This is a genomic window from Melghiribacillus thermohalophilus (genome assembly GCF_004342905.1).
Lineage (GTDB): Bacteria > Bacillota > Bacilli > Bacillales > Alkalibacillaceae > Melghiribacillus > Melghiribacillus thermohalophilus.
In genome coordinates, this window is record NZ_SMAN01000017.1 from 1 (window position 1) to 57,671 (window position 57,671).

Here is a 57,671-nt window from a genome sequence, read left to right on the forward strand (position 1 = left end):
AGAACTTCCTCTCTATCGGTATTGGTTGGTTACTATTAACGATAGAGGAAGATTCTGCATTTTTCAATTTTCAACACACTTCATTGGGGAGAGCCCTATTTTTGACTTCTACTTCCTTATTCTGTCTTAATGATTCATAGCAGGCATCAATCAGCTCCATATTACGGATGGTGTGTTCGCCGGTATATTTAAGTTTTCCGCCACTCATCGCCGCTTTTGAAAAATGTTCCACCTGCAGTTTATACTGATCTCCCGACATTTTTTCTTCCCTTGACTCTTCATCCTTTTCGATTCTGACAATCCCCACGTCTCCTTCATTGTCGGGACGATATGCCCGGGGAATAGTAATTTTTCCTTTTGTGCCGATCACTTCATAGACGGTGCGGAATGGCATATTAAAACTGCAGTCAAACATTGCCGGGATTCCGTTTTCCATTTCAATGATTCCGTAAGCAGAGGTATCGACTCCGAAGTCGGAATCCACTTCCCCCTTGACCATCACGCTGGCTGCTTCTTTTCCCAGAATGTTGCGGAATGTATGCAAACAATAACAGCCTATATCGTAAATACTTCCCCCGCCCTTTTCAGGGTCCATCCGAATATTTTTGTCCCGGTTTCCTAGATAAAAAGAGAAACTGGCCCTCATCAGTTGAACTTCACCGATTTCCCCAGAAGCCATCACTTCTTTTACACGCTCATGCTGGGGGTGGAATTGATACATAAAGGCCTCCATAAAGGTAACACCATGCTGTCTGCAGGCATCTACCATTTCTTTCGTGTCCCGGGCATTGAGAGCTGCCGGTTTTTCAACCAGAACATGTTTGCCGGCCTGTGCAGCTTTGATCACCCATTCTTTATGGAGATGGTTCGGAAGGGGAATATAAACCGCATCGATTTCCGGATCCTCAAGCAGGGCTTCATAGGAATCATAGGTTTTCGGGATGTGCAAGCTTCTGGCAACCTCTCCGGCTTTCCCGCTGCCGCTGGCGATTGCTTTCACTTCAGCATTGTTTGCTCTTTGAATAGCCGGAATCAAGGCTTTTTGTGCAATATTTGCGGTACTTAAAATTCCAAAACGTAAAACTGCCATAGGAATCCTCCCTTATGAAATCACTTTTAAACCTTTAAAATTTTTGCTGATTGGTCTTACGGCATTGATCTTTGAAAAACGGACCATATAGACATTTTTTTTCGTGTCGATCGATTCAACGCTCCCTTCGCCAAAGATGGGATGTTCCACCTTTGAACCAATTTCGATCCCATCGCCTTTAGGGTCTGATTGTTCGGTTACAAACACTTTCTGATGAAATGCTCTTGCTTCCTCTTCCAGTTCCTCACTGATCTTGCCAATTCGCTTATAATAGTTTCTGTCCACTTCAAATAAAAATCGGGAAGGGTATTTCAACATTCCCCGTCCGTTAAATCCTTCAGATTCTGTCAAATATAATGTATTCATCGCCCTGGTTAAAGCAACATACATTAAACGCCGTTCTTCTTCAAGGGCCCTTTCCTTCCGTTCCATGATCGATCTGACACTTGGAAATATGCTTTCCGTCAGGCCAACTACGAATACACAGGGAAATTCCAGCCCTTTTGACGTATGAACCGTCATCAGTTTCACGGTGTTTTTCTTTTCCTCTCTCTCAGTATCCATATACAATGTAATCATCTGCAGGTATTGTTCAAGGGATATGTCTTCTCCGGCGTGCTGCTCTAACTGAAAAATGGAATGTTTGAGTTCCTGCAGATTATCCAGCCGGTCCTGATCCCCGTCTTCCCGGATCATTTTTTCATATCCCGTTTTCTCAATGAGCATCTGCAAAAGTTCAGATACTGACAGCCTGTCCTTCAGTTGCCTTCCCTTTTCAATAGCTTCGAGGAACGCACTCGCCTGTGTTCCTTTAAAAAGAGAATCGTCCTGATATTTTGCCAGTGTATCGTAAAGAGACATCCCTTCCTTTTCAGCCTGTTCCCTTAAAAAGGAAATTCGCTTCTTGCCGATTTGCCTGCGGGGCTTATTCACAATTCTCATAAAGGATAAATCATCCCCAGCAAAGGCGACAAGACGAAGGTGAGCGAGAGCATCCTTAATCTCCATCCGTTCAAAAAATTTAAATCCGCCGTAAATGGTATAGTCGATATTTTCTTGAATCAAAGCCTGTTCAATGAATCGGGATAAGTAATTGGCACGGTAAAGAATCGCGATGTGATGATATGGGATGCCACTTTTGTGTAAATCCTGAATTTGCTTGGCAATCCATTTCGCTTCTTCCTGTTCACTTTTTCCGTGAAAATGAATCACTTCGGGGCCAGAAGGATTGTTCGTCACCATATCTTTCGGAACCCGGTTTTGGTTACGACGGATCAAATCATTGCTAAAAGTCAGAATCTCTGGAGTGGAACGATAATTTTCCTTTAAAAAAATGGTTTTTGAATCCGGAAAGTGGCTATCAAAGCGAATAATAAGGTCCGGGTCCGCACCACGCCATTCATAAATGGTCTGATCTGGATCTCCTACGACGAACAAATTTTGATGTTGTCTGGACAGCATTTCCACCAGATCAAATTGCTTCTTGCTGGAATCCTGAAATTCATCGACCTGAATATAGTGCAGGCGGTCCTGCCATTTTTTCAGAACGTGGGGGAAATCATGAAATAAAACAAGTACAACATTCATTAAGTCCTCAAAATCCAGGCCAAAAATCTTTTTTTGTTTTCGCAAATACATTTCAATAATCTTTTGTTCCATATCATCCAGATCATCCAGCGTGATGGAATCTTCCCTTGAAATCATTTGCCTGACATACCCGGGAAGGGCTTTAAACACACCGATTTTCTTCAAAATATTGGTGAAGCTTTGATCCCGCAGTGTCAGGCCCAGTTCACCATAAATTTCCCGCAATATATCTTTCTGATCTTCTATATCCAGGATGACATAGTTTTTTGGATAATATAAATGATGAATGTCTTCCCTTAAGACACGTACACAAAAACCGTGATAGGTTGTCATATAGGCAGTATCCTTGTCTCCCCCCACCAGTTTTCTTACGCGTCCCCGCATTTCCTGAGCTGCTTTATTGGTAAACGTAACACATAATATATTGGAAGGCTCAATACCCAGCCCCTCTACCAGATAGGCAAACCGGCTGGTTAAGGCCCGGGTCTTCCCTGATCCGGCACCAGCGATCACACGTATATACCCTTCTGTTTCAGTCACAGCCTGTTTTTGGGCGCGGTTTAGCCCGTTCAAAATATGGTCAATCCCCATGATGCCAGCCTCCAAAACATATGTTTGGTTTTATTGTACTACATTTTATTATTTCATGCAGGGTTAGCTCGATTCCCCAACGTTCGTCATATTTCCCGGGAAATGTCCGCCTATAGATATTTATAAAACCCCGTTGCCTTCCCTTGAAATCCGGTGCGCTCATAGAAACGATGTGCTGCCTGTCGCTCATCGCGGTTTCCGCTGTTCAACACCATCATATAAGCACCCTTTTCCCGAGCAGTCTGTTCAGCTTTCTGCATGAGTCCTTTTCCAATGCCTTGATTTCTGTGCTCAGCTTTTACCACCATTGCGATGACTCTGGCTGCAGGTTGATTATTGACATAGGAATATTCCATGTGCATGCCCAGCAGGCCGGTTATCTCTCCATTGAGTTCGGCAACAAACGTATGATAAAGCCTGTTCCCCATAATCTTTTTGAATCTTGTTTCAACATCTTCCTTACTGGATGGGTACCCCAGATCACCAAGCAAAGATGGTAGCTGATTAAAATCCTTCTCTTCCAGTGTGCGAATCATTACATCCATCTTTCACTCCCCCTTTTCATACACTTTTTGCATTCAACATTCTTCATGAAAATCCTGTTCTTTTTCAGTATGTTTTCCTGGTTAAAGGAAAACGTAAAGGTAAACGGTACCCGGGAGGATGACAAGATGAAAGAAGAGAACATTGATCTTAGGGATTTTCCCAAGTTCCCTGAACCCTACTGGAGAGACTCCGTAAACCTTCCGTCTTTCGAGCCCCTTCGAGATGACATGCAGACAGATGTGGCAATCGTCGGCGGAGGAATTACCGGAATCACAGCTGGCTATCTGCTTCAAAAAGAGGGATTTCAGGTTACAATCCTGGAAGCCAGCAATATATTAAATGGAACAACGGGGCATACAACTGCTAAAGTTACAGCCCAGCACGGATTAATTTATGACGAATTGATGGGTCATTTTGGAACAGAGAAAACGAAATTATATTACGAAGCCAATATGGAGGCCATGAAATTTATTGAAAACCTTGTAAGAGAAAATGATATAGACTGTGATTTTTCAAAAGAAGATGCCTATGTGTATGCCACGACCGATCAAAAAGTGCCGAGCATTGATAAGGAATATCATGCCTATAAAAAACTGGGAATTCCAGGGGATATTGTAGAAGAAATCCCCTTTGACCTGGAGATCAAAAAAGCAATTGTCATGAAAGATCAGGCCCAATTTCATCCCCTGAAATATCTCCACTTTCTCTTAAGGGAGTTTCTCAATAATGGCGGACAAATTTTTGAACAGACAGTTGCCCATGATTTAGAAGATGCCTTTCATCCGGTGATTATCACCAAAAATGGCCATCGAGTCACATGCAAGTATGCTATATCCTGCTCCCATTTCCCTTTTATCGATCGTCATGGCATGTACTTTGCAAGAATGTATTCCGAACGGGCCTATGCTCTCGGGGTGAAGGCAAAGAATCCTTATCCGGGGGGCATGTATATCAATGCTGAAGAACCTTCTCGTTCACTCCGCTATACGAACATGAATGGTGAGCGTCTTGTACTGATCATTGGGGAAAACCATAAAACAGGACATGGGACAAATATGATGAAGCACTATGAACATTTACGGGATTTTGGCGACCAGGTTATCGGTATTGAAAACATTTTATATCGCTGGTCTACCGAAGACTTAACGACACTGGATAAAGTGCCTTATATAGGCCACATAACCTCCAGCAATCGTAATACGTTTATTGCAACGGGGTACCGGAAATGGGGAATGACCAACAGTACCGTTGCAGGACTACTCCTTAAAGATCTGATTCTAAATCGGGATAATCCATATAAAGATGTATTTACACCCGGCCGATTTACCGCAGATCCGGATGTCAAGAAATTTATCAGCATCAACACAGATGTTGCCGGGCATTTGATTGCGGGTAAAGTGGGTATGGCTTATAAAAGAAAAGAAGATCTCAAACCTGATGAGGGAGCAGTTGTTCAGGTGAACGGGAAACGGGCAGGCGCATATAAGGATGAATCAGATCAGCTGTTTCTGGTTGATACCACTTGCTCCCATATGGGCTGTGAACTCGAGTGGAATGATGCGGAGCGGACCTGGGACTGTCCCTGCCACGGTTCCAGATTTTCATATAAAGGGGAAGTGATTGAAGGCCCTGCAAAACATGGGCTGAAACAAATCCACGAAGAGAAACATACAGAAGTATAACAGTCTTCCAAAAGCCTGGAGATCAAAACTTCAGGCTTTTTTTGTGCATACCTGTAAGGAATCAGGCAACCGGCGCACATAGAGCAGACTCAGATTCTAAAAATGCAAATTCAAAGGTAAACTCTGTTCTGAGGTGATGGGTCCAATATGTTCGTTGAACGTAAGGACAGTTTTTCGTGATTGATCCTGGATTTCACCTTTCCTCAGCCTCGTTTTCCTCACTGATGTCCGATCCCCATTTACAAAAATTATATATGGTAGAATGAAATTGAAAATTCAGATATTTTATATCTATTAGGGAGGTGTAATCATGCTGCCCTCACACATGTCTTATCGGGATGAATTTTTAGAAGCCATTGTAGAAAATCCTTACTACTGCATCGTTACAGTTGATCGTGAAGGATATATTACGTATCTCAGCAAAAGCTATGGCCAGTTTCTTGGAGTGAAACCCAAAGATGTAGTTGGAAAACACGTGACGGAAGTAATCGAAAACACGAGAATGCACATAGTTGTGAAAACAGGGAAAGAAGAAATTGCTGACCTGCAATACATAAGGGGAAATTATATGATTGCCAACCGCATACCTGTTTTCTCAGACGGCAAAATCGCAGGTGCAGTCGGATTTGTTTTATACCGGGATACGAAGGAATGGATGGAAATGAACTCCCACATTAAGTCGTTGCTCGCAGAATTGAATCAGTACCGTAAACGCCAAAAAAAGAAGTACGGCATCCGTTATGTATTGAGTGATATTATTGGTCACTCCCGGGAAATCGAAAATTTAAAAAGAAAAGTGAAAAAAATTGCCCCGAGTGATGTTTCCGTCCTGATCAGAGGAGAAAGCGGCACCGGAAAGGAATTATTCGCCCAGAGCATCCATCATTTAAGTGACCGAAGTCAGAATCCTTTTGTTTCTATTAATTGTGCTGCCATCCCTGAACATCTAATCGAATCGGAACTGTTCGGATATGCAGAAGGAGCTTTTACTGGAGCCAAAAAAGGCGGAAAACCGGGTAAGTTTCAGCTGGCTGACGGTGGGACATTGTTTCTTGATGAGATAGGTGACATGCCTCTTTCTGCACAGTCCAAGTTGCTGAGAGTTTTGCAGTATGGAGAAGTTCAGCCAGTCGGAAGCACGAAAACTCAGACAATCGATGTTCGAATCGTCGCTGCAACCAATCAGCCGCTGGAAACGCTGATTGAAAATAAACAGTTTCGGGAAGATTTATTTTATCGGATTAACGTCGTTCAGCTTTCCATTCCGCCCCTTAGGGAAAGAGAAGACGACGTCCGGATTCTGGCAAAATACTTTCTGCATCATATCTCGGAACGGGCCGGAAAACGGGTCTTTGAGCTGGATGAAAGGGTATTAGCATTGTTTTTGGACTATTCCTGGCCCGGGAATGTACGTGAACTGGAAAATGTCATTGAATCTGCCATACATCTGACCAGCAGTGAAAAGATTACCTTAGAAGATTTACCGGATCATTTTAAACCAGATATGACACAGCCGAAACACGTTCTGTCATTAAAAGAGGAAGTGGAGTTTGCTGAAAAAAGGGCTATTAAAAGGGCTTTAAACCAGACAAATGGTGATAAAATACAGGCAGCAGCCATTTTAGGCATTGGGAAATCCAGCTTATATGAAAAAATGAAAAAGTACAAGATTTAAATTCCGGATTTCCGGAAACAGAATTCCATAAATCCGGAAATATATTTATTTTTACATATGACAGTAAATATGATTACGTTCCCTAAAACAAGTTCGTTCCAGTTTTCCAGAGAAATGGAAAGCTGGTTTTTTTATGTTCCATAACCGCCGATTGGATGGTAAATATGATCGAAATCTATAGTTGGTATGAATTTTGCATCGAAAAGAATGAAACCGATTTCAACAATATTTTCCCTCCCTCATTTTAAATCAAAATAGGTAAAAAGAAAGGAGAATGACAATGGTTGAAAACAACGTGGTCTTTATTACGGGTGCTGCGAGCGGGATCGGGTATGAAGTAGGTGTGGAATTTGCCAGGAACGGTGCCAGAGTCGTATTTACAGATGTGAATGAGACAAAAGTAAAAGAAGTGACCGAACAACTCAGTGAAAAAGGGTATGACTGTCTCGGGCTGCGCTGTGATGTTACAGATGAGCAAGAAATTCGCCGGGCTATGGATCAAACGGTCGATCATTATGGTCGGTTGGACGTTCTGTTTAACAATGCCGGCCTGCAACACGTAGCAAATTTAGAGGATTTCCCTACCGAAACATTTGAATTTTTGCTGAAGGTTATGCTGGTCGGTCCCTTTATCGCAACCAAATACGCTTTTCCGATTATGAAGATGCAAAAATTTGGCCGGATTATTAATATGGCATCCATTAATGGACTTATCGGCTTTGCCGGAAAAGCGGCCTATAACAGTGCAAAGCATGGGGTCATTGGCTTAACGAAAGTTGCCGCACTGGAAGGAGCCGAGCACGGAATTACAGTCAATGCATTATGCCCCGGCTATGTAGATACCCCACTTGTCAGGGGGCAATTCAACGACCTGGCTAAAACGAGAAATATTCCTGTAGAAAAGGTGTTAGAAGAAGTCCTGTATCCTCTGGTTCCCCAGAAACGACTGCTCGATGTTAAAGAAATTGCCCATTATGCATTATTTTTAGCAAGCGATCAAGCAAAGGGCATTACCGGTCAGGCCGTGGTAATCGATGGGGGTTACACAGCACAGTAACTTTCAATAAAGTTGCTTTCATTGGCTCTGGACTGATTACTGTTTATAGACAAGATGATTAACCAGAATAAAAGGGGGATTTCGTATGGTTGGAATTTTACTGGGTCTTATTGTATTAATGATCCTTGCTTATCTCGGATGGTCCATTATATGGGTTGCTCCCATTGCCGCCGGTATAGTAGCTCTCACCGGCGGACTGGACCTTCTGGATGCTTATACGGATACGTACATGGGTGGATTTGTAAACTTTGCTAAACAGTGGTTTCCTGTATTTATGTTAAGCGCTATATTTGGAAAACTTATGGAAGATACAAAAATGGCCCAGTCTATAGCCATTACCTTATCTAAATTAATGGGAAAATCGAGGGCTATTCTCGGAGTGTTATTATCCTGTGCCGTTCTGACATATGGGGGGATCAGTTTGTTTGTGGTTGTTTTTGCTGTATATCCCCTCGCCTTATCCATGTTTCGGGAAGCCAATATCAGCCGCAAGCTGATTCCTGCTACTGTAGCGCTCGGGTCTTTTACATTTACCATGACTGCTATCCCAGGAACACCACAAATTCAAAACCTTATTCCTATGCCATATTTTGAAACGACTCCCACATCTGCTCCTGTAATGGGAATCGTCGCAGCCACTATCATGGGATTTGGGGGATATGCCTATCTAATCTGGCGTCAAAAGAAACTCACTGAGCAGGGGGAGCATTTTATTGAGCCAGAGGACAAAAACATGTTTCATATTGAGGGAGACATGCCGAATATTTTTCTTTCACTGATTCCTCTTCTTACTGTTTTAATCACATTAAATATACTGGACTGGGATATAGTCGTCTCCCTGGTTGCCGGTAATCTGATCATTTTGCTTTTAAATATTAGGAAAATAACCGGATTTGTAAAAGCTATTAACGAAGGGGCAGTTGGGTCTGTCACAGCGATCATAAATACAAGTGCCGCTGTCGGATTTGGTACAGTGGTTCAGGCAGTGCCCGGTTTCAGTCGCCTAACCGAGCTATTGCTGGGGATTCCCGGAAACCCGCTGATTTCAGAAGCTGTTTCCGTTAACCTGTTAGCGGGAGCAACCGGATCCGCCTCAGGCGGCATGGGAATCGCCCTTGAAGCTCTGGGGGCTAAATATTACCAGGTTGCTCTGGACAGTGGTGTCAGTCTGGATGCTTTTCATAGAATCGCTTCCCTTTCTTCGGGAGGACTGGATGCCCTGCCTCATAACGGTGCTGTACTAACAGTTCTAACGATCACAGGGATGACCCATAAGGACAGCTACAGAGACATTGCTGTTGTTGCCATAGGAATTCCAATCCTAGCAACAGCCGCTGCTATTATTCTAGCTTCATTTGGAATCTACTAAAATTCTAAGGGCTAAAAGGGAGCTGCCTTCATACGTTGCATATTTTTGAGGCGGCTCTCCTTTATTCTGTATTGGTGAAGGACACAAAGATAAATTAGCGAAGACTTTTGTGGATCCAGATTGCCACCTGAGATCCATCCCCCATCGCAATGGTTACCTGTTCAGAATGGGCTACAACGTCGCCTGCCGCCCATACATGTTTCACATTCGTTTCTTTCGTACGAGAGTCCACAAGAATATGTTTATTTTCTAATAATTCTACTCCCAGCTGTTTCGCGAGTGATGATTCTACTTTATTACCGCCAAAGGCAACAAAACCTTTTCTTCTGAAAATTTCTTTTCCGTTGTCCAGACGTAAACCGATCAAGTTCATGTGATCATTCATTAAAATTTCACTCACCGGCTTTTGGATATATTGAATTTCGTTATGTTTGAGTTTATTTAAAAGTTCCCGGTTTACCTCCTCTTCTTCATGATTGATATAAACAAGATCACGATTCCAGTAAGTCAGTTCAAGGGCCATATTGGCTCCAGCATTTCCTGAACCGATGACAAATGAAGGTTCATCTTTAATTTCGTAGCCGTCGCAATCTGGACAGACATACACACTGATTCCAAGACAGTCCTTTAAATGAGGAATATCAGGCAGGCGATCCTTTACCCCTGTAGAAATCAGCAGGCGTCTGGCTGAATATTGCTGTCCAGTTTTTGTATCAATCTTGAATGGAGATGGGGACTGAATGCTGGTGACTATATCTTTCACAAAAAATACCCCAACCTCCCTGGCTTGCTTTCTTCCGGCATGGCGGAGTTCCTCGCCGCTGATTCCGTCCGGCCATCCCAGAACATTGTGATATGTTTTGCACCAGACTGATCTTCCTTCATCAGCATCAATGACCAGAACTGTATGATCATAACGGCCAAGCTGTATGGCTGCCTGAAGTCCTGCTATTCCACCGCCGATAATGACACAATCATAAATCATCTTCATCCCCCCCAAAGAAAACGAAAATGGAAAGGTTCTAACGGTATTGACCCGTCAGAACCTTTCCCCCTCTGGTTATAGTTTTCTTACATTGGCTGCCTGGGGTCCCTTTTGACCTTCTTCTATGTCAAAACTTACTTCTTCCCCTTCTTCTAAAGTCCGAAAGCCATCTCCTTCAATGGCCGAATAATGAACAAATACATCATTCGAGCCTTCAACTTCAATAAAACCATAACCTTTTTCTGAATTAAACCATTTTACTTTTCCAGTTGCCATCTAATCTTACTCCTCCTGATACAGTTTTTACAACATCTAGAATGCATCAAACATCTTCATTTTATACATCTTGTCTATCAATTCACAGCGATTACCCATTTTTCCATCGATCTTCCTCATCACAACGCTTGTTTTATAAAATTTCAAATTTTATGTTTACTTTTCCGCGATTATTTTTTAACATATTAAAGTGTGAGCGCTTACATCATGAGAAGAGAGGGGTTTGGGAGAAATGAACTTTGATATGATTCTCGGGCTGTTTCTTATCCCGTTATTCATCATTGGATTAGGGGTTGCAGCCTATATTCACACCGGAAAGAAAGAGGGTGAGGCAGAATGAGTGCACATCCTGTTACAATCGGTGTACTGGCATTCTATTTAATGTTATTAATTGTGATCGGACTGGTCTCCACACGTAAAAGTTCAGGAGGGTTAACAGACTTTTTCCTTGCCGGAAGAGACCTTGGCAAATTCACAGTCGCACTGAGTGCCGTTAGTTCAGGACGAAGCGGATGGCTTGTTCTTGGTGTTACAGGAACAGCCTATTTAACTGGATTGAACGCAGTCTGGGCAGTAGCCGGTTATATTACGGTTGAAGTATTTATGTTTTTCTATGTAGCCAGGCGATTTAGGGTATACAGCGAAAAGACCGGCAGTATAACGATTCCAGATATTTTATCCAGTCGTTATAAAGACACATTCCACCTGCTTCGGGTCGTTAGTACATTCATTATTATTTTCTTTATGATTGCCTACGTGGGTAGCCAGGTCGTTGCAGGAGGAACCGCCTTCTCATCCAGTCTTGGAATCAGTGAGACTTCCGGAATGTGGTTAACCGCCATCATCATCCTATTATATACCATGCTCGGCGGATTTCATGCAGTCAGTAAAACAGATGTATTACAGGCGCTCTTCATGTTTTTCTCTTTAGTCGTTCTGCCATTTATCATTATGTTCGATTTAGGAGGAATTGGACCAATCATTGACACCATGAACACCAATGGAGAAGGATTTACAAGCCTCTGGACATTTGGCTTTGGAGCGATCGTGGGATTACTCGGGATTGGATTTGGAAGCCCCGGCAACCCGCATATTCTGGTACGATACATGTCCTTAAAAAATGTAAAAGAAATGCGCCAGGCTGCCCTGATCGGTACAATCTGGAACGTTGTAATGGCCTGGGGAGCAATTATGATTGGTCTTGCCGGAAGGGTATACTTCCCGGATGTATCTATGTTGCCAAACGAAAATAATGAGGCAATTTTTTCTTCTCTGGGCGAAGAAGTGCTGAATCCGTTTATGATGGGAATTTTATTAGTCGCCGTTTTGGCTGCTATTATGTCGAGTGCAGACAGTCAGTTATTGGTGGGAGCAAGTGCAATTGTTCGGGACGTAATTGACCGTCTGTTCCTTCGTGACCGAGGTCAGGTATCCAGTAAAAACCTGGTCCTATTTAGCAGAATCAGTGTTCTGGTCCTGATGCTTTTATCCGTGTGGCTGGCCTTTTCTGCCCAGGAATTTGTATTCTGGATGGTTCTATTTGCATTTGGCGGATTGGGCGCCTGTTTTGGACCAGCCCTGCTGTTGACATTCTATTGGAAACGGACAACCGGACCCGGAATATTAGCCGGGATGATTACTGGATTGATCACAGTTATTCTGGTTAAGAAACAGCCGGAATGGACTTATTCATTCTTGCCTGATATGAAAGAACTTGTAGGAAAAATGTTGTTTGGTGTGACCTATGAGGCTGTACCCGGTTTTCTTGTCGCCCTCATCGTGACAGTTCTTGTCAGTCTTGCTACCAGAAAACCTGAAAATGCTGACCAGGTTGTGGACGACCTTAAAAAAATTGCGTAGCCATATCATAAACCTGGGAATGGTTAACACGAAAAAGCCATCGTTTTCAAGACGATGGCTTTTTCTTTGACCATTCATTTTTTGAAATGATTATCCAAAGCGGACCGGTTCCCTTTAACACTACGTCACTTTCTTTGAAAAGAAAGCCCTCACGAACCGTCTCTGTCCAGTACTTTATGAAAAACATAAATACTGATTGCACTGATTGTTACAATTAAAATGGAAGCTAAAGCAGCTTCATGTACCATTTCATCACTTGCAAAACGATAGGCCTGTGTGGCAAGGGTTGAAAAGTTAAATGGCTGCAAAAACAGGGTAAGTGGCAACTCCTTTAAAATATCGACAAAGACCAGTATAAATCCCCCAAGGAGAGCTCCCCTCAGCATCGGAATATCAACCTTAAAAAACGTCTTGACTGATGACATGCCCAGAACCCGAGAAGCTTCGGTAAAACTGGAGCCGATCTTTTCAAATCCTCCTTCCACCGCATTATAGCCTACAGCCATAAAACGAATAATATAGGCCGAGATAAGCATGACAAGGGTCGTACGCAGCACAATAGCTGTATCCAGATTGAACATAGCCGAAAAGGATTCCAGACAGCCATCAATCATGATAAATAAAGTAATAATGGCAATCGCAATAGCTGCACCAGGAATGGAATAGCCCAGGGTAATAACCCGGGAAGACAGACCGGGAATAATTCCTTTATGGAGACGAGTGTAGTTTCCTACGATTAGAGATACAATGATTATGATAGTCGAAGCAATTCCTGCAACTATGATAGAATTATAGATTAAGGTCATAAATTCATCACTGATTACTTTACGATACGTCATGGTTGCCCATGAAACCAATTGTAAGATTGGTATGATGAAAGCTATGCTAAATATAAATAAGCTATATCCAAAAACGAGCCATTTTTTATATCCGCGTAAGGGTTGGGGCTGAATTTGTCGAATATTAGCTGTTGAATAACTATAACGTTTCTTTCCCCTCACCAGGCGTTCCAGCATCAAAACTGCAATAACGATGACCATTAAGATCCCGGCTAATTTTAGCGCGGAATCAAGGTCCTTCATCCCGTACCATGTTCGGAAAATAGCCGTACTGAAAGTTTGAATTCCAAAATAACTGACCACACCATAATCATTAAGCACTTCCAGAACTACGAGAACCACACCACCGACTATCGTTGATCTTGATAGGGGCAAGACTACACGGAAAAACGTCAATAACGGGCCTCCCCCAAGAAGTCTGGCATTTTCAAATAGAGATGCAGACTGTTTTTCCAGAAACCCTTTTGTGATGACATATACATAGGGATAAAGGAATAAAGTAAATATAAAAATAGCCCCGGGAATTGTCATAATATTAAAATATTGTTGATTGACTTCTATATGAAAAGAGTCTCTTAACGTTACTTGAATAAAGCCGGTATAGTTTAGCATTCCATGGTAAACATAGGCACCTATATATGGAGGGATCGCCAGCGGAAGAATGAACCCCCATTTAAAAAAATTCCTTAAAGGAAACTGATAATTCACAATCAGCCAGGCCAGACTAGTGCCAATCAACATCGTGGTTAATGCTGTAAATATAACTAATAGGAGCGTATTATAAATATAATCTTTTAACAAATACTGTCTGATATGTTCCCAATTTTCCGTTGGATCTGTAAACAAGTTAATAGCGATTAAAACATTTGGAATAAAAATCAATAAAATCAACAATAAACTTAGCAGCGCCCAGACATTGAGGTGCCTGAAAGCCCCCTGTATGTGTTTCATCGATGACACACCCTTATTCGAAAAAATTCGAACCATACCATCCTATTATACCTGAAATCATGCTCATAGAAAAACATGGGCCGTTCGGATTTGAACTCAAAATGGATAAGTACACGGTTTTTGATAGAGATCACGTTGCAGACCCTCCGCATAACTCCAGAACTGAATGGCATACATTTCCACCTTTTAAAAAAATCGCCGATTTGGATTGGCAAACTTGACAGAGAAGATCAGAGTCCTATTGACCATATCCAATGTATCAGGCAAACATCTCACAACTTGAAATGTTCCCTATAAAAAAAGTACCGTACATTTCCGGTACGGTACTTTTTAACTCAGTTTGATTATTTCCAGCCGACTCTGTCAAAAATCTTCATCGCTTCCTGCTGATGTTCCCCAAGTACGGACAAGTTAATATCCTGTTCTTTGAATTCTCCCCACGATTTAACCAGTTCGGAAGGCTCAACATTAGGATTGGCAGGATATTCATAATTTGCAGCTGCAAATTCGCCCTGAGCCTCTTCACCAGTTAAAAATTCAATAAACTTAATGGCGTTTTCAACATTCTTCGCATGGGCAGTAACACCAGCCCCGCTGATATTGACATGAGTTCCTGTGGTTTCCTGGTTAGGGAAGAAGACTCCAATAGACTCAGCGACCTCAACTTCATGAGGATCTTCAGAGTTGATCATTCGGCCAACATAATACGTATTCATAATGGCTACATCGCCGGTACCTGCAACAATAGCCTTTGCCTGATCACGATCATTGCCCTGCGGATCTCTTGACATGTTGTTTACAATTCCAGCTGCCCATTCTTCAGCAGCTTCAGGACCCATTATTTCCACAAAGGAAGCCAGCAGTGATTTGTTATAAATGTTTTCAGAGGAACGAACGGTAACCCGGCCTTCCCATTCCGGCTCTGCTAACGCTTCATATGTAGAAAGCCCGGAAGGATCTACGCGATCTTTTGCATAAACAATCACACGCGCACGTTTGGTTAAACCAAACCACTGATGATCCGGATCACGTAATTTCTCAGGAATATTGTTGAAAATCACTTCACTTTGAACCGGCTGAAGGAGACCGCTTTCTTTCGCCACATGCAAATTACCGGCATCCGCTGTGATGAACACATCTGCCTCCGTGTCTTCTCCTTCAATTTTCATTCGTTCAATAAGCTCGTCGGACTTTCCTTCAATAACATTGACTTTAATTCCTGTCTGTTCTTCAAACAAGTCATATAATTCACGGTCCGTATCATAGTGGCGGCTTGTGTAAAGATTTACAACCTCCTGGTCATCTGACGATGATGAGTCATCAGCCTTTGAACCGTTTTGATCTTGTTCTCCACAGCCTGCAACTAAAACTAAGGCCAGAGCAAATGCTGTGAAAAGAAAGAGTCTCATACCTTGTTTCACTGTGTATTCCTCCTTAAGCTGTTGTAATATCTGTTCTATGATTTGAAATTGATATTCATTTTCAACACCAACTAAAATTATATTGATAGTGAGAATCAATGTCAAGATGGTTTTATAAAAGCCTTATGACAGCAAAGGTTTTTGGCTAAATAGAGAGCCCCTGTATATAAGAAAAACTACCTGTTGCATGAACAGGTAGTTTGAACCGCTTAAAGGATGTGTATCATTCTACTAAGGCAACCAGTTCTGGTGAAATATCAAAGGCCACTGTCTGACCTACCTGAATATCCTGCTCTATCGGAACATAAATCACCATTGGAACATCCGTTTCTGACTGCGAAGGAAGACGAACTGACACTTCTTGATATTCGCCGGAATAAATGACCCGTTCTACTGTTCCAAAATATCGTCCTTCCTCTGCAAGACGGCATCCTTCAGGCCGAATGGAGACTTTCACATGATCGAGATGTTTTTCCATCCGCTCGGGCAAGCACACCCGGCCTATATGTGTATTGACATGTTTTAAGTCCTGACAAAGGGTTCCATCCAGTAAATTGGTTTTTCCAACAAACTGCGCCACAAAACAATTTTTCGGGCATCGGTATAGATCTTTAGGTGTAGAAACCTGCTGAATCACACCTTCATTCATTACGACGATTCGATCGGAAACAGCAAATGCATCTTTTTGATCATGTGTGACAATGACTGCAGTCGTATTCGCTTTGCGCAGGATAGATGTAACATCATATCGCATTTTTTCACGCAAACCGGCATCAAGGTTGCTGAAAGGTTCATCCATCAAAACAACATCCGGATAGGGAGCCAGTGCACGTGCGAGAGCCACCCGCTGCTGCTGTCCCCCGGAAAGTTCATGGGGATAACGTTTTCCATAGTCAGCCAGTCCAACCAGATCAAGCACTTCTATTGCCCGCTGTTTTTTCTTTCTTGACGACCATTTATTAAGACCGAACATCACATTTTTTTCTATATTTAAGTGCGGAAAAAGAGCATAATCCTGAAACACCATGCCTACCCCTCTTTTTTCTGGGGGCAGGGATATGCGGCTGTCCTGCACAATGCGATTGTCTATTCGAATGATCCCCTCTGTCGGCTGTTCGAACCCGGCTATCATCCGTAATGTAGTCGTTTTTCCACAGCCGCTTGGTCCTAATAAGGTCACAATTTCCCCTTTTTCAATTTCCAGGTTCAGATTTTCCACGGCAGGTCGGGATGAACCATTGAACATTTTAGTGACCTGTTCTAAATGAATGAAACCCATTGTATCCACTCCAGATTATGTTCATCTCATGGTCAGCAAATCGTTCATTTAGTGAGAATGATTTTCATTATTCTCTTGAAAATATAGCATATATCCATCTGTTCAGTCAATAAATTGAGATCCTGGGATTCATCAGAGTTCTGGGATCCAGATTCATCCTGTCAGATGGTTCCCTGTAGTCTTTCATCGAACATTTTTCCGCTCTTTATTTTTTATTTGTTAGAAATACGTGTTTTTTTGCGCTTATGGTTTTCTTTTGATGCTTGCGCTCTCCCCCTGTGCGGTTGAAGTACATCCATGGGTGATGGCACTAACCCCTTGGGCCGTCAGTTCTTGCTTTTGGGCTGTTCCATTACTTACTTGGGCAGTCAGGGCGCACTTTGAGCCATGGCAGTACTTTCTTGGGCGATTGACACCTGCTTATTGGGCGGTTGCAACGCATCCATGAGCGATTGCGCTAACCCATGCTTTCCCCCGGGCAGTTCCGCTCCCCTTTGCCGCCCCAGGACGGATACACTCCCCCCGGGGTGTTTCTGGCTTTCTTCTCAGATGAAACACTCTCCTCCTGAATCATTGGCACAGACAAAAACCCCGACAGCCAAACTGTGCCGGGGAAATTGAAAAAGTTAATCGGTTGTATTTTATTTTGCAGCTTCTTTTTCCCGTTTTCTCAATTCTACGCGGCGGATTTTTCCGGATGTTGTTTTTGGCAGTTCATCGATGAACTCAATTTTTCGCGGGTATTTATATGGTGCTGTCAGATCCTTTACATGCTCCTGAAGTTCTTTGACGAGTCCTTCACGTTCTGGATCAACATCATCTTTCAGGACAACAAATGCTTTAACGACATGACCCCGAACTTCATCCGGGCTGGCAACAACTGCACATTCTTTGACAGCCGGATGTTTGACAAGGGCATCTTCAACTTCAAATGGCCCGATCGTATAACCGGAGCTGATGATGATATCATCGCTTCGTCCCTCAAACCAGAAATATCCGTCCTCGTCTTTGTTGGCCTGGTCTCCAGTCAGGTAATACTCACCGCGGAATGCCATCTGAGTACGTTCCGGATCCTTATAATATTCTTTAAACAGGGCAGGAGTGGAAACATGGACGGCAATGTCCCCTACCTCACCTGGCTTTACTGGATTTCCGTCTTCATCAATAATTTCCACACTGTTTCCAGGGGTCGGTTTCCCCATGGAACCTGGTTTTACTTCCATGCCCTTCAATACACCTACAAGGAGTGTATTTTCCGTTTGACCATAACCGTCTCGCACAGTTACGTTAAAATGCTTTTTGAATGTGTCAATGACTTCGCGGTTCAAAGGTTCCCCGGCAGAAACAGCACTGTGAAGATTTTCAAGCTTATAATCATCCAGATTGTCCACTTTCGCCATCAGCCGATATTCTGTCGGTGTACAGCAAAGAACATTGACATCATACTTGTCCATAAGGCTCAAATATTTTTGAGGATCAAACTTACCCAGATAAACAAATCCGGTTGCTCCCGAACCTAATGTAGAGAGAAACGGACTCCAGATCCATTTCGCCCATCCTGGACCTGCAGTAGCCCAGACCGTATTCCCTTCCTCAATACATAGCCAGTTTGGTGCAGCAGTCCGCAGGTGAGCATATCCCCAGCCGTGGGTATGAACAACCCCTTTCGGATTGCCTGTTGTTCCGGAAGTATAGGATAAGAATGCCATGTCGTCGCGTCTCGTGTCAGCCACTGCCAATTCATCAGATGCATCTTCCATTAAACCATCGAGGTCAAACCATCCTTCTGCTTCTTTACCGACGACAAATTTCTTCAGATCATCTATGTTTTCCACTTTCTCAAACTCCTCAACGAACGGATAATAGCTGACGACTCCTTTTACTTCCCCGTGAGAAATCCGATACTGCAGATCCTTGGCTCGAAGCATTTCTGAACTCGGAATAACGACGATCCCTGATTTTAACGCGGCAATATAAACTTGATACGCTTCAACCAGCCTTGGTATCATAATTAACACTTTGTCACCTTTTTTCAGGCCCATGTTTAAGAAAACGTTTCCAATTTTGTTTGCCTTTTTCATTAATTCAGCATAGGTGATCTCTTTTGTTTCCCCTTGATCACTTTCCCATTTCAGTGCGATGCGCCCAGGATCTTCTGCATATCGCTCAATTTCCGAAACGATATTGTATTTATCTGGCGCGATCAGATCTTCTCGTTTCACAAGCATCAGCCCCCTACCTATTTTTTTCGAGCGAGTGCTCAATAGAAAACTCAATAGAGATTATAGCAAATTATCAAAAAATTTTAAATTATATTATTAAAAAAATTTTTAATGAAATTTTGATAATCTTAGGTGCTTTTTTCCATCTCAGCTCCGGAAGAAGGAAAAAGGTCATGTTCAGTTGTGCTCTCTTCCGTATGATCGGAAGAAAATGAGGCTGGGACAAAAAAGAAATGAACGGTGGAAAAGCCGAACCATTTTACTGAAAATGACGTAGTCAACATGCGAAGACTCCTGGTCGACTAAAACCGGCCACGTCCTGTTTGCCAGCGTCGACACGAGCACGTCCTGTGCGTCGCGGGAACATATCCCTAAAGACAGAATAGATGAGCTGCCTTAGGAAGCCTTAGGCTGTTCCCGCGGAAAGCGCAGCATGTTGACGAAGTAAAAAAATATCCGAACTCATTCATGTGATGTTTGAATATCGTTCGAATATTTCATTTACTTATGAAGTTTTGTCCCAGCCTCACTTTGGAAGATTCGCTTATCTTAAATGTTTAGAGAATCAGTCATTTCTTCTTTCCATCAGATTCATCCCTACTCCCATCATAATGACACTCATAAACAGTAAAACACTGATCGGATACAGGGCATCAGTCATTGTTCCCTGATACAGGGTGACTTGTTTTAAAGCTTCCAGAACATACGTAATGGGATCAAATTTTGCAAAAAACAGCATATATTTATTTGACACCAGTTCAATCGGCCAAAAAGCTCCTCCAATCATCGCAAGTGAAACAGATAAAAGCGGTACCAGAGTATTAAAAGTCGGTAGATTTTTCGATATTCCGACAATCAATACCGAAAGAGCCACAATGGCAAGAACATATGCCATCATCACGATCAGGGTTTTCAGGAATCCACCATAAAAGTCTACTCCCAGTCCCCATTTGAATAGTCCGAAAATCACCGCGACCTGCATGTATCCAAGAACAAAGGCATATGACAAAATCCCAGTATAAATCTCCCATTTTTTCGCAGGGGACAAAATCATCCGATCCCATATTCCATGCTGTTTTGCGGTCAAAATGTGAATGACATTAAATGCAATCGTATAGATGACGTAAAATACCGTCATCCCATACAGAGCATGAAGCTGGTTATCGTATTCAAAGACTTCTTCGCTGGAAACGCTGACGGTTTTGACATCAAAGAGATCCTCTTCCAGCCGTTTCATGAGCACTGTCGCCTGATCATTTCCACTTTCCCGTAATTTTTCTTTTTGCAGGCGTTTAGCGTATGCTTTTTTCACCTGCTGTTCCAGTGATAGAATACTGCCATTTTCAGCAGCTGTCACCATTTTAAATTTATCATCGAATAAAAAGAGACCGGCAGTCGCCCTTCCTTCTTTTACAAGACGGATGACTTCGGATTTTTCCACTGATCTAAACTGATGCGTGCTTTCTGTTTCGAGAATGTCAAGCACCTCTTCCGTTACGGATTCATCACCGGCCTGATAGACCGGAATAACACGACTGCTGTTTCCGTCCATTCCTAGAACAAAGGAGAACAGAATGGAAGTGATGGTCAGAGCAATAAATCCCCACGGTTTTCTGAACAGAGTTCGGAATTGCGCAAATAAGACCGCTCTCATGACGCTCCCCCCCTCTTTGGAAACATAAAGGCGGCGATTATCGTTACCGTTACTGCAAATATTAAAAGGTTGGTCAAATAGGGCTGGATATCCGAAAAGCCATAGCCCTGCAATGAAGTTAAATAGGCTGACAGCGCTGCACCATTCGGTGTCAGATTTCCAATGGTTTTAATGAATTCTGAAATAAACTGTACCGGAAAAAAACTCCCTCCTAAAAATGCAACTACAGTCACAATTAAGTTGCTGAATACCGAGGATGCCTGGTTTGAATCCATGCGATAGTTAAACGAGGTTAACAGGGTAGACAAGGCTCCAATACTCATGCTGAGAATGAATGTAATAAGCAAAAATTGATTGAGATCTGGCCATTTCATTCGAAAAAAAATGCTTGACATACCATATAAGATCAACAGTTGAATGAACGCAAGAAGGGTACCTGTCAGAAATATCGCCGCCAGATAGGTCCACCTTGATGACCGGGCCAGAATCAGGCGATCAAATAGGTGAAGACGTTTTTCATCATAGGCATAAGTTCCAAGGGTGGATGCGATGTACAGCACAAACATCACACTCATTCCCACAGCGTAATACATAGTGGAAGTCAGGGGATTGGCACGGGAAAGCGTTTGTACGGAACCCTTTATTTCTTCAGTTGGCACCCGTAAATCAGCCAGGTTATAACGCTCAAAAATCATCATCGTTTTCATCTCTTCCTCAAAGGCAAGCAAAAGATCCATGATGACGCCGGCTGTAAACTCGCTGCTTTCGTTAAAATAATAGGTTAACTCAGGGACGGTATCCTGATGATCAGCAGCCATATTCATGAATAGCTGATAGGTAAAATGTTCAGGAACTTCTATAATGACAGCATAATCATCATTGTCTTTTAATTCATGAATCTGATTCGGAGTAATTTCCTCCAGTTTCAATGATTGTTGAAATGCTTCGTTGCCCAATACCTGTTTTTTTAATAGATGAACAGGCTGAAATTGTTCAATATCAGCAAGAATACGTTTTTTTTGTTCTTCTGGAACAGGAATCTGATTCAGATCCTGTTTGATTTGTTCAAGATCCTTTTGTTCATCTCCGTGCTCAGCTATAGCAATTTTTCCTTCAAGTGCAGGGGTTTCCTGACTCCATAAGTCTCCTACCGCAAAATTGATAATCCACACAAGGATTAAGGGCATCGCCAGGAGCAGAGTAAAATGTTGACGGTTCCGAACCGTCAACAGCAACTGTTTTTTGACAAATGACATAATCATCGTCCACCCTCCTTAATCCCGTAATGCTTTTCCGGTTAAATGAAGAAAGACATCTTCCAATGTGGGTTTCTGCACTTCCACGGCCTTTAAATCCTGGTTTGTTTCATCCGCCATTTGAATAATGGTCTGAAAGTAGTTGAGATCTTTAGGTACGATTACGGTCACTTTGTTTCCGCTTTCGGAAACCTGCCGGACAGAAACATCTTCCATGAGGCGTTCAACAAATTCCTTTTTAAATGATTGCGCTTCGATGATAAAGGTTTGTTCAGAGGATAAAATATTTTTAATTTCAGCTTTTGTTCCTGAGGCAATGATTTTCCCCTGGTCCATGATGTAAATCCGATCACAGAGGTATTCCACTTCTTCCATGTAATGGCTGGTATAAACAATCGTCATGCCATGTTCCCTGTTTAATTGTTTTACTGTATCCAGAATATAGCTTCTCGACTGAGGATCAATGCCTACTGTTGGTTCATCCATAAACATAATGGAAGGCTGATGAAGCAGGGCCGCCCCAATATTCAGCCTTCGTTTCATCCCTCCGGAAAAATGTTTCACCAGCTCTCTTTGCTTGTTTTCAAGTCCTACTATTTGAAAAACTTCTTCCATTCTTTTGGTAAGCTCGCGTTTGTTCATTTTATAAAGTTTTCCGAAAAACTCAAGATTTTCACGAGCTGTTAAGTCAGAATAAAGAGCAATTTCCTGCGGAACGACACCGAGATGTTCCCTCAATTTTTGCGGGTGTTTCAACATGCTTTCGTTCAAATAACGAACATCCCCTGAAGATGGTTGAATCAATGTGGAAAGCATGGATATGGTAGTCGACTTTCCCGCTCCGTTTGGGCCAAGGAGACCAATGATTTCTCCTTTTTCTATAAATAAATTGACCCCATCTACTGCTCTGGTCTGCTTATAATGTTTTGTCAGGTCCACTGCTTCTAGCATACTGTTCACCTCATTTCTTTTCTTGATCTTATCATAATCGGAAACCAGACCTTCTGAAATCTTACCTGAGTCATGAAAAGCCGGGGAAAACCGTGACCAGAGTCAGACGGGTGCCAGTCATCTGTCGAATAGGTATAAGTTGAGAACATGATAAAAGGAGCGCCATCCGTTAAAAAAAGACGCTCCTTCCAGTCAGAGATTTTTTGACAGGTGACTGGCACTCCTGTTTATGCGAGGTCGTGTTTGACAGCGAATATAGCCAGCTGGGTTCGGTCCCGGAGTTCTAATTTATGTAAAATCTGTGTGACATGATTTTTCACCGTCCCTATCGATATATGCAATTCTTCTGCAATTTCCTTGTTTGTTTTTCCTTTGCCCACTAACTCAGTGATGGCTCGCTCCCTTGGTGATAAAGGAAGATCCTTACGAGATTCTGATGAATGTTTTAACAGCTTCGGAACCACCCTTGCTGCTACCTCGTCTTGAATGGACATCCCGCCATTCAGACAACTATGAATCGCCCTTAGCAGCTGATCCGGTTCTGAAGCCTTAAGCAAAAATCCATCAGCTCCTGCCTTTAACGCTTGCAGGGCATAATCATCATCATTGAAAGTAGTAAGAATGAGTACATGTACCGTTTTCCATCTATTTTTTATTCGTCTCGTGGCCTCGATGCCGTTCATAATGGGCATCCGGACATCCATCAAAACTAGGTCCACTATATGTTTTTCCATCATTTCAATCGCTTTCAGGCCATTTTCAGCTTCTCCGATAACCTCCAGAGACTCATCTTGCTCCACCATCATTTTAATCCCCTGACGAACAATTGCCTGATCTTCCACTATCAAAATTCCTTTTTTCAATGTATCCTCGCCTCCAGCGGTATCATTCCTTCCACAATAAACCGGTTCTCACTTATATAAGCGTCAAACCGTCCATTCATCTCTTCCATCCTTTCCTTCATGCCGGTTAATCCAAACCCCCATGAAAAAGTATAATGGGGTTCTACTTTGTTTTCTGCGGTAAACTCCAGATTTCCCACTGCATTTAAACGAAAAACCACTTTGACTTCCCTTGAACGGGAATGACGCATCGCATTGGTGAGTGCTTCCTGAATGATTCGATACAGGGCAATATTTTGCTTATTTGAAAGTCTCGCTGTTAGGACTCCTTTTCGTATCGTCAAATCTAAAATAATATGACTTTCTGATTCCAGCTTGCGGATGAGCTGCAAAACAGAAGCAAATCCTCCTTCCTCTTCTGTTTTTAACGCCCGAACTGCCTGGCGGGTTTCATCGAGACTATCTGCAGCAAGTTTTTTTAGTTCCTCATAATCCGGGTGGTTTTCCTTATACCCCAGCACTTGCAGCTTCATGATGAGAGCTGTCAGCTTATGTCCCACGGAATCATGAATGTCTCTGGCAATCTTAGTCCGCTCTTCAAGCCTCGCAGCCCTTTCCGCCTCATAGGCAAGCCTTTTTAGTTTGCGGAATTCCCCCAGTAATGTTTCATAGAGATCCTGCTTCATATGTTTTTCATAACGCTCTCGATTTAAATTCCAGGCTAAAACGTAAACAAATAAAATAAGCAGCAATAACTCAAAGGAAAAGAGAGGTTCCATGGACATCCACAGTATTACCGATGCCATATGGATAAAGATAAATATCTTGAAATTGGCGGGAGCAAGTCGAAATAAACCATCGATAAGAATGTATATGAGGAGAAAAAACGGATAGATGCTGCTGTGATTGGTGTTGATCAGCGGTAGAATAAACAGAGTCAGAATGAGAGCGGTGTATAGATAAAGTGGTTTTCGTGTCAATGGCAGCAAAAAATAGATAGTTAAAAATCCGGTAAACACCAGCATAACCAAAAACAATGAATCTTCTCCGATATAATCATAAATTGTTGCAGCCAGCAGTAAGACAGTGGTTAGAAATTTGACCCAGAATTCTCGCATAGCCTGTCCCCCTTTCCTTCAGGGTTTAAAACTGCCTTCAAAATACCGAGGGCCCTTCCTACTATATTTTTTAAATAGATTCTTAAAAGCAAATAAAGGCTGTTCGTGTTTATATATCTTTATTTTACAAAACATGAATCCCAATATGTCCAGGTAAAAGGGAAATCCACTTCTTTGCCTGCATCCGTTTCTTATATCCGATGCCCTCAATAAATTTTCTTCCTGACACGACCTGTATGAAAAGGCTCCAGAAACTGATGAATGCAATCCTTCTCTATGTCAGGATAAATCGTTTTAATAAAGACTTTTCGTTTGCGCAACAACCTGTCTGTCAGTTTAAATAACAAAATCGAGGTACCACTGATAGAATGGTTCACTATAAAAGTAGGCCAGGATTGAGCCGGTTGCGATAAACGGTGCAAAAGGAATCGGTTTTTGTCGGTTGATCCTGCCTGCTATTATACCGGCTAAACCAGCAACCGATCCGATCAACGCCGCAAGAAAAAAGGATAAAAGTACCCCTTTCAACCCCAGCACATATCCGATAACGGCATATAGTTTTATATCTCCGCCGCCCATTCCCCCTTTACTGACAATGGCAATTGCAAGAAGCAAGAGAAAACCTGTTGCTGCCCCCAGCAAGGAATCATACCAGGGGGAAAGGGGGATGAGCACCCTCTCAACCACAAAAAGAACAGAAAAAAAGACTAAAACACGATCTGGAATAATCATATAGTTAAGATCACTGACTGTCACAATCGCTAGCAGGGATATAAGCGTGAATGCCACCAGCAGTTCCCACTGGAACCCAATCTGATCGAAGGCAACCACAAAGAGAAACGCAGTCAGGAGCTCCATAACCGGGTATAGGGGGGAGATGCCGGCGTTACAATCTCTGCATTTTCCTTTTAACCAAATATACGATAGAACGGGGATTAAATCTCCGGGAGTTAATCGTCTCCCGCAATTCAAACATGCAGAAGGCGGAGATACAATGGATTGATTTCTAGGAATGCGAATGCCAACCACATTAAAAAATGATCCCAAAACAAGACCAAGTATAAATACATATAGCATAACCATCCACACAAACTGTCAGTCCTTTTACATACAGATTTTTGCTGGTTGGTACCTGTCACTTGTCGAATAGAATTTTAACATATTTTTTAGGAAAAAAAGACAAAACCCCTGATTATTTTCAGTCGAAATCAGGATTCTCTGTATGACAAATTCCTGCAAATTTCGGGAGGTGACAGGCAACACAGAATATTTCCTGTTGATATGCAGAAAATAAGGCTGGTCATTAAATCGAAATGGAGGAACGTTTATGAAAGCTGTTACCTATCAGGGAATGCACAATGTCCAGGTTACAGAAGAAGAGGACCCAAAAATATTGAAAAAAGATGATATCATCGTCCGGATTACGTCGACTGCTATATGTGGTTCTGACCTCCACTTGTATCAGGGAAGTATCCCGCTTCCCCAGGGTTATATAATCGGCCATGAACCTATGGGAATTGTGGAGGAAGTCGGACCGGGGGTTACAAACATTAAAAAGGGAGATCGTGTAGTGATTCCCTTTACGGTAGCCTGTGGGCACTGTCAATACTGTTCCAGTGGACTGGTGAGTCAGTGTGATCATTCCAATCCCCATTACGACTCCGGAGGGTATTTTGGCTATTCCGAAAAATTTGGCAACTACCCCGGAGGACAGGCAGAGTATTTAAGGGTCCCATATGGTAATTTTACACCTTTTAAAGTTCCTGAAGATTGTGAATTAAATGATGATGCACTCCTTTTTTTATCTGACGTGTTGCCTACCGCCTACTGGAGTGTGGAAAACGCGGGTGTAAAGCCAGGAGATACGGTCATCGTGCTTGGATGCGGTCCGATTGGGCTTATGGTTCAGCAATTTGCGTGGCAAAAAGGGGCCGAGCGTGTCATAGCAGTTGATTATATTAACTATCGGCTGGACCATGCAAAGAAAGTAAATAAGACAGAAGTTTTGAATTTTACTGAAGATCCCGACACAGGGGAAACCCTGAAAGAAATGACAAAAGGCGGCGCAGATGTAGTCATTGATTGCGTGGGAATGGATGGAAAAAAGTCGCCTCTTGAGTTTATCGAACAAAAATTAAAACTTCAGGGAGGTACTCTGGGACCTATACAGATTGCTACTAAAGCGACGAAAAAGTGTGGAACCCTGCAGCTTACCGGGGTTTATGGCTCGAGATACAATATGTTTCCCCTCGGTGCATTTTTTGCAAAAAACATTACCTTAAAAATGGGGCAGGCCCATGCCAGGACCTATATGCCTGAATTGTACAGGCAGATTGTAAACGAAGAGATTGACCCAACAGCTATTATAACTCATAAACTTCCCCTTGAGGAGGCTTCTCACGGATACCAGATTTTTAGCGATAAGCAGGATAATTGTATTAAAGTCGTACTGAACCCTTGATATTGACAAAATTCGAAACAAGTGTCTGTCACTTTGGGGCTGCCCTATTTCATGTTTTTTGACTGTGCCAGGATCGCATAAAACCCTTATTTTTGCGATCCTGGCAAAATTTTTTTCGACAGGTGACAGCACCCTTTCAATGAGCTATACTTTTTTATGGGGTTTTTGTGATGGTAGGGGAGGAGAATAATCTGGCGGTTCTTTTAGCGGTTGAATTTTTAGAATTTTATTTTTATTTGGAATCATAGGAAACTGTTTATGAAAGGGGAATGAAAATGTTTTCGGCATCATGGAAATGGTTATGGGATAAACATGATGAAGTGAAAGATTTTTTTCGTTTTTTTACCAAACCCGCTGAAAGCAAGATGGCAGATGGCCAATCGGATCAGTCGTCCCATTCAACAGGTGGAAATGGCAGCGGTAGAAACAACCGGGGCTATAAGCCTGTACAGCTGTTCGGACTGATTTTGGGCCCTGTTTTATTCCTTTTAACCTTACTGTTCTTTTCTCCAGAAGATCTGTCAAAAGAAGGGGTTGCTATTCTTGCAAGCACACTGTGGATTGCCGTCTGGTGGATGACTGAAGCTGTACCGATACCGGCAGCATCTCTATTGCCGATCATCCTTTTTCCATTAACAGGAGGACTTGATGCAGGTTCCACTACCTCTTCTTATGCCAACAATACGATCTTTCTATTTATGGGTGGCTTTATGATTGCCCTTGCCATGGAAAAATGGAATTTGCATAAACGCATTGCCATGAATATTATTTCCATTATCGGGACAAATCCTGACCGGATTATTCTTGGATTCATGATTGCCACAGGATTTTTATCGATGTGGATTTCCAATACAGCAACTGCCATGATGATGGTTCCAATTGGTCTGGCGGTCATCTATCAAGTTTCTGAAGCATTAAAAGGAGATCAAACGATTGATACCACGAAAGGAAACTTCAATTTTGGCAAAGCAATTATGTTAGGCATTGCCTACTCCGCATCCATAGGGGGCATTGCTACACTGATCGGCACACCCCCAAACGCAGCACTGGCGGCAACGGTTCAAGAACTTTATGATATCGAAATTTCCTTTGCTACCTGGATGTTATTCGGTGCCCCAATAGCCTGGTTATTTATTTTCATCACATGGTTCTACCTCACCCGCATTGCATTTCCTTTTAAGTTAAAGGAACTACCTGGTGGAAGGGAAATCATTTCTGCAGAAAAAAGAAAACTGGGGCAATCATCATTTGAGGAAAAAGCTGTGTTTGCTGTATTTGTATTGACAGCGTTTGCATGGATTAGCCGTTCCTTTGTACTCGTAAATATTAATGAAAATATCAATGATGCCATCATTGCGATGACAGCTGCTTTAATTCTTTTTATCATCCCTTCAAAAAACAGACAGGGTGATTTCCTTCTAGACTGGCAAACAGCCGTTAAGCTGCCATGGGGCATCTTACTATTATTCGGCGGAGGTTTAGCCATAGCTTCCGGATTTAGTACATCCGGACTATCTGAATGGATTGGAAGTCAGCTATCTTCCCTTGAAGGAATGAACCTGTTTGTCGTGCTGTTAATCGTAGCAGGACTAGTAATTTTCCTAACAGAAATCACCTCCAACACAGCTACTGCAAACATGATGTATCCAATTATGGTAGCTCTTGCTCTTGCTTTAGGAATTCATCCATATGCGGTTATGATTGCAGCTGGTGTAGCCGCCTCCTGCGCATTTATGCTTCCTGTTGCTACACCTCCAAACGCTGTTGTATTTGGCTCTGACTATTTGCGCATTCCGGATATGGCAAAGGCAGGTTTTCTGTTAAATATTATCGGGATATTTTTAGTAGCGATCAGTATATACTTTTTCTTACCACTCATCTGGGGAATTGATTTAACAACGATTCCTGAAGTATTTCTAAATGAGTAGAATATTCAAAAAACCTCCATGTCCTATGTTGCACCTTATACTGCCAATTGATCTGGATCGATGATCTCTTCTCCCCTGCCACGAATCCAGAGTAGCAAGAGAGGTCAGGAGCCTAAGCTGTTTGAGAAGTCTAATGATAAGAAAACCAGTCATAACTGGCTATGGGAGACCCTTCCCCTATGGGAAACATCTCACTTCAAGCCGTTGTGACTGGTTTTTTATAATATCATGTTGCATCATTGGATTGAAAAATTTCCCCTTCTATCATCACTGACTTTCCATTTATAAAGGCGACATTTTTAGAACCCTCGTTTTTTCAGCGTATTTCTTGCCTCAAAAAGACTTACAGCTAAAAGATACCCCACTGGTAATAAACCTATTATTATAATCAGCCCAGACCATCCTAATATATCCCACACCGGTCCCAGCGCAGTGCTTCCCATGGATACACCGATATAATAGGCAACAAGATACAGGCTGGATGCACTCCCCCTGTGGTGTGTTGCAATTTCACTGACTGATGTCGCGGTAATGGAATGGGCGGTAAAAAAGCCCAGACATGCTATACAGAGACCAAACATAATGATCAAAAGAGAATTCACCAGTGTCATCAAGATTCCGATGGAAAGGACGACGATTCCCGCAAGTCGCATTTTTCGCAATCCAAAGATACCCGCCAGCCATCCGGCAAGGGGTGATCCCACAACACCTAAACCATAGGCAAAAAACATGTTCGATATGGCCTGTATAGAGAGAGAAAAGGGTTCAGAAGCGAGATAAAATGGCAGATAAGTCCAGATCCCGGTAAAAGAGAGCTGCAAAATGACGCCTAGTCCATATATCAAAAGTAGTCTAGGATTTTTCAAATGAACGAGAAAACCTGATAAATCTTTCTTAAAAGAGAGGTGACCAGGTTTAAAAAATCGGGATTTCGGCAGCAGAAGCATGACTATAAATAATATAATGATGCCGAGAATGGCTAAAACATAAAAGGCAGTCTGCCACGAGTAATAGTCTGTTATGTATCCGGCAAACACACGGCCCATCATCCCGCCAAGGGCATTGCTGGAAATATAAAGGGCAGTAGAAACCCCTATACTTCTTTTGTCAATTTCTTCTCCGATATAGGCAAGGGCAGCTGCTGGTAGCCCGGCAAGCGCAAATCCCTGAATCATCCGGAACAAAACCAGTACAGCAAACGAATCAAACAGTGGAATCACAAGAAATGGCACCACAGACCCCGCCAGGGACAGTTTGATAAATACCGTTCTCCCGTGTCGGTCAGAAAGAAAACCAAGAACAATTAGCCCTCCAATGAGACCGATAATTGTTAGAGACAGGGATAAACTGGACGCTGAAACACTGATCCCAAACTCTGCTACAAATATTGGGAGAAGGGGCTGAACCGCATACATGGAGGCAAAAATAAAGAAAGAAGCCAGTGCAAGGCTAAATGCTATTTTCCAAAAATATAAATCTCGTATGGTGTAAGGCTTATGATCCATGATGTCACTTCCAGTTACTTAAATTCATACCTACTATTATATAGGAATCATCGAGTATGTAAAAATTTAACGCAATCCCCAACAGGAGACAGGCACTGTTCTGTGTTTTTCATACAAGTTCCCTTTTGCAAACGTTTGTCATATATATATATGATGACGTTTGATTACCTGGTAATTGCCATATCCCTATGGCATTTTTTTATTGATTTCATTAGATAAGATGAGGAAAGGAGTTAACTTCAGTGGGATATGTCTGGGGAGTAGATTCAGCAGCTCGTGCAACGGAAGATTTGTATAACTGTGTCTTAAATAATTTTGGAAAGCCAGAGTTCTGGGGAAGGTACCTCACCACGGTAGAAGGAGCTTCAGAAGGCTTAACCCGGGAAGAAGTGGAACTTTTGCACAACAGCGGAACAAAGGTGCTTCCGATTTATAATCGGTTCCGGGATGCTACCGGAAACCGGCAGGGGCGTGTAACAGCCAGAAATACCATTTTTCAGGCAGAACGGCTGGGCATACCTAAAGGTACGGTTCTTTTTGCTAACGTCGAACGGTTTTTTGATGTGGATGCCGAGTGGATTAAAGGTTATGTGGATGTGTTTTACCCGAGCGGTTACAGACCAGGGTTTTACCACGATCCGGTGGAAGGGAATTTCAGTTCTGCCTATTGCCAGGCTGTTTCAGAAAATGAACAAGTAGCGATCCAGTCAATTTTGTGGAGTGCAGAGCCCGATCCGGGCGTTACCAGGAGAAGGGAAGCTCCTGCTTATAATCCCCAAAGACCTCCGTGCCGGGAAAATGTGTGGGGCTGGCAGTATGGCCGTGATGCAGAATCATGCCCGATCGATACAAATTTGATTGATGAGCGATTATATGAAATGCTCTGGTAAGTTTCCCATTCTGCAAGTTCCCGTACCTGTCGGATTGGTTTTCCACAATTTTTTTACTGCTCCGGATATCCAGTTTCCTTAGAAAACGGACTCCGGGGCATTAATGTTTTTCGACAGGTGACCGGAACCGTGGTCTAGATGCTTTATACCACTGGGTACAAAAAATCAGTATAAGAACTATATCAATCAGATCACCGCCATAGTACATCAGCATTCCGCCAGTTTCTGCCTCACTTCTCGTAACACCTGAAGGAGGATAAGCATAAATATACTTGGATAAAACTGAGTGTGCCCCTAAAGCAACTGTAAGGACGATAAGACGGTAAGTGTAACTTCTTCTGTGAAATACAGGATCAATATATATTATAGAAGCCGTAAAAACATATCCTGCTAAAAATACATGCATATGAATCAACAGATATAGATACAGGTTTTGGTGCATCAGATCGTATAAATCAGTTGTGTACAGGAGCCATAATCCTCCTATATTTAAAAAAGATGCAAAGATGGGATTGCTCAAAATTACGAAAGGTTTTGCTTTCAACCATGCTGTAATCCGTCGGGCCTGTTTTACAGAAAGGGTGCGGAGAAGCAATGTGACAGGGGCTCCTAAAACCGTGAGAAGAGGAGAAAGCATTCCGAGCAATAAATGTCCGAGCATATGTACAGGGAATTGTTCGTGAGAAAGACGAGCAATAGGGCCTGTTACAGAAAGGAGGGCAAATAAAGTGCCCATAATCCAGTACAAGGTGCGGAAAACAGACCATCTCTTTCCATGCTTCATATTCAGATAAACGGCAGAGCAATATAAAAACAAAAGGGTAACAAAAGGAGTGGCCAGGATAATTTCGGAAGGGTATAAAGATGATGAGCTGATGTTACCAGACATGTCCAGTTGTTCATACTCCTTTTTTATGCATGATTCGTTTTCCGAGAAATGATGGATATACCAATGATGAGCAAAATTGAAGCGGTGACATTCCACACGATATCATAAACAATCACATTTTCTACGTAGCGAATTTGATGAATCCGCATGATTTTATGATGAATGATTCCATCGTATAACTGAAAAGCACCTGCTCCAATGAATACTCCGCCCCACCATCTTTTTACATTTACCTGTCTGCGTCGTTTGAGATCGGCGAACATAAAAAGCCCTCCGATGGTTGCAATCCAGCTGAAAGCGTGAAAAAGGCCATCTGAAATTAATCCCACAGCAGTTGTCGTTCGATCATAAAAATGATGCCAGTAGAGGAGCTGATGGAAAATGAATTCATCCAGAAATGTAACAAGGCCCATCCCAAAAAGAAAACCTGACCACAGATTTCGGGATGAATAAAATCGGTGATTCGCAACTGGAGGATGTTCTTTACTTTCTCTCATAGGCGGCATCCCTCTCCATTTTCGGCGGGCAACCTGATTATTCTATAGTATGCCTGCTTGAAATCGGTATTATGCAATATAGCCGCACAACAACCCCGACAAGTGACTGCACCTGTCGAAAGGGTTTTGAGCTAAATGCATACTGCTCCCGTTATCCCATTTTCCTACAAATCAATTTCAGGGGCATCAACATTGTTTGACAGGTGACAGGCACTATTTTTTATTCGAGGAGGGTGATGCTTTCGACGTGGCTTGTATGGGGGAACATGTCGACGGGTTGAATGCGTTTAATTTCAAACTTACTGGATAAGGCATCCAGATTTTTCGCCAGTGTAGATGGATTACACGAGACATAGATTAGTTTTTTCGGTTGGATTCTTTTCAATGTCTCCACTAATCGATCATCCAATCCAGCCCGGGGTGGATCCACAATGACTACGTCAGGCCTGAAACCTTCTTTGAACCAGGTACCCAGCCAGTCCTCGGCTTTTCCGCTAACATACACAGCATTTTGAACCCCGAGCTTTTTTGCATTTCTCCTCGCATCCCTTACCGCATCCTCTATCATCTCAATTCCTCTTAACTCTTGGACATCCTCAGCCAGCCATAATCCGATAGTTCCAACGCCGCAATAAGCATCGACGACCGTTTCATCCCCGTTTAAATCTGAAAACGATTTGACCAGGTTATACAGCTTATACGTCTGTTCCGGATTTAATTGAAAAAATGCACGTGCAGACAAATCGTATCTGATCCCTCCGAGCTGCTCTTCTATATATTCATTTCCCATCAATAAATGTGTCTCATCTCCAAAGATCAGCGATGTTTTTTTAGGATTGATATTTTGCAGAACCGAGGTTACCTCGGGAATGCGCCGTTTCATTTCCTTTAAAAACAATTCCTTTTTCGGGAAATGTTTTCCAGCCGTGACCAGCACAAGCTGTATGTCACCAGTTTGAAAACCGATCCTCGTCACAATTCTCCGTATAACACCTTTCCGCTTCCGTTCATCGTAAACAGGGATATTTAAATCTTCGATAATGCGCAAAACCTTTCTGGTTATCTCATTGGTTTTTGGATGCTGTACCTTGCAATCAGTGACATCTATTAACTGATGGGTTCCCTCCCGATAAAGCCCTGCCATCACCTTTCCTTTTTGTTTTCCAGCCTGAAGCTGGCTTTTATTGCGATATTCCCAGGGGTGGTCCATTCCAATTGTCGGCTCGACGATCCGCGAATCAATCGTTTTTTTCATGTATCTATCCAGCGCCTGTAGAATCATCTCCCGTTTATATTCAAGCTGCCGTTCATAACGGAGATGCTGAAGCTGACAGCCGCCGCATTTTGCGTAAACGGGACATGGGGGATCGATTCGGTCCTTTGACTGTTTGCGGATCCTTCTTACTCTTGCTTCAACATAATTCGGGTGATCTTTTTCAACCCTGGCAACCACCTCTTCCCCCGGCAAAGTTCCTGGTATAAAAACAGCTTTACGTTTAAAATAACCAATTCCCTCGCCATTGATGCCAATACGTTTAATGGTAACAGGGATTTCCTGTCCTTCATGCAATTGAACGTTCATAGATTGATTTTTCATCATTATCACCTAATTTTTCTCAATACTTCTCCACAAAACAAGCGATGCATAGCTTCGATACGGAGACCATTGTTTCCCCATTTCATAAATTTTTTCCTTCGGCGGTTTTTGATCTTGATTCAGCAGCTGTTTTAATGCGTTTTGAATTCCGATATCTGCAGCAGGCAGAAGGTCATCCCGACCAACTCCGAACAACAGCCAGTTTTCTGCAGTCCAAACACCAATCCCTCTGATGTTTGTCAATTCCTGAATGACTTGCTCGTCAGACCTTGCTGCAAGATTTTCTAAATCAATGGCATTTTCAGCAATTAGCCTGGATGTATCAATGACATATTCCGCTTTTCGCTGACTGAATTGAAGTTTACGCAGATCATCATACTTCAATTCCGCAACCCTTTTTGGATCTGGATAAAACCATACCCCATCCCGTTTTTCACCAAAAGCTTGAACAAACCTGGAAGATAACGTATAAGCAAATTTCATATTTAATTGCTGGTGAATAATTGTTTTGATCAAACTATCGTATAGATGCCCTTCCCTGACAACCGGAGTTCCCGGATTCCTGGCAAACAAAGGGGACAGACTGGTCTGTTGAAAATGATCATATATTTTAGTTAAATCCTTGTCCCATTGAAATAATCGGTACGTATACTGAATCAGTTCCTGTTTCTGTTCCAGACTATCACTTTGGATTAAAAATGCGGGGTTTCGTGTATTTCCCAGAGCCTGAATTCTTACGATATGTTGTTCATCCCCGATTCGAACCGGTAGATCAATCCATCGTTCCTTTTGATCTGCTTTCACTAAAGGATCAAAGCAGTAACGGCTTAATGCATAGTCAAAATCATATGCCCCATTCACAGCTGCATAAGCTTTCCACATCCGTGCTTCACCCTCCCCTCAGGGAATTGCTCAACGTTTCTTAAAGCTTCTTCCTATCTTCTTTATTATGCCTGTTTATCGACTTTGAGAAAAGGCATTTGGGGTTGAAAAAAGTACCATCATGAAAGGCTCTGCAAATGCAAAGATTAAGGGGTAGGGAAATGATTTTCCCTTATTTCCTTTATTAATGGAGGTTACAAACATGAATAATCTTAGATGGTTAAGCAATTTGTTTCAAAGACAGCCACTAAGACGATTTCAGCTGTTCAGGAGAAGGCGCCGCAATGGCGGGATGCTTTTTACCCTAATTAGTCTTGGAGCCACTGCATTAGCCTTTGCCTTTACACGTATGGGACAGGGAGAAAACAGGGGACAGAACATCAATCCGATCCGTCGTATTACTCAAGTTATGCCGCAGCCGGCAGCTGTTGAATTTTCTGCAGAACTTTCCCCAAATGAAAAAAATCAACAAAACAATAAACAAAACCAGTAAAATCCTTATCCATGAACAAAACTGAGGGCTGTTCGAATCATCGAGCAGCCTTCTCTTTTGTCTGGTACGGAGTGCATATCGATAAGGGGGCAAGAATCACCGTTCAAGGCAATCCGTGTTGCTGCAGAAATCCTTTCTATATTTTATTTTCCTTACAAAAATCCATACTAAAGCGTATGCAATCAGCCCATTTTCATTTTTTACAAAAAAAGCCCCCTCTACAAAAAAAGGGGGCTGTATTCAAGCGTGGATTCATCATTGCTGCTGAGCCTGCTGGATGGCAGCCTGAGCCTGCTGGAGCTGCTGTTGGGCCTGCTGGAGCTGCTGCTGCTGTTGAGCAGAAGCCTGAGTCTGTTGCTGTTGAGCCTGCTGCTGGGCCTGTTGAACTTGCTGTTGTGCTTGCTGCAGCTGTTTTTGAGCCTGTTGAATTTGTTGAGGGTTGGCATTCGCTTGCGCCTGCTGCACAGCCTGCTGGGCTTGTTGAGCAGCATTCAGTGCCTGTTGAACTTGCTGTTGGTTTTGCTGTTGATTTTGTTGAGCCATAGGGTTTGACACCTCCAGAAAATTTTGTTGGGCTTTTGCCTCAACAGTTTTTATATTTTTCAAAGTTTAAAAAAATATGCGCTCTTGAAAACAGGAAAAACATTTCCAGTCATGTTCGAAAAAGATTATTGAAAAACACGAAGAGGTGTAACCCTTTTCCACATAAAGTCATCCAGGCTTCTGAACTGATAGCCCCGCTTTCTCAGTTCATCAATCATCGGGCCAAGGGCTTCGGCATTATCACTTGATACGGTGTGAAGCAAAAGTACGGCTCCAGGGTGGATCTGATTGATCACACTTTTATATGCATACTCCCAGCCCTTTTGGCTGTCGGTATTCCAGTCCACAAAAGCTAAAGACCAGAATACATGAATATAGCCCAGTTCATCGGCCAATTTTAAGGTCCGCTCGCTGAACGTACCGCGGGGCGGCCGCACATATTTTATATAAGAATTTCCGGTAATTTCCTCTACTTTTTTACGAACTTTTTCCAGCTCTCTTTTCATTTCTTTCTTTGATAATTTGGTGAAATCGGGATGGCTCCAGGAATGATTGCCAATAATATGCCCGTCCTCTGCCATCCGTTTGATCAGTTCTGGTTCACTTTCAACATAATGACCGGTTACAAAAAAAGCGGCAGGAACTTTTTTCTTTTTTAATGTATCTAAAATTTTTTCTGTATAACCCTGTTCATAGCCATTGTCAAACGTTAAATACACGACTTTTTCTCCTGAAGAGTCCAGGTAGATGCCTCCGTATTTTTCTACAATCGGTCCATATTTTCCCACATCCGGAGGCTGGTGGTTATCTCTGGATTTATATCCCCAGCCATAGCTGGTCTGATCTGCAGCCTGAGCTGTTAATGGAGATACGATCAGAGCAGCTATGCAAAACAAAAAAAGTCTAAGTCCGGTATTCATCTGACTCACCTGCTTTTTTTCCTATTTTTTGTAGGCTGTCAGAAAAGAATACATGCAGAAAATGGATGGATTACCTCTTCGACAAAACCTGACGAGTGTCAGGCACCCTGTGATTATAAAATAATGGCGGCAAGCCACCCGAACAGAAACAGCGGAATATTGTAATGCAGAAACGTTGGGACACATGTATCCCAGATATGATGATGTTTTCCGTCTGCATTAAGACCAGAAGTCGGCCCCAGTGTACTGTCGGAAGCAGGTGATCCGGCATCACCGAGTGCTCCTGCCGTTCCAATCAGCGCTGCAATTGCCATCGGTGAAAACCCGGCTGCGGAAGCAATTGGCACATACATAACCGCCAAAATCGGTATAGTACCAAAAGACGTTCCGATTCCCATGGTCACCAGCAGGCCGACCAGAAGCAGCAGAAACGCTATGACCGGCTTGCTGTTGCCGAGAATGGCGGATGACTGTTCCACCAGATCATTAACGGCCCCCGTTTCTTTTAGTATATAACCATAACCAGACGCTACCATCATAATAAATGCAATCATCCCCATCATGGAGATTCCATCAGCCATCATCTTCTCTCCGTTTTTAAAAGGAACGACAGCAAAAACAAACATCCATACTATTCCAGTTAAAGCACCTAAAATTATACTGCCTGTCAATAACTGAACAACTAATGCTGCAACGATCCCAATCAGGGTGAACAGGTGTTTATACTGAAAGCGACTATCCTCATCCTCCTCAGCTGCAGCAGCCTCTGTTAAATAATTCCCCACTGAATCATAATCCCTGTCTTTCCGGTAACTAATCAACACGGCAATTAACAGCCCAACCATCATGCCTGATCCCGGAATCAGCATTGACAGGGCAATATCTCCCATCGAAATGTCAACACCATTGTTTGCCATTTCCTTCTGGATGATTTCGTGAAAAAGCAATCCGAATCCAGCAGGAATCATCAAATAGGGAGCCTTTAAACCAAAAGTCAGGGCAGAAGCGACTCCCCTGCGATCTACTTTCATCTGGTCAAATACCTTCAAGAGGGGCGGAATCAAAATAGGAATAAAAGCGATATGAACGGGAATCACATTCTGGGAAAGAGACGCCACACCGGCGATGACTAACAGCACCATGCTTCGTCTTCCCCTAAGCACACGGAGCAGTTTTTTCACAAGTAGTCCAGTAATGCCTGTATAGCTGATTGCAGCCGCAAATGCTCCGAGCAAAATATAGCTCAAAGCTGTTTCAGCATGCTCCCCCATACCGTTCACGAGGAGTTCGATGATCCCTTGTAAAGATAAATTTGAAAGGATGCCTGCCGTAAGCCCGGCAGCGATAATTGCTATTAAGATATTAACTCTGAGCAAACTCAGCAAGGCCATGACAATTACCGACATAATAACCGGGTCAGTGAATATGCCCATAGAAATTCCCTCTCTTCTCATCCAATGATTCATTACGTTATCACAATAGTTTATTAACGATTTATCATAATAAAGTATCAAGCAAAAAAAATCAACCCCTTAAATATACAATTTTTGTTTCCTGTTAAGGCAATCATTCCACATCATTCAACCATTGATCCCAATATTCCATTATTTAAAGAATGGGGCGCAGCTAATGTTTAAATAAGGTCAACAACGGCATCCCAATTCGGGAAGTGACGTTTCGTAGTACAGCCTTCTTCAGCCAATCCTATGCACTCCGTTAGCGAAAAAATACTGTTTTATGGGTTAGTTCTACAAACCCAAAAGTAAAAGTCCGCTTCCGGTCTCTGCCAGAACAGCGGACTTTTCATTTAATGATCTTTCAGCTGAAATGAAAAGGACACGTAATCCTGAATGGGAATCCATGCACCGATTCCCTGTTTCTCTACATTTTTTACCACAAGAGTTTTATTCGAACCTTTTAATTTAATATAGACCTCGCCCATGGTGAGAATTCCTTTTTCATTGACTGCCGGGGCATAAGCCAATAGCCGACCGTTCTTTTTTGGGGGAACTCCATAGGTCTGCTCTTTTTTCGTTCCCTTCCCTATAATGGTTTTAAACGAGAGGGGAAGATCAACATTTTCCTGTGCCTTCAGTAACATTAACTTTTTTATGCTCTCCGCCTGCTCGACTTTCGAAGTTAGTCCTCCATTGATTTCTTTTTCCTGCTCCTGAACATAGTTTAGGGTTTTTTTACTGTCCCCGCCATAGTTGTTTAATTCATTCACGTTGATCTCCTGATACTCCCAGTTGACGCTGGTCTCCTGGGATTCATAGTTAAGTGGCCAGTTTCCCAGGTAAATCATGCTTCGGTAACCGAATGCAATTGGAGAAGGATGAATAGTTGTTTCATTCAGCATTTTAATCAGGTCAGGATTTTCAATTTTTACATCAGCACCATCAATCAATTCCTTTGTTAAACTGCTCGGTTCCAAAAACGTTAAATCTTTTGTTGAGTTTGGATAAGTGTTTTCCTTTGAAATATTCAAAACGTGGCTCGGCACGTTTTTCGGCGTGATTTTCTCTTTATCTTCTTTTGCTTTTTCTTCGGACAGAACAGTCACCGGGACAAGAACAAACAAACAAAGACCGATCGTTAAAAACATGGTATAGAACTTGTTCATGATTACCACAGCCCTTTCATTTTTTTCTTATTTTTTTCAAGGGGGAAAAAACTATGCACCCATAAGGGCTGTGGAATGCATTCGGGAGGAAATCTGCAATCCAGATTCCCGTAACTTCCATAAACTACTCACCGGATTGTACCGATACCGTAATATCAATGTTATCTTTTACCGATTGAACCATTGAGCAGTATTTATGGGATAATTCAAGACTTTTTTCAAGCTGCTTTTGATCGAGACCTTTCCCTTTTACAAAAAAAGACAGATGAATCTTTTCGATCCGGTTGACTTTATCACCGCTTCTTTGATAATCCACAGTGATCTCAATATCTTCAAAATTTATTCTTTTTTTATCCAGCACCTTTTTAAATACCGATCCGCTGCATCCGGCAATGGAGGCAATCATTAATTGAAAAGGACGAAAACCATAATCGGAATCGGCTGAAATGTCAAGGGTACCATATTCAAAATCTGCTGCAAAACCTTTTTCCTTCATGGTAAATTTCATCTGACACAACCCCTTTATTTTTATGTTATATCTTTAACGTACACGTTTCTCGATATCTTTTGCAAAAAATAAGCATTTCGAATTTCTTTTTTCGTTAAATAAGTTACAATGGCAATGTTCGGGGTCAGGGCAGAAAAATTGCTTTTGCTTACAAGGAGATTATTAAAAACAGGGGAGGGAATGCATATGGTATCTGAAAAAGGACGGTTTCGCATATTAGTTGCCCTTGTCTTGATCTCTGGTTTTTCACAGGGGATGCTCCTTCCTCTGATTGCTGTTATCTTAGAACAAAAGGGGATTTCCTCTTCAGTCAATGGACTGCATGCTACAGGGTTGTACATTGGTGTATTGCTGGCATCGCCTTTCATGGAAAAACCTCTTCGAACATACGGCTATAAACCGATCATTCTCACAGGCGGGGCATTCGTCTTTCTCTCGTTATTTTTCTTTACATTATGGGAATCATTATGGTTCTGGTTTATGCTTAGAATGCTAATTGGGATTGGTGATCATGTTTTACATTTCGGGACCCAGACCTGGATTACCACAACGAGTGAAAAACATAATCGGGGAAGACGGATGGCCTTGTATGGTCTGTCATTCGGCCTCGGTTTTGCTATGGGGCCATTGATGACCAGGCTTATCTATGTACACCCTGCACTTCCTTTCCTGGTTAGTGCCATTCTAAGCCTGCTCATCTGGGGGCTGTTATTTTTTGTCCGAAATGAATGGCCGGAAGATGAAGACGCGTATGAAGTAACCTCCAATTCATCGGCGGGCCGATTTAAGGAGGCCGTTCAGATTGCCTGGATTGCTCTTTTGCCTCCATTTGCCTACGGATTTTTAGAAGCAACCTTGCATGGAAATTTTCCGGTTTACGGGATGCGGATTGGCCATGACGTGGAAACATTGTCGCTGATCATTCCCGCTTTTGCAGTCGGAAGTTTAGTAACCCAGCTCCCACTGGGAGTTTTAAGCGACAAGATTGGCAGAAAACAGGTGCTGGCTATTGTGCTCGCAGGGGGAGGTATAACCTTTTTCCTTGCAGGTGTCCTGGAACATTCCGTCATCTGGTTATTTGTTTTATTTACTCTTGCCGGAATGCTGGTAGGATCAATCTATTCCCTCGGCATTTCCTATATGACGGATATGCTGCCAAAAACCCTGCATCCAGCAGGCAATATTTTATGTGGAATATCTTTCAGCCTGGGAAGTATCACCGGACCGTTTCTCGGAGGGCTGTTTATTCAGTTTGTCCCAGGAGCATCTTTTTTCTATCTGATCACAGCGGTGATTTTTATCCTCTTTGTCTTGATTATGATCAAAGGAACAAATCCATCAGAAATATCAAATACAGCCTAAATCATTTTTTGTCTATCGCTAGTTACAACCCTGGCTGCCCATGAACAATAATACCCGTTCATCCGGCCACATTTAACTGCCGGAAGATCGGGCTTTTCTGCCGTCTCGATTGACAATAACAATTCCGCTGGCTACAAATGATAATCCCAATAAGACATATAGATGGATCGGTTCATGTAAAATCAGCCCGGATAACATGACGCCGAAAACCGGTACGAGGAATAAATACATGGACACATTGCCCACCTTATTGTATTTCATCACATTATTCCAGAGAATGAACCCGGCTGCGGACAAAAATGAAAGGTAGATTAACAAAAGGGTGGCCTGAACATTCCATTCAAAGGGAAACCAACCTGCCATCAGTCCCCCTGCTACAACGAGCCCGGTCGATCCAAACAGCATTTGATAAGCCGTTAGATAGGAAACCGGCATTCTCTGACTTCCTTCCCTTGCCAGAATATTTCCCACAGCACTCGTCATCATGGCCGTGAGGAGCAATATTTCTCCCAGACCGAACACAATGTTCAGTGTACCCTGCTGAATATTCACAAGAACGACACCGGCAAAACCGATTACCAGGCCCATGACTTTTTTTCTGTTCATAGGATCATTTTGATAAATAAAATGAGCCAAAAGCATTTGAAAAAAAGAGGTTGACCCCGCGATAATCGATCCCTGAATACCAGTAGAATGACTGAGTCCGATATAGAACAAAATATACTGTAAAAACGTCTGGAAAAATCCGATTCTCATGAGTTCAATTGTATTTTTCTTCTGGAACAATAAATTTTTTCTGGCCAGAGTAAAAAAAATGAAAATCATGATCGAAGCCAGAAAAAAGCGGTATCCCGCAAACAAAATCTGCTCCCCGGTCTCCTCCGGACGAATATCCAGAACCTCATAACTCCACTTAACAAAGGGAAAAGCACTCCCCCATAGAAAGGTCGCTATACAGGCTGCCAGTGCTGCACCCAGGGGGTGGCGAAAAAACGTCTTTGCACTCATAAACACCCTCTTCTCTAAACAAGTTCCTCACCGGGCTATTATAGATAAGTTTTTTATGGAAAATCAAAAATCTAGTCTGAACTAGTCTGTTTTTCGATATCTTTCCCTCAAGCATCCCACGGTTCAGAGGCGTTGTCTTTCCAATCCCTGGCACTGTTTAGTAGTTGACATCTCCTTTTATTATGTTATTATAAAAATAACTAATTTATAATTATTATAATTTTAATGTAAATGAAAATCGTTATCAATTCCTGTGAAATTAACCTATTAACACATCTGATAACGAATAATCATTCTCAATTAGAAAAGGAGCGTTGAGAATCGTGGGTGCAGAACCAAAGGCAATCCTGCCAGACTATACGAAACCAAAACAGAAAACAAATTTTTCCCGGGTCATCAACATTCAACATCATATGGAACTGATTGCAGCTTTAACCAGTGGGGCCATCATCTTATTTGCTTTCTTAACCGAAGGGCACTTAAGCAGCACATGGACGGCAGCACTTTATATTTCCGCCTACGTGATCGGTGGATTGGCAAAGGCCAAAGAAGGTATAGAAGATACGATTAAAAATAAAGATCTAAATGTTGAACTGTTAATGATTATTGCGGCCATCGGTGCTGCTTCAATTGGTCACTGGTGGGAAGGAGCTGTTCTCATTTTTATTTTCTCATTAAGTGGGGCACTTGAAACATACACCATGAACAAAAGCCACAAAGAAATTTCTGCTTTAATGGATATGCAGCCAGATACAGCCCTCCGTATCGTCAATGGCCAGACTGAAGAAGTCCACGTTTCTGAATTGAAGGTTGGAGATCAATTTTTCGTTCGTGCAGGGGAACGAATCCCTGCTGACGGTAATATTGTACGGGGATCAACCTCGATAGATGAAGCTGCCATTACAGGCGAATCCATGCCTGAAGAAAAATCTGCAGGTGATGAAGTGTTTGCTGGCACATTGAACTTAAACGGAAGCATTACGGTGGAATTAACGAAACCATCTGAGGAAAGTGTTTTTCAAAAAATTATTGAACTTGTTCACAATGCAAAAAGTGAAAAATCTCCTTCACAGCTATTTATTGAACGATTTGAAGGCATATATGTAAACATTGTCCTGACCGCAGGAGTCCTGTTATTGTTCGTCCCTCATTATCTCTTTGACTGGAGCTGGGAAACGACTTTTTACCGGGCGATGATCTTTTTGGTTGTAGCATCGCCGTGTGCGCTTGTTGCTTCTATCATGCCGGCCACACTTTCAGCTATTTCCAACGGCGCACGGAATGGGATATTATTTAAAGGCGGTGTTCATGTCGAAAACCTTGGTCAGATTAAAGCCATTGCTCTAGACAAAACCGGAACATTGACTAAAGGAACCCCGGAAGTGACAGATGTATACATTCGGGAAGGTCTTGACGTTCACGAAATCTTTAACATTATTGGGTCAATCGAAAAGCAATCAACCCATCCGCTGGCTAAAGCCATTGTACGATATGTAAAAAGCCAGAAAATTGAACCGGATCTTACCGTTGATAACATGCAGGACGTGACAGGAAAAGGTGTTACAGCGCAAATCGGAAGTGAGACATGGAAAATTGGGAAACCTGAATTTATTGGAAACCAGGAGGTTGAATCTTTTCAAAATGGTATTTCCCGCTCACTGGCTGATCAAGGAAAAACCCTGGTCATTGCTGCTGATGAAAATGGGATTGCTGCAATGCTTGCATTAAAAGATGTGGTTAGAGAAGATGCGAAAGAAGCGCTCGGAAAGTTGAAGAGAGCAGGCATTCGAACGATCATGATAACCGGTGACAACGACCGGACAGCGCAGGCTATTGCCAGAGAATGTGGTATTGACGAATATTATACCAACTGTCTTCCAGAAGACAAAGTAGATCATATTCGGAATCTGAAAGAAGCATATGGTCAGGTAGCCATGACAGGAGACGGGATTAATGACGCACCGGCTCTGGCAACAGCAAATCTCGGGATTGCCATGGGTGAAGGAACAGATGTGGCACTGGAGACAGCCGATATTGTTCTCATGAAAAACGACCTGTCAAAAATCGCCGATGCCATTTCCCTGTCCAAGCGAATGAGCCGAATCATCAAGCAAAACGTTATCTTTTCCATTGCCGTTATCATCCTGTTGCTTATCTCTAATTTTGCGCAGACCTTAAATATGCCCCTTGGGGTCATCGGACATGAAGGAAGCACCATTCTGGTTATTTTAAACGGATTAAGATTGTTGAAATAAGAAAAAGGAATCCCTGAATTGGGGTTCCTTTCCTCATGTTTGGACATGTTTTTCAGGCTTCTTCTATTTTCATGTGATTGCGTTCAACAGTTTTAAACGTTAAGGGTGTGCCTATTTCAATTCCTATCATCATAGAGCACCTTTAGCTTTGATCACCTGGCCATATTTCCTTTGTACAAAATCGCATTAATCTCTCCGCCAATCACGATTATGATGGCACTGATGTAAAACCAGATCATGAGTACAATGATTCCCCCGAGGCTCCCGTATGCTGCTGAGTAATTTCCGAAATTTTCTACATAAAAGGCAAAGGCGAGGGATACGAGCTGCCAGCATACCGCAGCAAAAATAGCTCCTGGAAAGGCATGAGCAAATGGAATCCGCTCATCCGGTGCAAGCTTATATAAACATGCAAGTACGATTACCATAATCACAAAAGAACTGATCCACCTTAATGCATTCCAGATCTGTAAAAACGTTTCCGTCAAACCTAAAAAAGAAAAAATAAATTCTCCTAAAATCCGGCCAAAAACCGGCAGCAATAACACCGTAATCGTCACTAATAGCATGGCGACCGTCAACACAATGGCAATAAACCGGGACTGAAAGAACGAACGATTTTCCTCGGTTTCATAAGCTCGATTAAAAATTTTCATCAATGCATAAATACCGTGGGATGCTGCCCAGAGAGAGCCGATAATCCCGATGGACAGCAGGCCCCGGTTTTGCTGATTCATCAGAACTTCAATATTTTCCTCAATGATTTCCATTGTGTTACCCGGTGCATAGTCCCGGATCATACCCAGAACTTGATCTGCAGAAATAGGCAAAAACCCGACCAGTGTCAGAAGGAAAATTAAAAAAGGAAACAGGGACAAAAGAAAAAAATAGGACAGCTGGGCAGCAATACCGGGTATGTCATCCCTTGAAAATCGTTTCCAGACTTCTGAAATAACGTATGGAATGTTCTTCAAACTCCCACCTCATAATGCCCTATTTACAAACTCATCAAGTTTTCTGCTGATTCGCTGGAGCATATAAACCCCTTCATCGAATCTTTCATCTAATTGATCAATTGCTTTCCGCAAATGACGGACAGCTGTGGATGGGTGTTGCTGGTATTCCCGAAACAGGGAAGAAAGTTCCGGTATTCGTTCCTTCAATTCTTTACGTAATCTTTGATCTGCAGCTATTATGATTGCTCCGGTCAAACCACCGAGTATGATCATACACTTCCAGTTAACTTTCGCCACTCGGCCTCTCCTCCCTTTACAGGTTATGGGCTTCCTTAATTTCCTTCAGCAAATACTGGCAACCTTCAGATACAAGATCATACACATAATCAAAATTTCCCGTAAAATACGGATCTGGCACATTTTGTTCCTTTGCATCAGGAACCAGATCCAGAAGCCGCTTCACTGTAACTCCTTCATATTCATCCCGGATCGCTTCCAGGTCACGCATATTTTGCTCATCCATTGCGATAATATAATCAAATTCATCCCAGTCCGTTTCTTTAATCTGGCGTGCCCGCATGCCTTCATAGGAAATATGGTTTTGGTCTAAAATGTTTTGGGTTCCTTCGTGGGGAGGTTCTCCCTGATGCCAGTGGCCTATCCCTGCTGAATCCACACGAATTTGTTCACTCAATCCCTCTTCCTCGACCATGTTCCGAAAAACTGCTTCAGCCATTGGGGATCTGCAAATATTGCCAAGACAGACAAAAAGTACGTGAATCATTTCATCAACCCCTTTTTCTTGGATGTGATCCTTCTGTTAAAACTATATCGAAAAACCGAAAAAGATGAAACTAAATTTAAGGATTTCTTACAACCCTTTCAAAAATACCCTTGACATTCATCAAGAATTTTCGGAATATTTTTATATGGGACTTTATTTATTTCATACTTTTGAGGGGGAATATCATGGAGGAATTCTGGGAGAAATTTAACAAACAGGGAAGTGAAATCTTAGGTGAAATCAGCGGATATGTCTGGGGACCTCCTTTACTGATCCTTCTGGTCGGTACGGGACTGTTTTTATCCCTGAGACTCGGGTTTCTGCAGTTTAAGGCGCTCCCATACGCGTTAAAACTGGCTTTTAGTCCTGGAAAGCAGGACAAGAAGTCAAAGGGAGATATCACCCACTATCAGGCTCTGACAACCGCACTCGCGGCAACCATCGGAACCGGTAATATTGCCGGTGTGGCAACAGCTGTAGTTTTGGGAGGACCGGGAGCAGTATTATGGATGTGGATCACCGCTTTAGTCGGTATGGCAACCAAATATGCAGAAGCTATTCTCGCTGTAAAATACCGTACCCAAAATGAGCGGGGTGAAATGTCAGGCGGACCGATGTATTACCTGGAAAAGGGACTGAAAGCGAAATGGCTCGGCGTACTGTTTGCTATTTTTGCTTCCATTGCCGCCTTCGGAATCGGAAATATGGTCCAGTCCAACTCCGTATCGGATGCAGTGGAATCTACCTTTAATATTTCTCCATGGGTGACTGGTATTGTATTGACCGGACTTACCGGCCTGGTTATTCTAGGAGGAATTAAAAGCATCGGAAAAGTGACAGCCTTTTTCGTACCGATTATGGCAGTATTCTATATCATCGGGGGACTCATCGTTTTATTTTCGAATTTAGAACTTGTTGGTCCTGCGGTTTCCATGATTTTTTCTGATGCCTTTACAGGTGAAGCTGTAGGCGGAGGGATTTTAGGTACCGTGATCCGTTACGGGGTAGCTCGCGGTGTATTCTCCAACGAAGCCGGTCTCGGTTCAGCACCGATTGCAGCTGCTGCTGCAAAAACGGACTATCCGGGACGCCAGGCGCTCGTATCCATGACCCAGGTATTCATTGATACGATTATTGTCTGCTCCATTACCGGTATTACCATTGTCATGGCAGGACAGTATGGAGGAGATCTGGAAGGTGCTGATTTAACAGCCGCTTCATTCGCAGCGTTCCTAGGCAACACCGGTTCTTACATTGTTACAATCGGTCTATTATTCTTTGCTTTCTCAACCATTCTTGGCTGGTCCTATTATGGAGAAAAAACTTTCAGCTATCTGGTTGGAGACAAAGGAATCCCGGTTTATCGTGTAGTCTTTGTCGTTTTCGTCTTTATTGGGTCTGTTATATCTCTGGATGTTGTCTGGAAATTCGCAGACATCATGAACGGTCTCATGGCCTTCCCGAACTTAATCGGCCTCCTGGGATTATCGGGAGTAGTCGTTGCGGAAACGAAACGATTTATGGAAGTAGCCAGAGAAGAAAGACAGCAGGAAAAACTCGGCAAAGCCTAAAAAGATACCACAATAAAAAGGATTCAATGAGTTCTCGGGACTCGTTGAATCCTTTTCTTGTTTTAAGGTAACACGTTGAGATTTTACTGGATAAATCACTAATGATGGATGCTAAGCTCACGAACATCTTTAAAGGCGATGGAATATTTCCCGTCTCCAAACGTTTTGGTGAAAGAAACGGGTCCTTGCTTCTGTTTATCTACCTCGAATTCGCTGGTATCATCGTTTTCCTTCTCCTGTATATCATGCTTTCCCGCTACCAATCCGGTTGAATCCTCTATCCGGCCCACATTTGAAGCAGAAATGGTGAGATTTTCCCACTGATCCATGTACAGCCCCACCCGGTTTCCTCTCACTTCCCAGTTCGCTTTCAGCTCATCGATATGCAATTTAACAGTTGGAAAGGGATACTCGGACCATCCCACCTTAATCTCTACATCGATATTCTCCGGTATGGAAAGGGTCGGATCATACCGATAGGAGGAATGGTATATTCCATTATCTTCGGGCAGAGATAAAACCTGAATATGCAGTATTTCCCCCGTTTGAATAAACTGAACAAGCTCTTCCTGCGAAAGCTTTTTTCCATTGGCTGTATCTGTTTCGTAAATTCCGAAAAGGATAGCTTCCCTTTTACTGGTTGTTTCTATATTTAAGTGATCCGAGGGATGAACCACGATTTTAGAAATGTCTGACGGAATGGACCTTTGAACGACAGGCAGTGCCTCTACCTTTTCCTCTGCATGTACGGCTTTTTGAATTTCTGCAAGGATTCCCGTGGACTGTATGACATATAGTCCGATTCCTGCTGTCCCGATCATACCGATAAACAAAATACTCAGGACATCATATTTCAGTATGGGAGTTTGCTCTTTCGACTGAAAAAGGTAAATTAATATTTCCAGGCCCAGTACGATTAATATCACGGGCCACCAGGAAAAAGCGATGACCGTCATATCCCAGTGAAAAAATTTGGCCAGCACCAGGATCACGCCAAGGAATAGCAAAGAGAGACCCATGGAAAAAGTTCCTATTCGCCATTGCCTCAAGATTCCTCATCTCCCTTCTCCACTTTTTTTCCCATTAGTAATTTGAAGCCAATCACTACTAAAACGAGACTTACCACACCTGTTTGAAAATACTCCTGATAGTAGTAATAGATATTCCAGTTTTGCAGTTCCCTCGCCAGGCCCGGAACAAGGATGGAGTCCAAAATAATGAAAAATCCGACAACTATCAGACCAATCCCCAGCCATTTTTGGTGATTTAAAAAATATTTAATGACTGGCACATCGTTGATTTCTCCCCACTCGTAACGGCTGAACTGCTGAAGGGCATCAAAAAAGCTGAAAAACCAGATGACCGGGATCAAAAATAAAAAGATCGAAAGATGCAGCACATCGAGAAGATAAATGGAGAGAAGAAAGAAAATCATCAGTTGGATTCCTCTCTGCTGAAGGCCAAGATACAAATGTCCCGCCCCCGGAAACATAGCAAGAACGGTGGTGATCACTTTGCTTTTCTCCCCGCTGATCCGATGTTTTTCAATATCTTCAATAATCGATATATCCTCGAGTTTTTCTCCCCGGTCTTTCTTATTCAGAAGCTGGATGGTATCAAATAAACTGTAAATCCAGATGACCGGCAAGATAAACAAAAAGAGCAAAAAACCTACTTCCCTGGTAAGAATCGAAACAAACAATACCATTGAGCCCAGGCCAAGAAAGCCTGCGAGCAGCGTGACTCCCCGCTGGTTTAATCCGAGATGGAAATGACCGACGCCGGGTATAAAGGAAAGAATAATTGTCAGGAAACGCTCATTGGTCTGGCTGTCCTGAACCTGCCGGACATTAGCTGTTTCAGTGGTAGCCTTACTGCCTGCAACAGTCGGGACGTTCTGATCCCTGTTCCACAGCAACGTCATCACGATATCCAGCATATTGATCCCCCAGATGCCTGCAGCAGTCAGCAGAAAAAATAACGAGAGCATGTCATCAAAAATCATAATTCCGGTAATGAACGTAAGACCAAGGGCACCCACGAAACTAAAGGCATACATGACTCCTCGGATCTTCCTGTCTAAATATATATGACCGAGTCCAGGAAAAAACGCCAGTAAAAAGGCAACGGCTGAAGACTTATTCATGACTGTTTATCCTCCTTTCCAGGTTCAATGATTTTAAATAATCCTGAAGTCTTCTTCATCAGCTCCGATGTAATGGATGTATCCCTGTTTTCCACAGCATCCGTTACATCCGTCACTTTTTGAAAAGCGCCCGTAAACATCAGACACAGAGTCAATCCCGCAGCTATTCCATAATGAATGATCGTTTTTCGCGTCACATGCCGGGAGGATTTATCCCTGGACCTGGAATCAGGAATTTTTTCTTCTAAGAGCCTTAACGTTCCATCCGTAAATGAATCAGAAAGTTTTTCACCGGGCTCCCACTCATCAATGATGTTCATATACCATCCGAAACATGAATCACAGTGCTCCAGATGCACACGAATGTCTTCCTTTTCCTGTTCACTTAATTCTCCATGAATAAACTTCTCCATCTTTTCAATACTCAGGTGGGACATCAAAAATCATCCTCCTTCCAGTGCTCACGCATCCATTTTCTCGCCCGGTACAGCCGCATTTCCACGGTTTTTTTCGCCAGATGAAATTCTTCACCTATTTCCTGGTACGACTTCCCTTCTAAATAATGGGCTTTGACAATTGTCCGATAAGACTCAGGCATTTCACCAATAGCCTGTTCAATGTTTCGTTTTCTTTCCGTATCGATGACGGCCCATTCAGCGCTTTCTTCCTGGATGGGATGAAAAGCATCTTCCTCAAAGGCTGTCAGTTCTTCATGCTTTCTCTTCTTTTTCCGATATGCGTCAATCGCTGTGTTAAACGCGATGCGGCTCAGCCATGACTTAAAACCCCTGGATTCATAAGAAGGGAGAGCATCCATCATCTTCAAAAATACTTCCTGGGTAAGATCTTCTGCCTCCTGCAGATCTTTGACAACGCTGTAAGTGATTTTAAAAATGTGTTGTTTATACTTTTCGATCAGAAGCCTCAGTGCCTGTTGATTTCCTGATTTGATTTTTTTGATTAAAACCTCGTCATGAATGGCTCTCCCCCTCCCTTCACAAGGCTTCATGAATACAGACGGAAAAAAAACGCTCTACCCTACACCCTTTTGAAAAACAATCATTCATATTGACACGAATGAAAAACGTCAACAAATAAAAAATAACTGACTAAAAAGCTCCTGGCCTTCAGTCAGTTGAAGTAATCCCTTCTATGCATCGGGGCCCCTCATTTTTTGGATTGTTCACGAATGTTGATACTTCATCCGCCGTTAAGTCTTCATCAGGCAGGCCCAGAAGAAAATCCCTCATTTCGTCGGGATCTCTCTGTTGAGGGTCAATCCATCGATCCTCATCGTCCTGCGGCAAAATAACCGGCATCCGATCATGAATGTTTTTCATAAAGTCATTGGGCGCCTTCGTTAAAATCGTGCAGGTGACCAGCTCCTGATCTCCCTTTTTCCATCGATCCCATAGTCCGGCAAAAGCAAACAGTCTGCGATTGTTTAAGGATATGCGGAGAGGCTGCTTTTTCTTACCTGTCTGTTTCCATTCATAAAAACTGTCCGCCACGATCAGACACCGCTTTCTAGCAAGCAGATGTTTAAAACTCGGTTTCGATGAAGCCGTCTCAGCCCTGGCATTAATCATCTTATAGCCGATACTCGGATCCTTTGACCAGAAAGGCACAAGTCCCCAGCGCAAATATCCTGCCTTGTTCCTTTTCCCGTCATTCACAATGCAAAGCACGTCCTGGGAAGGTGCAATATTGTACCTGGGATGATAATCATCCAGTCGGTGGTCAATGCCGAACCTCTCCAGAATTTCAAGTTCTTCAGCCAGCAGTGTAAAGCGTCCGCACAAATCCCTCACCCCTCTCTTCTCTGCAGAACCTGCATGATTTTGGTCTGTGCACGCTCGGCCAGATGACTCAATGGATATGCCCCATAATCCTCTGGATAAATAGGATCGCAGACCGTCAACTTCACTTGTGCCGGTTTGATTCCGATTCCGTTTTGTTCCATGATGTGATATGTTCCGTCAATCACGACCGGAACCACGGGAACCCTTGCCCTGACTGCCAGTCTGAAACTCCCCGCTTTAAAGGGGTGCATCTCTGGTCCTTTCGTTCGGGTCCCCTCAGGAAAAATCACAAGAGAGTGTCCGTTTTTCAGCACATCGATTCCCTTTGCAAACGCCTGGACCGTCTGCCTTTTATTGGTCCGATCAATAAAAACACAGTGCATTTCTTCCATCCATGAACGGACAACAGGAATTTTTTTTACTTCTATTTTAGACATAAATCCCACAGGTTTATCCAGATAACCGAGAAGGGCCATAATATCAAAGTTCCCCTGATGATTGGCGACAATCAATACCGGACCTTCCGGAAATTTTTCGTTTCCGGTAATCGTCACCTTCGCTCCTGCCGCTCTGAGGATTCCCTTTGCCCATCTTTTCGGCAGATCAAATATGATGGCATCCTGTTCATCTGCAGGCAGTGATGCAATGTTTTTCTTTTTGATTTTCCATAATGCTGGCAAACTGTAACAGATAAAACCGATCATATAGATCGCCGTCCAAATGGTTCGCATCTCTTTCTCCCCTTTAATCTAAGATCGTTTCTTTATCGGATTCCCTTTGATTTGCTTTGAATTCCAGCCGTCCATAGATTCACTATTCCTATTTTACTAGAGAAGAGGTGGAATGAATAGGAAAATGTTATAACGTTAAATGGGTCAGGCAGAACGCTGAAAATCATGTTAAAATAAGGAAGGGAAACAATCGTTTGATGACACCAAACAAAGAAAGGATTATGCCCATGCTTAAGCAATTCATTCAACAGGCAAAGGTTATTGTATTTGATATGGATGGAACTCTCTATGAAGGAACGGGACATTTTCGCTTGCTGGCAGAAAATATTAAACATCATCTTCCCGAAGATCAGCAGCAAGCCTATATGTCATGCTATGAATCTTTTAAACAGGGAAATAGTCCGTTGAAAATTGGTACCGTTTATGATGCAGAGCATGATGTGATTTTTGAATGGGACCCATTTGCTGAAAGGCTAAGCAAGGCGAGAAACTGGGACAATGAGCCAGTTTCTGTTCAGGATGTTCCTGATCGCTTACGGGTAAAAGATTTCGACTTTCAGCGCTGGGTGCCGATAGGCGATGGCTGGTGGCCGCCGCATGTCATTGGCCGGCATTTTGGTTTAACCAACGAACACACCGAAACAGCTTACCACCAGACCAAAGAACAGATGGCTGAAAAACAGGATTATTTAACACCTACCCCGGGGTTGAAAACTTTTCTGGAGTCCATTTCCCCGTCTAAAAAGCTGGTTTTAATGACCAACAGCGAAAAAAATGATGTCCAGCGGATACTGTCTCAGCTTGGGATTGATCATCTGTTTAAAGACCGAATCACCTCTGCATACAAGCCGGTTAAAACCAGAGACCATCTGGAAAGGATCATCGATACCTATCAGGTAAATCCAGAGGAAGTTTTATCAGTTGGGGATAATTTTATGAACGAAATAGCCCCTGCTCTGCAGCTCGGGGTAAAAGCCATCTGGATCACCCAATCCAATCAAGTGCCTGTTAAAGATGAACGTTATATAAATGTTCCGACCCTGGAAAATATTCATGTGATAATGGGATAATATTCAAAAAGGCAGAGGCTCCTCCCCTGTTTCACCCTCAACCAGAAGCCTGTCACAGGGAGAAGGTACCCGATTAATATCTTATTAAAGGAAGTGCAATATAAAGCGGTCGTTGGATGAGGAATATGTTTCAGCTCTTAGTAATGGGTTATGTCCGTCAAAAGAGAATTGACGGACTTTTCTTGTCTTTTTGGTGTATATATCTCCGTCCAGACACTGATTGCGAGTGATGCTCATCCCCTTAAAAACCAATAACAATGGTTTCCCGGTGACAAACTGCTTTTTCATTCTGTCTGTTTCCATTCTTTTATAACCTTTTTATACAGCCGATAATTTTCCTCATCGAAACAAACAAACATCACCTTTTCAAGTCCTTTCTTTTTCTTAATAAATTCCCGGACTGTTTTTATAGCCACGCCCGCCGCTTCTTCTTTTGGATAACCATAAACACCTGTGCTGATGTTCGGAAAAGCAATGGTATAGAGGTTTTGTTTCACGGCGAGCTCCATGGATTGTCTATAACAGCTGGCTAACAGCCTGGCTTCGTTCTGATTTCCTCCTCTCCAGATCGGTCCGACGGTGTGAATGACTTTTTTGGCGGGAAGATTTCCGGCTGTTGTCATTACGGCTTCACCGGTTGGACAGCCGCCGATCTGCCGGCATTCCTCCATAATGGCTGGCCCGCCGGCCCGGTGAATGGCTCCGTCTACCCCGCCTCCTCCAGCCAGCTGTTCATTAGCGGCATTGACAATGGCATCTACCTCAATTCTAGAAATATCCCCTTTGATCACGTCAATAGCTGTCATATTCGTGCCCCCTTTTCAATCAATTCGTATTATAATCAGGCATGTTAATCAAATCATGCTCATATCATGTTAAAAAGATACGAAATGGAGGAATCATCTTGCAATTTTATTATGGACACCAGATGCCTTTGCGCATTCTGGATGAAGCTGAGTTCTGGAAGCATCAGGAAGAAGAACATACCGTCGTCATACGTGAACTGGTCAGCAACCTGGAACAGGAATATGTAGAAGCCCTTTTGGAATGGGAAGACGCACTGTCCAGGACCCACCAGCAGATTGTACGATACATCGAATCCGTCATTCGATCCCCGGGGTATATTCCTCAGGAGCTTTATTCCAACGTGCTGCACCTCGTCGATTTCTGCCTGAGACAGAGCCTCGCATTTATCAAGTTATGTCAGCAAATCAAAACCGAGAGCAGTGCTGTTCAAAACAACCCAACGGCAAAAGTCGTGCTTGACCATATCATTCGGGAATCGGAATACTTTGTCGGCATTTCTCAGGTGTTGTTGGCCCATCAGCAGACCTGACGAGATCCCCTGGAAACATGGGGTTTTTTTCTGTCTCCACAGCGATAGCATGTATCATTCATACAATCCCCCGGTATATAACATAGTTAAATGATGGGCTGCATGATCCAGTGACAGATCCTCATTTTCTACCAGATCCCACATGAACATTTCATTGGCGTAGAACCAGGCCCTGGCAATATACGCTGCATCAAGGGCGGATTTTGCCAGTCCTTTATGCTGGGAATACGTTATATCTTCCGTGATTCTCCTGATGAACCTTTCACGGATTTCAACCCATTTTTCTTTTACCGCTTCTGAAAGGCCGATAGCCTCCTTCATTACTTTCAACATTTCTCGTTCCTGAACGGCAAGCTTTAAAAACAGGCGAACCTGGTGCTCAATCCGTTCATAAGCCTCTTGCTTCGTTTCGGGTTGGAAGGGAAGTTCAGCCACATCATAAAAACGATTCATCACATGCTCCATCAGTTCGATCAACAGCTCATCTTTATTTTGGAAGTAGACGTATGCTGTACCATACCCCTTATTGGCTTTTTTTATAATCTGGGATATGGTCGACTTCTGAAATCCATTTTCTAAAAAAACGTCGAGGCCCGCTTCGAGCAGTTCTTTTCTTGTCTGCCTGGCCTGTTTTTGTCTGGGGGATAACAGCTGATCATCCTGTCTCATTTAACTCCTCCTTGCTATCTCTCTTACCATCTATTATAATCAAAAATTCAAAATTTTTCTTCTCATTGACATCATATCATTGACATAGTGTCAATATCATAATATGATAAAGTCATTGTAAATTACAGAAAATTTCGAACCTGGAGTGAAGCTTATGACTTTAACACTGGATGATGCCCGTCAATTGGACAGAGAAGATCCATTGTATAAGTTCCGTAATGAGTTTTACGTTCGGGATGACGTCATTTATCTTGACGGAAACTCCCTGGGACTTTTGTCAAAACGTGCGGAACAATCCCTTTTGGACATGCTGGAATCCTGGAAAAACTTTGGAATTGACGGATGGACGACAGGGGAACATCCCTGGTTTTATCTGTCTGAAAGCCTTGGGAATCAGATGGCTGAGCTTGTAGGTGCGAAACCAGATGAAGTAGTTGTTAGCGGTTCCACAACCGTGAACTTGCATCAGCTGGCCGCAACCTTTTACGAACCACGGGACAGCAAAACAAAAATTTTAGCCGATGAATTAAATTTTCCATCGGATATTTACGCCCTCCAAAGTCAGATCAAGCTGAAAGGCTATGATCCTGCTGAACATCTGATTCGGGTCAGAAGCCGGGATGGACATACCCTCCATGAAGAGGATATCATTGCACAGATGACCGATGATGTAGCCCTGATTGTACTGCCGAGCGTGCTTTACCGGAGCGGTCAAATCCTGGACATGAAACGCCTAACAGCAGAAGCCCATAAGCGAAACATCATGATCGGTTTCGACTTATGTCATTCCATTGGTGCCATCCCCCATTCCCTCGATGAGTGGGATGTGGACTTTGCTTTCTGGTGCAACTACAAACACTTAAATGCTGGACCGGGAAGTGTAGCCGCCCTTTATGTCAATGAAAAACATTTTGGACAAACACCGGGACTGGCTGGATGGTTCAGCTCCCATAAAGAAAAGCAGTTCGATATGGAACATACCCTCACACCGGCA

Annotated in this window: 52 protein-coding genes (1 of these 52 running past the window's edge); 15 read left to right on the forward strand and 37 right to left on the reverse strand. The window is 42.8% G+C overall.

The window, feature by feature from the left end:
• Positions 1-70: 70 nt before the first annotated feature.
• The 3 genes from EDD68_RS11110 to EDD68_RS11120 all read right to left on the reverse strand — a co-directional run bounded on the left by EDD68_RS11110 (position 71) and on the right by EDD68_RS11120 (position 3,813).
• Positions 71-1,090 carry a Gfo/Idh/MocA family protein gene (locus EDD68_RS11110; protein ID WP_132372363.1) on the reverse strand — a complete coding sequence of 340 codons (1,020 nt, stop codon included), beginning with the start codon at positions 1,088-1,090 and terminating at the stop codon, positions 71-73.
• Positions 1,091-1,102: 12 nt separating this feature from the next.
• Positions 1,103-3,268: an ATP-dependent helicase gene (locus EDD68_RS11115; protein ID WP_243646848.1), complete on the reverse strand. Its 2,166-nt coding sequence runs from the start codon at positions 3,266-3,268 to the stop codon at positions 1,103-1,105.
• 110 nt (positions 3,269-3,378) lie between these two features.
• Positions 3,379-3,813, reverse strand: coding sequence for a GNAT family N-acetyltransferase (locus EDD68_RS11120; RefSeq protein ID WP_132372364.1), 435 nt, complete (start codon positions 3,811-3,813; stop codon positions 3,379-3,381).
• Between the two features lie 126 nt (positions 3,814-3,939).
• On the opposite strand from EDD68_RS11120, the gene EDD68_RS11125 reads away from it, so the two are divergent.
• From EDD68_RS11125 to EDD68_RS11140, 4 genes are all read left to right on the forward strand, one after another.
• Complete coding sequence (locus EDD68_RS11125; RefSeq protein ID WP_132372365.1) at positions 3,940-5,496, forward strand: FAD-dependent oxidoreductase; 1,557 nt, start codon at positions 3,940-3,942, stop codon at positions 5,494-5,496.
• Positions 5,497-5,806: 310 nt separating this feature from the next.
• Entirely contained in the window at positions 5,807-7,171 is a 1,365-nt protein-coding gene (locus EDD68_RS11130; RefSeq protein WP_207902578.1) for a sigma-54 interaction domain-containing protein, read from the forward strand.
• A gap of 280 nt (positions 7,172-7,451) precedes the next feature.
• Positions 7,452-8,228: a 3-hydroxybutyrate dehydrogenase gene (locus EDD68_RS11135; protein ID WP_132372366.1), complete on the forward strand. Its 777-nt coding sequence runs from the start codon at positions 7,452-7,454 to the stop codon at positions 8,226-8,228.
• Positions 8,229-8,313: 85 nt separating this feature from the next.
• Complete coding sequence (locus tag EDD68_RS11140; RefSeq protein WP_132372367.1) at positions 8,314-9,597, forward strand: GntP family permease; 1,284 nt, start codon at positions 8,314-8,316, stop codon at positions 9,595-9,597.
• A gap of 94 nt (positions 9,598-9,691) precedes the next feature.
• Here the strand turns inward: EDD68_RS11140 and EDD68_RS11145 are convergent, their stop codons facing one another.
• Together EDD68_RS11145 and EDD68_RS11150 are read right to left on the reverse strand one after the other, a co-directional pair.
• Complete coding sequence (locus EDD68_RS11145; RefSeq protein ID WP_132372368.1) at positions 9,692-10,582, reverse strand: NAD(P)/FAD-dependent oxidoreductase; 891 nt, start codon at positions 10,580-10,582, stop codon at positions 9,692-9,694.
• Positions 10,583-10,657: 75 nt separating this feature from the next.
• Positions 10,658-10,858 carry a cold-shock protein gene (locus EDD68_RS11150; RefSeq protein ID WP_132372369.1) on the reverse strand — a complete coding sequence of 67 codons (201 nt, stop codon included), beginning with the start codon at positions 10,856-10,858 and terminating at the stop codon, positions 10,658-10,660.
• A gap of 336 nt (positions 10,859-11,194) precedes the next feature.
• On the opposite strand from EDD68_RS11150, the gene EDD68_RS11155 reads away from it, so the two are divergent.
• Positions 11,195-12,718 (forward strand): sodium/proline symporter, encoded by a 1,524-nt coding sequence (locus tag EDD68_RS11155; RefSeq protein ID WP_132372370.1) that lies wholly within the window; start codon positions 11,195-11,197, stop codon positions 12,716-12,718.
• A 149-nt stretch (positions 12,719-12,867) separates the two neighbouring features.
• Here the strand turns inward: EDD68_RS11155 and EDD68_RS11160 are convergent, their stop codons facing one another.
• The 10 genes from EDD68_RS11160 to EDD68_RS11205 form a co-directional block, all read right to left on the reverse strand.
• On the reverse strand, positions 12,868-14,508 hold the full coding sequence (locus tag EDD68_RS11160) for an ABC transporter permease (protein ID WP_132372371.1): 1,641 nt from the start codon (positions 14,506-14,508) through the stop codon (positions 12,868-12,870).
• 344 nt (positions 14,509-14,852) lie between these two features.
• The gene (locus EDD68_RS11165) at positions 14,853-15,917 is read right to left on the reverse strand and encodes a Fe(3+) ABC transporter substrate-binding protein (protein WP_132372423.1); all 1,065 of its coding nucleotides are present in this window, start codon (positions 15,915-15,917) and stop codon (positions 14,853-14,855) included.
• A 235-nt stretch (positions 15,918-16,152) separates the two neighbouring features.
• Entirely contained in the window at positions 16,153-17,208 is a 1,056-nt protein-coding gene (locus EDD68_RS11170; protein WP_132372372.1) for an ABC transporter ATP-binding protein, read from the reverse strand.
• A gap of 641 nt (positions 17,209-17,849) precedes the next feature.
• Positions 17,850-19,430, reverse strand: a complete 1,581-nt coding sequence (mbcS, locus tag EDD68_RS11175; RefSeq protein WP_132372373.1) for an acyl-CoA synthetase MbcS — start codon at positions 19,428-19,430, stop codon at positions 17,850-17,852.
• Positions 19,431-19,995: 565 nt separating this feature from the next.
• Entirely contained in the window at positions 19,996-21,084 is a 1,089-nt protein-coding gene (locus EDD68_RS11180) for an ABC transporter permease (RefSeq protein WP_132372374.1), read from the reverse strand.
• Positions 21,081-22,346, reverse strand: coding sequence for an ABC transporter permease (locus tag EDD68_RS11185; RefSeq protein WP_132372375.1), 1,266 nt, complete (start codon positions 22,344-22,346; stop codon positions 21,081-21,083). The genes EDD68_RS11180 and EDD68_RS11185 overlap by 4 nt, the downstream gene beginning before the upstream one ends.
• A gap of 12 nt (positions 22,347-22,358) precedes the next feature.
• Positions 22,359-23,291: an ABC transporter ATP-binding protein gene (locus EDD68_RS11190; protein WP_132372424.1), complete on the reverse strand. Its 933-nt coding sequence runs from the start codon at positions 23,289-23,291 to the stop codon at positions 22,359-22,361.
• Between the two features lie 227 nt (positions 23,292-23,518).
• Positions 23,519-24,154 carry a response regulator gene (locus EDD68_RS11195; RefSeq protein ID WP_132372376.1) on the reverse strand — a complete coding sequence of 212 codons (636 nt, stop codon included), beginning with the start codon at positions 24,152-24,154 and terminating at the stop codon, positions 23,519-23,521.
• Positions 24,151-25,251 carry a sensor histidine kinase gene (locus tag EDD68_RS11200; protein ID WP_132372377.1) on the reverse strand — a complete coding sequence of 367 codons (1,101 nt, stop codon included), beginning with the start codon at positions 25,249-25,251 and terminating at the stop codon, positions 24,151-24,153. The genes EDD68_RS11195 and EDD68_RS11200 overlap by 4 nt, the downstream gene beginning before the upstream one ends.
• Before the next feature lie 336 nt (positions 25,252-25,587).
• Positions 25,588-26,334, reverse strand: coding sequence for a prepilin peptidase (locus tag EDD68_RS11205; protein WP_132372378.1), 747 nt, complete (start codon positions 26,332-26,334; stop codon positions 25,588-25,590).
• A 244-nt stretch (positions 26,335-26,578) separates the two neighbouring features.
• Here EDD68_RS11205 and EDD68_RS11210 point away from each other — a divergent pair, with 244 nt between their 5' ends.
• A complete protein-coding gene (locus tag EDD68_RS11210; RefSeq protein ID WP_132372379.1) occupies positions 26,579-27,712 on the forward strand; it encodes a zinc-dependent alcohol dehydrogenase in 1,134 nt (377 codons plus the stop codon).
• Positions 27,713-27,987: 275 nt separating this feature from the next.
• Positions 27,988-29,640, forward strand: coding sequence for an SLC13 family permease (locus tag EDD68_RS11215; RefSeq protein ID WP_132372380.1), 1,653 nt, complete (start codon positions 27,988-27,990; stop codon positions 29,638-29,640).
• A gap of 299 nt (positions 29,641-29,939) precedes the next feature.
• On the opposite strand, the gene EDD68_RS11220 is transcribed toward EDD68_RS11215, so the two are convergent.
• Complete coding sequence (locus EDD68_RS11220; RefSeq protein WP_132372381.1) at positions 29,940-31,145, reverse strand: MFS transporter; 1,206 nt, start codon at positions 31,143-31,145, stop codon at positions 29,940-29,942.
• Positions 31,146-31,387: 242 nt separating this feature from the next.
• Between EDD68_RS11220 and EDD68_RS11225 the strand changes: the two genes are divergently transcribed.
• Positions 31,388-32,035: a glycoside hydrolase domain-containing protein gene (locus EDD68_RS11225; protein ID WP_132372382.1), complete on the forward strand. Its 648-nt coding sequence runs from the start codon at positions 31,388-31,390 to the stop codon at positions 32,033-32,035.
• Positions 32,036-32,135: 100 nt separating this feature from the next.
• On the opposite strand, the gene EDD68_RS11230 is transcribed toward EDD68_RS11225, so the two are convergent.
• The 4 genes from EDD68_RS11230 to EDD68_RS11245 form a co-directional block, all read right to left on the reverse strand.
• A complete protein-coding gene (locus EDD68_RS11230) occupies positions 32,136-32,924 on the reverse strand; it encodes a cytochrome c oxidase assembly protein (RefSeq protein WP_132372383.1) in 789 nt (262 codons plus the stop codon).
• Positions 32,925-32,947: 23 nt separating this feature from the next.
• On the reverse strand, positions 32,948-33,421 hold the full coding sequence (locus EDD68_RS11235; RefSeq protein WP_132372384.1) for a DUF2243 domain-containing protein: 474 nt from the start codon (positions 33,419-33,421) through the stop codon (positions 32,948-32,950).
• Positions 33,422-33,641: 220 nt separating this feature from the next.
• The gene (gene rlmD, locus EDD68_RS11240; protein WP_243646849.1) at positions 33,642-35,003 is read right to left on the reverse strand and encodes a 23S rRNA (uracil(1939)-C(5))-methyltransferase RlmD; all 1,362 of its coding nucleotides are present in this window, start codon (positions 35,001-35,003) and stop codon (positions 33,642-33,644) included.
• 24 nt (positions 35,004-35,027) lie between these two features.
• Positions 35,028-35,900 carry a DNA-3-methyladenine glycosylase family protein gene (locus EDD68_RS11245; RefSeq protein ID WP_132372386.1) on the reverse strand — a complete coding sequence of 291 codons (873 nt, stop codon included), beginning with the start codon at positions 35,898-35,900 and terminating at the stop codon, positions 35,028-35,030.
• A 202-nt stretch (positions 35,901-36,102) separates the two neighbouring features.
• Here EDD68_RS11245 and EDD68_RS11250 point away from each other — a divergent pair, with 202 nt between their 5' ends.
• On the forward strand, positions 36,103-36,393 hold the full coding sequence (locus EDD68_RS11250) for a hypothetical protein (protein WP_132372387.1): 291 nt from the start codon (positions 36,103-36,105) through the stop codon (positions 36,391-36,393).
• 255 nt (positions 36,394-36,648) lie between these two features.
• On the opposite strand, the gene EDD68_RS15430 is transcribed toward EDD68_RS11250, so the two are convergent.
• The 5 genes from EDD68_RS15430 to EDD68_RS11275 all read right to left on the reverse strand — a co-directional run bounded on the left by EDD68_RS15430 (position 36,649) and on the right by EDD68_RS11275 (position 40,987).
• Positions 36,649-36,948, reverse strand: coding sequence for a hypothetical protein (locus EDD68_RS15430; protein WP_207902579.1), 300 nt, complete (start codon positions 36,946-36,948; stop codon positions 36,649-36,651).
• Positions 36,949-37,061: 113 nt separating this feature from the next.
• The gene (gene pdaA, locus EDD68_RS11260; protein ID WP_132372388.1) at positions 37,062-37,856 is read right to left on the reverse strand and encodes a delta-lactam-biosynthetic de-N-acetylase; all 795 of its coding nucleotides are present in this window, start codon (positions 37,854-37,856) and stop codon (positions 37,062-37,064) included.
• 113 nt (positions 37,857-37,969) lie between these two features.
• Positions 37,970-39,289 carry a Na+/H+ antiporter family protein gene (locus EDD68_RS11265; protein WP_132372389.1) on the reverse strand — a complete coding sequence of 440 codons (1,320 nt, stop codon included), beginning with the start codon at positions 39,287-39,289 and terminating at the stop codon, positions 37,970-37,972.
• 374 nt (positions 39,290-39,663) lie between these two features.
• Positions 39,664-40,479, reverse strand: coding sequence for a YfkD famly protein (locus EDD68_RS11270; protein ID WP_132372390.1), 816 nt, complete (start codon positions 40,477-40,479; stop codon positions 39,664-39,666).
• Between the two features lie 124 nt (positions 40,480-40,603).
• The gene (locus EDD68_RS11275) at positions 40,604-40,987 is read right to left on the reverse strand and encodes an OsmC family protein (RefSeq protein WP_132372391.1); all 384 of its coding nucleotides are present in this window, start codon (positions 40,985-40,987) and stop codon (positions 40,604-40,606) included.
• Positions 40,988-41,173: 186 nt separating this feature from the next.
• On the opposite strand from EDD68_RS11275, the gene EDD68_RS11280 reads away from it, so the two are divergent.
• Positions 41,174-42,349 (forward strand): MFS transporter, encoded by a 1,176-nt coding sequence (locus EDD68_RS11280; RefSeq protein ID WP_132372392.1) that lies wholly within the window; start codon positions 41,174-41,176, stop codon positions 42,347-42,349.
• A gap of 72 nt (positions 42,350-42,421) precedes the next feature.
• Here the strand turns inward: EDD68_RS11280 and EDD68_RS11285 are convergent, their stop codons facing one another.
• Positions 42,422-43,357, reverse strand: coding sequence for a DMT family transporter (locus EDD68_RS11285; RefSeq protein ID WP_132372393.1), 936 nt, complete (start codon positions 43,355-43,357; stop codon positions 42,422-42,424).
• 413 nt (positions 43,358-43,770) lie between these two features.
• Here EDD68_RS11285 and EDD68_RS11290 point away from each other — a divergent pair, with 413 nt between their 5' ends.
• A complete protein-coding gene (locus EDD68_RS11290) occupies positions 43,771-45,612 on the forward strand; it encodes a heavy metal translocating P-type ATPase (RefSeq protein ID WP_132372426.1) in 1,842 nt (613 codons plus the stop codon).
• A 152-nt stretch (positions 45,613-45,764) separates the two neighbouring features.
• On the opposite strand, the gene EDD68_RS11295 is transcribed toward EDD68_RS11290, so the two are convergent.
• From EDD68_RS11295 to EDD68_RS11305, 3 genes are read right to left on the reverse strand one after another with little or no spacing between them, the layout of a single operon-like run.
• Positions 45,765-46,586 (reverse strand): YihY/virulence factor BrkB family protein, encoded by an 822-nt coding sequence (locus EDD68_RS11295; protein WP_132372394.1) that lies wholly within the window; start codon positions 46,584-46,586, stop codon positions 45,765-45,767.
• 9 nt (positions 46,587-46,595) lie between these two features.
• Entirely contained in the window at positions 46,596-46,865 is a 270-nt protein-coding gene (locus EDD68_RS11300) for a hypothetical protein (RefSeq protein ID WP_132372395.1), read from the reverse strand.
• A 16-nt stretch (positions 46,866-46,881) separates the two neighbouring features.
• Positions 46,882-47,352: a low molecular weight protein-tyrosine-phosphatase gene (locus tag EDD68_RS11305; protein ID WP_132372396.1), complete on the reverse strand. Its 471-nt coding sequence runs from the start codon at positions 47,350-47,352 to the stop codon at positions 46,882-46,884.
• A 185-nt stretch (positions 47,353-47,537) separates the two neighbouring features.
• Here EDD68_RS11305 and EDD68_RS11310 point away from each other — a divergent pair, with 185 nt between their 5' ends.
• Positions 47,538-48,923, forward strand: a complete 1,386-nt coding sequence (locus EDD68_RS11310) for an alanine/glycine:cation symporter family protein (RefSeq protein WP_132372397.1) — start codon at positions 47,538-47,540, stop codon at positions 48,921-48,923.
• Positions 48,924-49,021: 98 nt separating this feature from the next.
• Here EDD68_RS11310 and EDD68_RS11315 read toward each other — a convergent pair whose 3' ends face one another.
• The 6 genes from EDD68_RS11315 to EDD68_RS11340 all read right to left on the reverse strand — a co-directional run bounded on the left by EDD68_RS11315 (position 49,022) and on the right by EDD68_RS11340 (position 53,602).
• Positions 49,022-49,972: a hypothetical protein gene (locus EDD68_RS11315; RefSeq protein WP_132372398.1), complete on the reverse strand. Its 951-nt coding sequence runs from the start codon at positions 49,970-49,972 to the stop codon at positions 49,022-49,024.
• Positions 49,969-51,069, reverse strand: coding sequence for a hypothetical protein (locus tag EDD68_RS11320; protein ID WP_132372399.1), 1,101 nt, complete (start codon positions 51,067-51,069; stop codon positions 49,969-49,971). Before EDD68_RS11320 ends, EDD68_RS11315 begins: the two co-directional genes overlap by 4 nt.
• Entirely contained in the window at positions 51,066-51,506 is a 441-nt protein-coding gene (locus EDD68_RS11325) for a zf-HC2 domain-containing protein (RefSeq protein ID WP_132372400.1), read from the reverse strand. Before EDD68_RS11325 ends, EDD68_RS11320 begins: the two co-directional genes overlap by 4 nt.
• On the reverse strand, positions 51,506-52,078 hold the full coding sequence (locus EDD68_RS11330; protein ID WP_132372401.1) for an RNA polymerase sigma factor: 573 nt from the start codon (positions 52,076-52,078) through the stop codon (positions 51,506-51,508). The genes EDD68_RS11325 and EDD68_RS11330 overlap by 1 nt, the downstream gene beginning before the upstream one ends.
• Before the next feature lie 118 nt (positions 52,079-52,196).
• Positions 52,197-52,871, reverse strand: a complete 675-nt coding sequence (locus EDD68_RS11335) for an SOS response-associated peptidase (RefSeq protein WP_132372402.1) — start codon at positions 52,869-52,871, stop codon at positions 52,197-52,199.
• 5 nt (positions 52,872-52,876) lie between these two features.
• A complete protein-coding gene (locus EDD68_RS11340; RefSeq protein WP_132372403.1) occupies positions 52,877-53,602 on the reverse strand; it encodes a lysophospholipid acyltransferase family protein in 726 nt (241 codons plus the stop codon).
• Positions 53,603-53,829: 227 nt separating this feature from the next.
• Between EDD68_RS11340 and EDD68_RS11345 the strand changes: the two genes are divergently transcribed.
• On the forward strand, positions 53,830-54,672 hold the full coding sequence (locus tag EDD68_RS11345) for an HAD family hydrolase (protein WP_165902158.1): 843 nt from the start codon (positions 53,830-53,832) through the stop codon (positions 54,670-54,672).
• Positions 54,673-54,956: 284 nt separating this feature from the next.
• Here the strand turns inward: EDD68_RS11345 and EDD68_RS11350 are convergent, their stop codons facing one another.
• Positions 54,957-55,478, reverse strand: a complete 522-nt coding sequence (locus EDD68_RS11350) for an O-acetyl-ADP-ribose deacetylase (protein ID WP_132372405.1) — start codon at positions 55,476-55,478, stop codon at positions 54,957-54,959.
• Positions 55,479-55,576: 98 nt separating this feature from the next.
• Here EDD68_RS11350 and EDD68_RS11355 point away from each other — a divergent pair, with 98 nt between their 5' ends.
• Positions 55,577-56,008 (forward strand): DUF2935 domain-containing protein, encoded by a 432-nt coding sequence (locus tag EDD68_RS11355; RefSeq protein WP_132372406.1) that lies wholly within the window; start codon positions 55,577-55,579, stop codon positions 56,006-56,008.
• Between the two features lie 54 nt (positions 56,009-56,062).
• Here the strand turns inward: EDD68_RS11355 and EDD68_RS11360 are convergent, their stop codons facing one another.
• The gene (locus EDD68_RS11360; protein WP_132372407.1) at positions 56,063-56,677 is read right to left on the reverse strand and encodes a TetR/AcrR family transcriptional regulator; all 615 of its coding nucleotides are present in this window, start codon (positions 56,675-56,677) and stop codon (positions 56,063-56,065) included.
• Between the two features lie 154 nt (positions 56,678-56,831).
• Here EDD68_RS11360 and kynU point away from each other — a divergent pair, with 154 nt between their 5' ends.
• A protein-coding gene (gene kynU, locus EDD68_RS11365; protein WP_132372427.1) for a kynureninase crosses the window boundary here: on the forward strand, positions 56,832-57,671 show its 5' portion. The gene runs 432 nt beyond the window's last position; the window shows 840 of its 1,272 coding nt (coding positions 1-840); the start codon lies at positions 56,832-56,834; its stop codon lies beyond the right edge, outside the window.

Excerpts from the sequence above, each read along its gene's own strand:
- EDD68_RS11110 (WP_132372363.1), bottom strand. The coding sequence starts at position 1,090 with ATGGCAGTTTTACGTTTTGGAATTTTAAGTACCGCAAATATTGCACAA.
- EDD68_RS11115 (WP_243646848.1), bottom strand. The coding sequence starts at position 3,268 with ATGGGGATTGACCATATTTTGAACGGGCTAAACCGCGCCCAAAAACAG.
- EDD68_RS11120 (WP_132372364.1), bottom strand. The coding sequence starts at position 3,813 with ATGGATGTAATGATTCGCACACTGGAAGAGAAGGATTTTAATCAGCTA.
- EDD68_RS11125 (WP_132372365.1), top strand. The coding sequence starts at position 3,940 with ATGAAAGAAGAGAACATTGATCTTAGGGATTTTCCCAAGTTCCCTGAA.
- EDD68_RS11130 (WP_207902578.1), top strand. The coding sequence starts at position 5,807 with ATGCTGCCCTCACACATGTCTTATCGGGATGAATTTTTAGAAGCCATT.
- EDD68_RS11135 (WP_132372366.1), top strand. The coding sequence starts at position 7,452 with ATGGTTGAAAACAACGTGGTCTTTATTACGGGTGCTGCGAGCGGGATC.
- EDD68_RS11140 (WP_132372367.1), top strand. The coding sequence starts at position 8,314 with ATGGTTGGAATTTTACTGGGTCTTATTGTATTAATGATCCTTGCTTAT.
- EDD68_RS11145 (WP_132372368.1), bottom strand. The coding sequence starts at position 10,582 with ATGATTTATGATTGTGTCATTATCGGCGGTGGAATAGCAGGACTTCAG.
- EDD68_RS11150 (WP_132372369.1), bottom strand. The coding sequence starts at position 10,858 with ATGGCAACTGGAAAAGTAAAATGGTTTAATTCAGAAAAAGGTTATGGT.
- EDD68_RS11155 (WP_132372370.1), top strand. The coding sequence starts at position 11,195 with ATGAGTGCACATCCTGTTACAATCGGTGTACTGGCATTCTATTTAATG.
- EDD68_RS11160 (WP_132372371.1), bottom strand. The coding sequence starts at position 14,508 with ATGAAACACATACAGGGGGCTTTCAGGCACCTCAATGTCTGGGCGCTG.
- EDD68_RS11165 (WP_132372423.1), bottom strand. The coding sequence starts at position 15,917 with ATGAGACTCTTTCTTTTCACAGCATTTGCTCTGGCCTTAGTTTTAGTT.
- EDD68_RS11170 (WP_132372372.1), bottom strand. The coding sequence starts at position 17,208 with ATGGGTTTCATTCATTTAGAACAGGTCACTAAAATGTTCAATGGTTCA.
- EDD68_RS11180 (WP_132372374.1), bottom strand. The coding sequence starts at position 21,084 with ATGAGAGCGGTCTTATTTGCGCAATTCCGAACTCTGTTCAGAAAACCG.
- EDD68_RS11185 (WP_132372375.1), bottom strand. The coding sequence starts at position 22,346 with ATGATTATGTCATTTGTCAAAAAACAGTTGCTGTTGACGGTTCGGAAC.
- EDD68_RS11190 (WP_132372424.1), bottom strand. The coding sequence starts at position 23,291 with ATGCTAGAAGCAGTGGACCTGACAAAACATTATAAGCAGACCAGAGCA.
- EDD68_RS11200 (WP_132372377.1), bottom strand. The coding sequence starts at position 25,251 with ATGCGAGAATTCTGGGTCAAATTTCTAACCACTGTCTTACTGCTGGCT.
- EDD68_RS11205 (WP_132372378.1), bottom strand. The coding sequence starts at position 26,334 with ATGGTTATGCTATATGTATTTATACTTGGTCTTGTTTTGGGATCATTT.
- EDD68_RS11210 (WP_132372379.1), top strand. The coding sequence starts at position 26,579 with ATGAAAGCTGTTACCTATCAGGGAATGCACAATGTCCAGGTTACAGAA.
- EDD68_RS11215 (WP_132372380.1), top strand. The coding sequence starts at position 27,988 with ATGTTTTCGGCATCATGGAAATGGTTATGGGATAAACATGATGAAGTG.
- EDD68_RS11220 (WP_132372381.1), bottom strand. The coding sequence starts at position 31,145 with ATGGATCATAAGCCTTACACCATACGAGATTTATATTTTTGGAAAATA.
- EDD68_RS11230 (WP_132372383.1), bottom strand. The coding sequence starts at position 32,924 with ATGTCTGGTAACATCAGCTCATCATCTTTATACCCTTCCGAAATTATC.
- EDD68_RS11235 (WP_132372384.1), bottom strand. The coding sequence starts at position 33,421 with ATGAGAGAAAGTAAAGAACATCCTCCAGTTGCGAATCACCGATTTTAT.
- rlmD (WP_243646849.1), bottom strand. The coding sequence starts at position 35,003 with ATGAACGTTCAATTGCATGAAGGACAGGAAATCCCTGTTACCATTAAA.
- EDD68_RS11245 (WP_132372386.1), bottom strand. The coding sequence starts at position 35,900 with ATGTGGAAAGCTTATGCAGCTGTGAATGGGGCATATGATTTTGACTAT.
- EDD68_RS11250 (WP_132372387.1), top strand. The coding sequence starts at position 36,103 with ATGAATAATCTTAGATGGTTAAGCAATTTGTTTCAAAGACAGCCACTA.
- pdaA (WP_132372388.1), bottom strand. The coding sequence starts at position 37,856 with ATGAATACCGGACTTAGACTTTTTTTGTTTTGCATAGCTGCTCTGATC.
- EDD68_RS11265 (WP_132372389.1), bottom strand. The coding sequence starts at position 39,289 with ATGGGCATATTCACTGACCCGGTTATTATGTCGGTAATTGTCATGGCC.
- EDD68_RS11270 (WP_132372390.1), bottom strand. The coding sequence starts at position 40,479 with ATGAACAAGTTCTATACCATGTTTTTAACGATCGGTCTTTGTTTGTTT.
- EDD68_RS11275 (WP_132372391.1), bottom strand. The coding sequence starts at position 40,987 with ATGAAATTTACCATGAAGGAAAAAGGTTTTGCAGCAGATTTTGAATAT.
- EDD68_RS11280 (WP_132372392.1), top strand. The coding sequence starts at position 41,174 with ATGGTATCTGAAAAAGGACGGTTTCGCATATTAGTTGCCCTTGTCTTG.
- EDD68_RS11285 (WP_132372393.1), bottom strand. The coding sequence starts at position 43,357 with ATGAGTGCAAAGACGTTTTTTCGCCACCCCCTGGGTGCAGCACTGGCA.
- EDD68_RS11290 (WP_132372426.1), top strand. The coding sequence starts at position 43,771 with ATGGAACTGATTGCAGCTTTAACCAGTGGGGCCATCATCTTATTTGCT.
- EDD68_RS11305 (WP_132372396.1), bottom strand. The coding sequence starts at position 47,352 with ATGATTCACGTACTTTTTGTCTGTCTTGGCAATATTTGCAGATCCCCA.
- EDD68_RS11310 (WP_132372397.1), top strand. The coding sequence starts at position 47,538 with ATGGAGGAATTCTGGGAGAAATTTAACAAACAGGGAAGTGAAATCTTA.
- EDD68_RS11320 (WP_132372399.1), bottom strand. The coding sequence starts at position 51,069 with ATGAATAAGTCTTCAGCCGTTGCCTTTTTACTGGCGTTTTTTCCTGGA.
- EDD68_RS11325 (WP_132372400.1), bottom strand. The coding sequence starts at position 51,506 with ATGTCCCACCTGAGTATTGAAAAGATGGAGAAGTTTATTCATGGAGAA.
- EDD68_RS11330 (WP_132372401.1), bottom strand. The coding sequence starts at position 52,078 with ATGAAGCCTTGTGAAGGGAGGGGGAGAGCCATTCATGACGAGGTTTTA.
- EDD68_RS11340 (WP_132372403.1), bottom strand. The coding sequence starts at position 53,602 with ATGCGAACCATTTGGACGGCGATCTATATGATCGGTTTTATCTGTTAC.
- EDD68_RS11345 (WP_165902158.1), top strand. The coding sequence starts at position 53,830 with ATGCTTAAGCAATTCATTCAACAGGCAAAGGTTATTGTATTTGATATG.
- EDD68_RS11350 (WP_132372405.1), bottom strand. The coding sequence starts at position 55,478 with ATGACAGCTATTGACGTGATCAAAGGGGATATTTCTAGAATTGAGGTA.
- EDD68_RS11360 (WP_132372407.1), bottom strand. The coding sequence starts at position 56,677 with ATGAGACAGGATGATCAGCTGTTATCCCCCAGACAAAAACAGGCCAGG.